Annotated in this window: 47 protein-coding genes, 1 tRNA gene and 1 riboswitch (2 of these 49 running past the window's edge); of the genes, 37 read left to right on the top strand and 11 right to left on the bottom strand. The window is 34.0% G+C overall.

Features of this window, described 5'->3' with window-relative positions; translation table 11 throughout:
- The 4 genes from AMD00_RS14255 to AMD00_RS24175 form a co-directional block, all read right to left on the bottom strand.
- Positions 1 to 457 carry the 5' portion of a hypothetical protein gene (locus AMD00_RS14255; RefSeq protein ID WP_053417679.1) on the bottom strand. 221 nt of this gene lie to the left of the window's left edge, so only the first 457 of its 678 coding nucleotides appear in the window; its start codon is at positions 455 to 457; the stop codon falls past the left edge of the window.
- A 118-nt stretch (positions 458 to 575) separates the two neighbouring features.
- Entirely contained in the window at positions 576 to 2099 is a 1524-nt protein-coding gene (locus AMD00_RS14250; protein WP_053417678.1) for a hypothetical protein, read from the bottom strand.
- A 63-nt stretch (positions 2100 to 2162) separates the two neighbouring features.
- Entirely contained in the window at positions 2163 to 2675 is a 513-nt protein-coding gene (locus AMD00_RS14245) for a hypothetical protein (RefSeq protein WP_053417677.1), read from the bottom strand.
- Positions 2676 to 3265: 590 nt separating this feature from the next.
- Complete coding sequence (locus tag AMD00_RS24175) at positions 3266 to 3394, bottom strand: hypothetical protein (RefSeq protein ID WP_281173070.1); 129 nt, start codon at positions 3392 to 3394, stop codon at positions 3266 to 3268.
- A gap of 601 nt (positions 3395 to 3995) precedes the next feature.
- Between AMD00_RS24175 and AMD00_RS14230 the strand changes: the two genes are divergently transcribed.
- The 3 genes from AMD00_RS14230 to AMD00_RS14220 all read left to right on the top strand — a co-directional run bounded on the left by AMD00_RS14230 (position 3996) and on the right by AMD00_RS14220 (position 6965).
- Positions 3996 to 5213 (top strand): ATP-grasp domain-containing protein, encoded by a 1218-nt coding sequence (locus tag AMD00_RS14230; RefSeq protein WP_053417675.1) that lies wholly within the window; start codon positions 3996 to 3998, stop codon positions 5211 to 5213.
- Between the two features lie 16 nt (positions 5214 to 5229).
- Positions 5230 to 5670, top strand: a complete 441-nt coding sequence (locus tag AMD00_RS14225; protein ID WP_053417674.1) for a CotY/CotZ family spore coat protein — start codon at positions 5230 to 5232, stop codon at positions 5668 to 5670.
- 254 nt (positions 5671 to 5924) lie between these two features.
- The gene (locus tag AMD00_RS14220) at positions 5925 to 6965 is read left to right on the top strand and encodes a YheC/YheD family endospore coat-associated protein (protein ID WP_053417673.1); all 1041 of its coding nucleotides are present in this window, start codon (positions 5925 to 5927) and stop codon (positions 6963 to 6965) included.
- Positions 6966 to 7400: 435 nt separating this feature from the next.
- Here the strand turns inward: AMD00_RS14220 and AMD00_RS14215 are convergent, their stop codons facing one another.
- Positions 7401 to 7904 (bottom strand): ImmA/IrrE family metallo-endopeptidase, encoded by a 504-nt coding sequence (locus AMD00_RS14215; RefSeq protein WP_053417672.1) that lies wholly within the window; start codon positions 7902 to 7904, stop codon positions 7401 to 7403.
- Positions 7905 to 8177: 273 nt separating this feature from the next.
- On the bottom strand, positions 8178 to 8534 hold the full coding sequence (locus AMD00_RS14210) for a helix-turn-helix domain-containing protein (RefSeq protein WP_053417671.1): 357 nt from the start codon (positions 8532 to 8534) through the stop codon (positions 8178 to 8180).
- A gap of 403 nt (positions 8535 to 8937) precedes the next feature.
- Here AMD00_RS14210 and AMD00_RS14205 point away from each other — a divergent pair, with 403 nt between their 5' ends.
- The 25 genes from AMD00_RS14205 to AMD00_RS14085 all read left to right on the top strand — a co-directional run bounded on the left by AMD00_RS14205 (position 8938) and on the right by AMD00_RS14085 (position 36128).
- Positions 8938 to 9204, top strand: coding sequence for a hypothetical protein (locus AMD00_RS14205; protein ID WP_053417670.1), 267 nt, complete (start codon positions 8938 to 8940; stop codon positions 9202 to 9204).
- Between the two features lie 62 nt (positions 9205 to 9266).
- Complete coding sequence (locus tag AMD00_RS23270) at positions 9267 to 9443, top strand: hypothetical protein (protein ID WP_157059252.1); 177 nt, start codon at positions 9267 to 9269, stop codon at positions 9441 to 9443.
- A gap of 105 nt (positions 9444 to 9548) precedes the next feature.
- Positions 9549 to 9755 (top strand): hypothetical protein, encoded by a 207-nt coding sequence (locus AMD00_RS14200; protein WP_157059251.1) that lies wholly within the window; start codon positions 9549 to 9551, stop codon positions 9753 to 9755.
- 90 nt (positions 9756 to 9845) lie between these two features.
- On the top strand, positions 9846 to 10325 hold the full coding sequence (locus AMD00_RS14195; RefSeq protein ID WP_053417668.1) for an RNA polymerase subunit sigma-70: 480 nt from the start codon (positions 9846 to 9848) through the stop codon (positions 10323 to 10325).
- Between the two features lie 299 nt (positions 10326 to 10624).
- The gene (locus AMD00_RS14190; protein ID WP_053417667.1) at positions 10625 to 11458 is read left to right on the top strand and encodes a chitobiase/beta-hexosaminidase C-terminal domain-containing protein; all 834 of its coding nucleotides are present in this window, start codon (positions 10625 to 10627) and stop codon (positions 11456 to 11458) included.
- A gap of 45 nt (positions 11459 to 11503) precedes the next feature.
- Positions 11504 to 11926, top strand: a complete 423-nt coding sequence (locus AMD00_RS14185) for a hypothetical protein (RefSeq protein WP_053417666.1) — start codon at positions 11504 to 11506, stop codon at positions 11924 to 11926.
- A gap of 113 nt (positions 11927 to 12039) precedes the next feature.
- On the top strand, positions 12040 to 12330 hold the full coding sequence (locus AMD00_RS14180) for a hypothetical protein (protein WP_053417665.1): 291 nt from the start codon (positions 12040 to 12042) through the stop codon (positions 12328 to 12330).
- Positions 12320 to 15250 carry a hypothetical protein gene (locus AMD00_RS14175; RefSeq protein WP_053417664.1) on the top strand — a complete coding sequence of 977 codons (2931 nt, stop codon included), beginning with the start codon at positions 12320 to 12322 and terminating at the stop codon, positions 15248 to 15250. Before AMD00_RS14180 ends, AMD00_RS14175 begins: the two co-directional genes overlap by 11 nt.
- Positions 15247 to 15969: a hypothetical protein gene (locus AMD00_RS14170; protein WP_053417663.1), complete on the top strand. Its 723-nt coding sequence runs from the start codon at positions 15247 to 15249 to the stop codon at positions 15967 to 15969. Before AMD00_RS14175 ends, AMD00_RS14170 begins: the two co-directional genes overlap by 4 nt.
- Positions 15966 to 17612: a hypothetical protein gene (locus tag AMD00_RS14165; RefSeq protein WP_053417662.1), complete on the top strand. Its 1647-nt coding sequence runs from the start codon at positions 15966 to 15968 to the stop codon at positions 17610 to 17612. Before AMD00_RS14170 ends, AMD00_RS14165 begins: the two co-directional genes overlap by 4 nt.
- A gap of 11 nt (positions 17613 to 17623) precedes the next feature.
- On the top strand, positions 17624 to 18109 hold the full coding sequence (locus tag AMD00_RS14160) for a hypothetical protein (protein WP_053417661.1): 486 nt from the start codon (positions 17624 to 17626) through the stop codon (positions 18107 to 18109).
- A complete protein-coding gene (locus AMD00_RS14155) occupies positions 18109 to 18507 on the top strand; it encodes a hypothetical protein (RefSeq protein ID WP_053417660.1) in 399 nt (132 codons plus the stop codon). Before AMD00_RS14160 ends, AMD00_RS14155 begins: the two co-directional genes overlap by 1 nt.
- 4 nt (positions 18508 to 18511) lie before the next feature.
- Positions 18512 to 19894 (top strand): hypothetical protein, encoded by a 1383-nt coding sequence (locus AMD00_RS14150; RefSeq protein WP_053417659.1) that lies wholly within the window; start codon positions 18512 to 18514, stop codon positions 19892 to 19894.
- 1 nt (position 19895) lies between these two features.
- Positions 19896 to 21617, top strand: coding sequence for a hypothetical protein (locus AMD00_RS14145; RefSeq protein WP_053417658.1), 1722 nt, complete (start codon positions 19896 to 19898; stop codon positions 21615 to 21617).
- A gap of 14 nt (positions 21618 to 21631) precedes the next feature.
- The gene (locus AMD00_RS14140) at positions 21632 to 25096 is read left to right on the top strand and encodes a hypothetical protein (RefSeq protein WP_053417657.1); all 3465 of its coding nucleotides are present in this window, start codon (positions 21632 to 21634) and stop codon (positions 25094 to 25096) included.
- Between the two features lie 11 nt (positions 25097 to 25107).
- A complete protein-coding gene (locus AMD00_RS14135; RefSeq protein WP_053417656.1) occupies positions 25108 to 26145 on the top strand; it encodes a hypothetical protein in 1038 nt (345 codons plus the stop codon).
- A 10-nt stretch (positions 26146 to 26155) separates the two neighbouring features.
- Positions 26156 to 26731 (top strand): hypothetical protein, encoded by a 576-nt coding sequence (locus AMD00_RS14130; protein WP_053417655.1) that lies wholly within the window; start codon positions 26156 to 26158, stop codon positions 26729 to 26731.
- 26 nt (positions 26732 to 26757) lie between these two features.
- Positions 26758 to 27441 carry a hypothetical protein gene (locus tag AMD00_RS14125; protein WP_053417654.1) on the top strand — a complete coding sequence of 228 codons (684 nt, stop codon included), beginning with the start codon at positions 26758 to 26760 and terminating at the stop codon, positions 27439 to 27441.
- A 12-nt stretch (positions 27442 to 27453) separates the two neighbouring features.
- Positions 27454 to 30144: a discoidin domain-containing protein gene (locus tag AMD00_RS14120; protein WP_053417653.1), complete on the top strand. Its 2691-nt coding sequence runs from the start codon at positions 27454 to 27456 to the stop codon at positions 30142 to 30144.
- Between the two features lie 463 nt (positions 30145 to 30607).
- Positions 30608 to 31183 carry a hypothetical protein gene (locus AMD00_RS14110; RefSeq protein ID WP_053417651.1) on the top strand — a complete coding sequence of 192 codons (576 nt, stop codon included), beginning with the start codon at positions 30608 to 30610 and terminating at the stop codon, positions 31181 to 31183.
- Positions 31184 to 31210: 27 nt separating this feature from the next.
- Positions 31211 to 32329 carry a discoidin domain-containing protein gene (locus AMD00_RS14105; RefSeq protein ID WP_053417650.1) on the top strand — a complete coding sequence of 373 codons (1119 nt, stop codon included), beginning with the start codon at positions 31211 to 31213 and terminating at the stop codon, positions 32327 to 32329.
- A 15-nt stretch (positions 32330 to 32344) separates the two neighbouring features.
- Positions 32345 to 34552, top strand: coding sequence for a discoidin domain-containing protein (locus AMD00_RS14100; RefSeq protein ID WP_053417649.1), 2208 nt, complete (start codon positions 32345 to 32347; stop codon positions 34550 to 34552).
- Positions 34553 to 34718: 166 nt separating this feature from the next.
- Positions 34719 to 35075, top strand: coding sequence for a hypothetical protein (locus AMD00_RS14095; protein ID WP_053417648.1), 357 nt, complete (start codon positions 34719 to 34721; stop codon positions 35073 to 35075).
- 11 nt (positions 35076 to 35086) lie between these two features.
- Positions 35087 to 35338: a phage holin gene (locus AMD00_RS14090; RefSeq protein WP_053417647.1), complete on the top strand. Its 252-nt coding sequence runs from the start codon at positions 35087 to 35089 to the stop codon at positions 35336 to 35338.
- A gap of 1 nt (position 35339) precedes the next feature.
- Positions 35340 to 36128, top strand: a complete 789-nt coding sequence (locus tag AMD00_RS14085) for an N-acetylmuramoyl-L-alanine amidase (protein WP_053417646.1) — start codon at positions 35340 to 35342, stop codon at positions 36126 to 36128.
- 176 nt (positions 36129 to 36304) lie between these two features.
- Here AMD00_RS14085 and AMD00_RS14080 read toward each other — a convergent pair.
- The 3 genes from AMD00_RS14080 to AMD00_RS23580 all read right to left on the bottom strand — a co-directional run bounded on the left by AMD00_RS14080 (position 36305) and on the right by AMD00_RS23580 (position 39346).
- Positions 36305 to 36377, bottom strand: a tRNA-Val gene (locus AMD00_RS14080).
- A gap of 136 nt (positions 36378 to 36513) precedes the next feature.
- Positions 36514 to 38682 carry a YhgE/Pip domain-containing protein gene (locus AMD00_RS14075; RefSeq protein ID WP_053417645.1) on the bottom strand — a complete coding sequence of 723 codons (2169 nt, stop codon included), beginning with the start codon at positions 38680 to 38682 and terminating at the stop codon, positions 36514 to 36516.
- A 511-nt stretch (positions 38683 to 39193) separates the two neighbouring features.
- Complete coding sequence (locus AMD00_RS23580; RefSeq protein ID WP_169786361.1) at positions 39194 to 39346, bottom strand: hypothetical protein; 153 nt, start codon at positions 39344 to 39346, stop codon at positions 39194 to 39196.
- A gap of 191 nt (positions 39347 to 39537) precedes the next feature.
- Between AMD00_RS23580 and AMD00_RS14070 the strand changes: the two genes are divergently transcribed.
- Positions 39538 to 40929 carry an aldehyde dehydrogenase gene (locus AMD00_RS14070; protein ID WP_053417644.1) on the top strand — a complete coding sequence of 464 codons (1392 nt, stop codon included), beginning with the start codon at positions 39538 to 39540 and terminating at the stop codon, positions 40927 to 40929.
- Between the two features lie 164 nt (positions 40930 to 41093).
- Here the strand turns inward: AMD00_RS14070 and AMD00_RS14065 are convergent, their stop codons facing one another.
- Complete coding sequence (locus AMD00_RS14065) at positions 41094 to 42671, bottom strand: two-component system sensor histidine kinase NtrB (protein ID WP_083446231.1); 1578 nt, start codon at positions 42669 to 42671, stop codon at positions 41094 to 41096.
- Positions 42672 to 42773: 102 nt separating this feature from the next.
- Here AMD00_RS14065 and AMD00_RS14060 point away from each other — a divergent pair, with 102 nt between their 5' ends.
- From AMD00_RS14060 to AMD00_RS14025, 8 genes are all read left to right on the top strand, one after another.
- On the top strand, positions 42774 to 43841 hold the full coding sequence (locus AMD00_RS14060; RefSeq protein WP_053417643.1) for a M42 family metallopeptidase: 1068 nt from the start codon (positions 42774 to 42776) through the stop codon (positions 43839 to 43841).
- Positions 43841 to 45319 carry a UDP-N-acetylmuramoyl-L-alanyl-D-glutamate--2,6-diaminopimelate ligase gene (locus AMD00_RS14055; RefSeq protein WP_053417642.1) on the top strand — a complete coding sequence of 493 codons (1479 nt, stop codon included), beginning with the start codon at positions 43841 to 43843 and terminating at the stop codon, positions 45317 to 45319. Before AMD00_RS14060 ends, AMD00_RS14055 begins: the two co-directional genes overlap by 1 nt.
- A 249-nt stretch (positions 45320 to 45568) precedes the next feature.
- Entirely contained in the window at positions 45569 to 47440 is a 1872-nt protein-coding gene (locus tag AMD00_RS14050) for a muramidase family protein (protein ID WP_053417641.1), read from the top strand.
- A 246-nt stretch (positions 47441 to 47686) separates the two neighbouring features.
- A complete protein-coding gene (locus AMD00_RS14045; RefSeq protein ID WP_053417640.1) occupies positions 47687 to 49261 on the top strand; it encodes a peptide chain release factor 3 in 1575 nt (524 codons plus the stop codon).
- 266 nt (positions 49262 to 49527) lie between these two features.
- Positions 49528 to 52596: an efflux RND transporter permease subunit gene (locus AMD00_RS14040; protein ID WP_053417639.1), complete on the top strand. Its 3069-nt coding sequence runs from the start codon at positions 49528 to 49530 to the stop codon at positions 52594 to 52596.
- Between the two features lie 19 nt (positions 52597 to 52615).
- Entirely contained in the window at positions 52616 to 53701 is a 1086-nt protein-coding gene (locus tag AMD00_RS14035) for an SDR family oxidoreductase (RefSeq protein ID WP_053417638.1), read from the top strand.
- A gap of 109 nt (positions 53702 to 53810) precedes the next feature.
- A riboswitch (yybP-ykoY riboswitch) is annotated at positions 53811 to 53979 on the top strand.
- 1 nt (position 53980) lies between these two features.
- Positions 53981 to 54745: a TerC family protein gene (locus AMD00_RS14030; protein ID WP_053417637.1), complete on the top strand. Its 765-nt coding sequence runs from the start codon at positions 53981 to 53983 to the stop codon at positions 54743 to 54745.
- A gap of 180 nt (positions 54746 to 54925) precedes the next feature.
- A complete protein-coding gene (locus AMD00_RS14025; RefSeq protein WP_053417636.1) occupies positions 54926 to 56275 on the top strand; it encodes a TrkH family potassium uptake protein in 1350 nt (449 codons plus the stop codon).
- Between the two features lie 135 nt (positions 56276 to 56410).
- Here AMD00_RS14025 and AMD00_RS14020 read toward each other — a convergent pair whose 3' ends face one another.
- Positions 56411 to 57671: the 3' portion of a B12-binding domain-containing radical SAM protein gene (locus tag AMD00_RS14020; protein WP_053417635.1), read on the bottom strand. Its footprint extends 488 nt past the window's final position; the window shows 1261 of its 1749 coding nt (coding positions 489-1749); its start codon lies beyond the right edge, outside the window; the stop codon is at positions 56411 to 56413.

Below are 57671 nucleotides of genomic sequence, written 5' to 3'. Positions count from 1 at the left end.
GCTCGGATAATCCGTAAGGTCTTTTATTATTATTGTAGGGGATTAGCCATTTCAAATGTTTTGTTGCGATATTCAGTGTTTTATAGACTGGAGAATGGAAAATAAAATAATCATTCATGATATGTGAGATATACCCAGTAAGTGGTTGGTTATTTGTTACATAAATTTCGACAAACATTCCTCGTGCTTGTGTAAGAACATTTGTTAGAGTCAAATCATTTTTGTTTTCATTTGATATTATTCTAGATGATTCTAAAGGTTCTGAAATCTCATCTTTATTATCTTTATCAATAGCTAAATTTAAAATATGATCAAAGGGAATATAAATATAATCAGTTCCATTAAATAGAACAATCAAGTCATTACCTAATTCAACGATATTACCGATATGATGCTTTTTCCCTGATAAATCCAATCTCACAATTTCGTTATCAAAGTTTTGAACTGTATTATTCAAGTTTACCCTCCTATTTAATTAAATAGCAGTTTAGTTCAATACCTTTATTAAATGATAGAAATGATTAATAAAATTTTGTTTTAATCAATAAAAAAGGAAAGAAACATTCTCATTATTTTTAATATCTCAATCGTTCATCTCTTAATTGGCGATACATTTTTTCAGCATGCTTCATTAAAGCAAAGTATTGCTTTTTTAACATGATTTTTTCTTCTTTTAAACTCAGTTGTCTAATAAGTGAATGAGCAAGTTTTGTATTACCTGAACTTAGTTTAAAAATCGTACCATCTAAATTCTCGTTAATCGCTATTTTTCTAGCATATTTCATTAAAGCAAAGTACTGTTTTTCTAGTATTATCTTTTCTTCTTTGGAATTAATTTTTTTTGAAGTTAGTTGAGTAAGTTTTTCATTAGCGGAATCAAGCTTTTCGACTAAGTTTTCTAAATCACTTTTAATTGGAGGTAGCTCATTACTAATTGATTTTTCTTCATTCAAAGGAATGTGTTCCGTCTCTTTTGAATGTTGATTACTAAAAATGGTATTGAAAGTAATGGGTACTCTTTTTTTGTTCGTTTGTAAAACTTTCTGATTGCTTCCTTCATCATCAGAATACAACAAAGGAGTTTGATCTAAATCGAAAGAGGAATCACCCTCGGACTGCAATAAAGGAGTTTGATTTAAATCGAAAGAAGAATCACCCTCGGACTGCAATAAAGAAGTTTGATCTAAAACGATAGAGGAATCACCCTCGGACTGCAACAAACGTGTTTGACCTAAATCGAAAGAAGAATCAGCCTCAGAATGCAACAAAGCAGTTTGATCTAAATCGAAAGAAGAATCAGCCTCAGAATGCAACAAAGCAGTTTGATCTAAATCGAAAGAGGAATTAACCTCAGAATGCAATAAAGGGAGTTGATCTAAATCGAAAGAAGAATCAACCTCAGAGTGCAGTAAAGGAGGTTGATCTAAATCGATAGATAATGCTGAATCTAGTTTTAATAAAAAATGTTTGTTCGGGAATATAGACTTAGGCTCATCTATAAAATCAACCTTTGTACTCGACTGTGGATTATCCATTTGAAAATTATCCACATCTGTCTTTTTACTGAGTGACTGTACGATAGCTTCGTCTTCAAGAGCATATTCTTGTACTTCTTCTATAGTGGATACCGATGTTTCATCTTTGGATTGAATAGGGGGGATTTGAGCAACTTCTTCAATTTTATAATTACCTTTATAAATATTTGATATAAATGAATTCTGAATATATAATTGTTCGCCATTGCGTATTAAAATGATGTGGTCATCGGCAATTTTACTTAGTAATCCGACAAATAATTGGTTACTCAAACTATTGATAGTTACCCAGCTGTATTTTAAATCTTTTAATACATCAGTCAAATGATCCCTGTCAAGATAAGGGAGTTTTTGAGAAGATATACGAATGTCTGTAGCGTTTTTTGAAAGTGCATGGATTTGGTGAAGTGAAAAATAATGTACAATGTCATTCACATCAACAACAAGGTGGTCTTGTTTAACTTCAAGTAAGGTACCTTTTACAAATTGGTTGCAGTTTAGATAAAAACCAATCTTTGCACCTTTAAGCCCCCCTATTGATTGCCCAAAGCTCTTCTCTTTCAAATAGGGGTCTCCTTTCATGAATTATTTTTTCTACCGAATAAAAAAGGTAAACCGCTTATGCTATTATTCATTTTCTTTGGAAGAACTTTCTGAACGAGCCTCTTTTTTCTTTGCCGAAGAATCGCCTTCTTTTTCTTCTCCTTTTACTTTTTCAACTTTAGCGCCATAGCTTAAACTGCGAATATGGAACATTGAAAGTCTGATGACTTCTTCGTTTGCAATGATGATTACATAATCTGTGCCCACTTCATCAAGCACACCCTCAAGCATTTCCGGTCCTCCACGATTAACTTTGATCCAGGAATATTTTAAGCTATTTAGAATACTTGAAAAGTCCCCTCCTGTTATATACTCAAAGTTTTCCGGAATCTCGAGTGCGAACTTTAAGCCCTCTTTTGCATCAATTGTTATGCTTTTAACGTGCTGTGTTCTGTAATAGGTAACGCCGTCTGCTTCAGTAAGTAATGCAAAATAATCATCTTCTGCAGCTAGTAAAAAACCAATACGAGATTCAGGACCCCCACGATCGACCTTAATGACCTTATGCAATAAAGAAAGCATAATCTCTTTATTCATCCACTTTTGCCCCCTGTTTTCATTGTCTTGCTATCTATATGTACCACTAAGTAACGAAGTACAGTCATAAGCCCAATCTTTAGAAAAATGTCTTAATTTTTTATATCTATAATTCCTTTCTCTAAAATTTGTTAAATCCAGTTTCTTTTATATCTATATATAATGATTTGCCAGAAAAAGTGTTAAAACTATAATGGTAATTTGTTTACGGTTGTTAAATAGAAGACTTAATAAAGGAATGAAATTAAGTACAAATAAGAGGAGTAGTAGGTAGAAAATAAAAAAAGCCCCCCAGCAATACGGAGACTGACCCCTGTATTTCTTGACGTATGAGTGCAGTAATTTTTCGAAACCATATCGAAATTTATGTACTCGACAGAGCTCACCAATACGTCGCTCGATTGCTTGGCAAGATCCTGCATCAGTAGATGGTTGTTTACAACAATAATAGGTAGATCGTGTAACCCCTAAGTGTGTACATATATCTTTCACACTCATTATTTCTTTTAATGTCTCCACTAACTGTACAACTACTTCTCCAACCACTTCCTCTCCAATTCCTAATACTTTTTTAAGACCTCAATCTGTTGTTATAAATAACGGTTTTCCACTTCTAATTTTGCTTGTTCATTCTCATATTCAGGATCTTTATCAAAGGTATATTCTTTAACTACAGGTTGTTCAAATCGATGTATTTCTCCGTTTTTATACCAACGCATCCATGTTTCCACTTGTGTTTTATGACGTATATTTAATTCAATTAAGATTTGTTTTACTGGTATACCAGTAAAACAAATCTTAACTTGTTCCCCCCAAAAAACACCTCCTAATTGAATTTTAGGTAAACCGTTGTTCCGACGGTATTCACACTAGATTTGGCACCTGGAGAAATTGAGATGAAACGTTGCTACATCATATTTATAATGGTAGCTTAGTATCAAAATGTGGTGTTGACTACACCCATGAAAGCTCCACCCAGTAAGTACCTATAGATTTTTTATCTGAGAAAAGTAAGAGGGTACAATTATTAATTAATAAGCTTATTAATTGAAGTTGGATGAATAACAAAAATGAAGATTCCACTTTAAAAGAGTGAGGATGTTATATAAATCCTTTTTCTTATTTACGCCTGAAAAAGTATTTAGTTATTAGAGTAGATTTAGATAGTTTCTTGCCCATTTAGCTCTGTAAAAGTAGAGCTTCAATTATATATTATTTATTCATAGTTGATTTGACCTAAAAAATCAAGTTGCCTTTGAATAAACTAATTTACAGACTAAAATGCCAATAAAGACACTAGAAAGGTTGTTAAGCAAATTTATGAAAACGATTATTTTTATAGGCAGTAATAAATCCGGTTCAAGTAGAGAGGCAATAAAGGCTGCTGAAAGGCTAGGATTTTTTACTATATTATTAACCGATAGGAAAAAGTTTCTTGAAAACAGACTTGATTTCCCCGAAGTTCACCAAATGGTTCTGACTGAATTGAGTAATCATATTTTGTTAAAAGAAGATATAAGAGCAATACAAGCACAAGGAAAAAAAATAGAAGCTATATTGAGTTTTATTGATCCTTATGTCCATGTAGCTGCAAAGTTGTCAAAAGAATTTGATTTAACTGCAGTGACCCCTGAACCTTTTGAGAAAATGGAAGATAAGCTTTCAACACGTGAACTTTTAAAAGATCTTCCGGTATCCCCCTATTTTGCGAAGTTTGAAAAAGATGATTCCTTAGAAGATTTTATTGATAATCAAAAAGGCTTATTTCCTCTCATTGTAAAAACCCCCGTTTCAACTGGTTCTAAAGATGTGTTATTTGCCAAAGATGACAAGCAATTAGAACAATCCATTAATGCTTTATTAAAGAAAGGGAACAGAGAGTTATTAATTGAGGAATATTTAGAGGGTCCTCAATATTTGATTGAAGCTTGTGTGTACAAAGGAAAAGTTCATATTATTGCAGTCCTTGAACAAGAAATAACATTTTTCGACCGTTTTATTGTTACTGGTTATTGTTTGTTGGGAGATATGGACATATCCCTTTACAATAAAATCTATGAAACCGTTTGTATGGTACTGGAACGGTTTAATTTGAATAATGGATCTTGCCATTTAGAAATGCGATTAATTGGTAATGAATGGAAACTGATTGAAATAAACCCTCGGATATCAGGGGGAGCAATGAATCGAATAATTGAAACGGCCTATGGAATTAATTTAGTTGAAGAAACCATAAAGATTTTTTTAGGACAAGAGCCTAATTTAGAAAAAAAATACAAAAGATTTGTATTTGCACAATATTTAACAAGTGAATCTACAGGTACTTTAATAAAGGTGACAGGAAAAAATCGCTGTTCTCGGAAAGACGGGGTGGAGGAAGTATTTATTAAGCCTAAAAAAGGAAAGGTATTACATCCACCTTTATCTATGGGCGATCGCTATGGATATGTGTTGGCTTCTTCAGAAAATAAAGAAGAAGCAATCAGGATTGCTAAGGAAGCTGCAAAGGAAATCCGTTTTTATATTGAACCTATCTAATTGGAGTGGATAAAAAATGATAGATGGCCGACATGAAAAAAAAGAAGAAGAAGAGTCCGTTTGTAATCTGAAACCTACTTTGGAAAAGATTTATGAAGCTCAGAACAAAGCAAAATTACCAATCTTTCGAGGTATACTTCAGGAAACCATCCCATTTATTCTATATTCCGCAGCAACTGCTGAACCTTATTTTACCTTTGGTACTACCACAACCTCACAATCCCTATTTAGAACTTGTTTTTTCCGTATTGAGGATTTAATTGACTCGAATGTCTCCCTATCATTATTACGTCCATTTGATATAGAAGGAAATTGTTTAGACACCATACACATTCCTTATCGATTAGAAAAAACGAATATTAAAGTGATTGTATCCATACATGAATTTTCCGGTATTCAGTGTATCAGCCCTAAATTAATAGATCGTCAAAGTATAATTGTTGAACAAAAGTGCTAGGAACAAAAGACGAAATAGCATTTTCGAATCTTTGATCCATCGGTCTTACTAAGCATCTTTAGATATTTAACAAACTTGATTGGAATTTGGAATGCATGCTGTTGGGTTTATTTTGTATGTATCTTTGTAATTGTACAGAAAAATCATAAATTAATAATATAGGATATAGGTGTTCATAAAAAGAGGAATACTGGATAATCTTTTCTAATAATTTTCTTAGAATGGTATCTTTTATTAAGGAGAGATGGAGAAATATGATCTTAATTGGAATGCTGCATCATAGAGCAGAACCTGAGAAAGTAAAGAAGGCCTATGCCTATTCTGTTGTGGCTAAAGCTGAAGGTGTGGAATTTTTTTACTTCACACCTGGTAAAGTTGATATTGAAAACCAAAAAATTATCGGTAAGTATTATGAAAATGGTGTGTGGATTGACAAGGAATATCCGTTTCCAGATGTCATTTATAATGCAAGTTATCCCGTAGGTGAAAAAGCAGAGCGAACCTTCGACTATTTATCTGAGAGGATTCCATTTACTAGTCATTCAATCGGAGATAAATTGAGTGTCCATAAAAGGATTAAGGAAGGTGAGGATTTTAAACAATACCTGATTCCAACACTCGAACTAACTAATGTCAAAGATTTACTGGACATGATTATTCTATATCCAAAAGTCATTATGAAACCCATTTCTGGCCACCAAGGTGAGAGCATCTTTTTCATTGAAAAAGAAGATGATAAATTCAAAATTAATGACTCAGGCAAAATCTCAATTTATACGAAAGAAGAGTTATTAGACTTTGCGTTACTTAAAATTCAGGAACAAGAATATATAGTTCAAAGGTTTATTTCATGTCAGATAAAATCAGGCCATGTATTCGATTTCCGTTTGCATGTACAAAAAAATGGAGAAGGAAAATGGGTCATAACATCAATATATCCCCGTATAGGACCTTTGGGCAGTATTACATCTAATTTAGGTAGTGGGGGTTATACTGCTTATCTTGATCATTTTTTACAAAAAGAGTTTAATGATGACTGGTTTAATGTCAAAAGATCACTTGAGCATTTTTCATTAAGCTTTTCTAACCATTTTGATTCATTATACGATGATTTCCCACTCGATGAATTAGGAATCGACGTTGGAATCGATGAAAACCAAAGATTGTGGTTATTTGAAGTAAATTGGCGGCCTGGAATCCCAATAATATTTAATGGTGAATTTGACGTAGCAAGAAACACGATTCATTACGCCAAATATTTAGCCCTTAATAACAAGAACTTGCCTTCGAATTGAGGGTTTAGAGAACTGTGACTGCCTTTACTATTTGAGAAGGCAGTTTTTTTTTAAGAAATTTTGTCTGGACTCATACAACATTGAGTTAATAAATTTGTTATTGAACTAGAGGAGGCTTTACTGGAAGATCAAGGAGCTACGACTTAATCGTTTTTAGGAAATGGTGGATGTTTTTAGACTAACCTGTTTAACTAACCTGGTTTTAATGTTCTTAAATTGAATATGTTCAAATTGCATGTACATGATCCATTCACGTATAGTTTCAGTCTAAAATTAAAGAAAACCCTGTCACAATCAACATTAATAAACGTTGATGTAACAAGGTTTTATCTACACCTATGATTCCTACTGGGCTCGAACCAGCGACCTCCACCTTATGGATTGGACTCGTTATAAGTCAATTAAGTAGGAAAATAAAAGAAACAGATAATTCATTTATTTGTAGCTTTTATAAAGAGTGTTAGGAATATCAAAATACTTCATAAAGTATCCTTCTAATCTTTTTTTTGCAAAATCTCCTTCAACATTAAAAATATCTTGAATAAGAAGAACCGCTTTGTGAAAGTCATTTGGTAATTTAATTTGTTGAAGCATAAAAGTAGGAATAGCAGTATGTAAAGAAAAGTTGTTTGCTTTGTATTCTTGATATTCACGAAATAAAGGTGGGAGATTCATTTGATCACCGTTATGAAAAAGCACATGGCATAATTCATGACAAAAGTCCTGCCAATGTCGCTGAGTTGATAATTGATTATTTAAAAATATATATCCTGTTTGACTAAAGAACAGTGATTGACTAGGATTCGGCCAATAAAAAACTTTGATATGCAATTCTCTGGAAATTTGTAGCATGTTTAGGTCAATTGGTTGTAGAATATTTAATTTTTCATAGAAAATTCTAACATATTCTTCAAGATGACTGTAGTAATATGTGTTCATAACTCTCTCCTTTTTCAAAAACAGAACATGTGTTCTTTTTAGTATAAAATAAAATGTAACAGATTGGAAGTGGTTTTTTTAAAATCTGCTCCAGAAGGCAAATCAATTTATGGATGAGGGGATATTTATATTTAAAGGGTGTAAAAATTTCGATGTTGAATGCTGCATAAGTACCTGTTGAGATTGAATAAGAATTGCTTAGATGGTTTGCAAATGATATATAGAAGAAAAAGGCTCCAGATTTTACTGAAGCCTAAGTGAATAATTTATAGTTTATTTATTTCTTTTTATTGTTTCCCACATTTCTCTCAAAAGTCGTAAATCTTCTTCTTTAGACTTTGGAAGTTCTTTGTACCATTTTTGTAAGTCTGGACTATTTGCAAATGCTTGAAACTCTTCATCATTCTTATCATAAGGCATTAAAGTCTGAATATTAGACTTACCAAGAAGGTAATCAGAACTACATTCTAGAACATTTGACAATTTTAATAGTTCATCATCTTTTATAGGGCGATTTTCAGATTCAATCCGATTCATCACACTTGCATTTATCCCTATCCTGTTAGCCAAATCTCGTTGATTCCACCCTTTTTTTTCACGCAATACGATAATTCTTTTTCCTATACTCATAAAATCCCCCCTTCAAAATATATTATTTTAAATTCTATATATCTGGATTCTAACATGTGTCTACTTTAACAAATAATAATACTATAAATAAAATTAATCCTTGTATTTCTAAAATAGCAATGATATAGTCTTTTTAATTGCTAAAACAGAAATTATGTGTGGGTAGAATTAAAGTAGTTTTGAGTTTTCCCTTTTCTAATAATAAATTGAATTATATTTATAATTTTATCTACATTATTGCTAAAATAGCAATAATTTTTAAATGGGAAAAGGAGGGGTTTTATATAAAATTGTCTTATCTATAGTCTAAGGAGCCATATCGGTAGCAAATGTTATTTTTTTATTATTGTCTAAGAATTTTTTTGTCATAACCACAAATCTTATTATTGAAAGGAAATAATAAATGATATCTGCTTTAGTGAGAGATGAAGATTTTAGAAATGCATGTAATGAACAAAAGAATATAGACGAAATACTTTTAGAATTAATTAATCATACTAAGCAGGGTAATTATGCAGCTGCTGAGCTTTGCGCAGAAGAAATAATTGAATCTATAAGAGTGATTCGTGAAATGCAAAGTATAAAACGAGAACATGACAAGTTGGTTAAGTTAGTTGAGAACTTGACCAAACAGGGTATTGAAATAGAATTAATTAAAAAATATGGATAAAGTATCATAAGCAAAATAATAATTGTATTAGTAAATATCTTTAGAAATGGAGAGGTTACAAAATGATTAAAACACAATCAATTTACTCAACTATTGATACAAAATTAAGTGAAAAAATTAATGAATGGCTAACTATGAATTTAAATATTGAAGTTATTGATATTAAGTATTCTGCAGTAATGGATGAAAAATATGATTTATATGAATCAGCACTAATTATTTACAATATGCTTGAGTAATGAATATATGGGTATAACTATTTTATGAGACATGTTAAGTACCTACATAATTATCGTAATATTGATACTGAATAATGTTAAATTTATAAACTCTTAGGGGATAGAATGTTGAATATAGAAACGAAGAAAATAGAAGTAGATACAAAGACTTTAACTGCTAAAATAGATGCAAGGGAAAATAAACTGATATATATTGTAGAGGACGGTAAAGTTGAAGCAATGCCTTTACCAGAATATGGTGTTTTAGAGATTCCGTGCCAAAATTATAAAATTGGAAACCCAGCATATAAAATTACATTAAAAAGAAAATAATTGCTTAGTCGAAAAAATCGAGAGCATCAGATAAACGTGTAAAAGCGTTTGTTTGGTGCTCTTTTACATTTAAATTGAGGTGGTTATTAAATGAATTGGGCTCATGATTTGTTGATTGAATATTCAAAAGGTAAAAAAGAATTACAACGTATGAAAGTTCAACTAAAGAAAGATGACCGTGAAGTTGAAAAACAAATAAATAGCATGATTGATAGTATGACTTTTGCAATAAATTGGATGGAAACAGGTAGGGACCCTGATTCACATCGTGGTATTGATAAAAAATCCATTTATCATAAGCAATTTTTTGAGAGCATCGATGTTATTCCAGATATCACAGATCAGCTATATGATATAGATTCAAAACAGTTGTATATGACTAGTGAAGAAAAAAGCATACTTGCGGATATATTTACTTCTTGGTCATTAAAAGAACGTCATTGTTATATTGAGCATGTTGTTAATAATAAAAGTTTACAAACTATCGCTAATGATTTGAATATAGGGAAAAGTACAGTTCAAAAGTATATTGAGCGGGCCAAGAATAAAGTGAATAATAAGGTTTTATAAACAGATATTGTCGTACATTGTCGTACGTAGTTCATATATGTGAGGAGGTATTTTTAAGGAAGCTAAGTTTTCGTTTCAAGAATCTCTTTATTAGCTAAACATTTTCAAATTAGTAATAAGTAATATTTCAGCATTTAAAAAGGTAAATGTTGAAAACTGTAAGGTGAAAAAATGAGATTTTTGAATTTAGTATTGATCCTGAGAAAAGCTTAGAGATAGGAAGTAAGTTTGTATTGCAAATTTACGCAAGTAAAAAAGTAGCAGAGTTTGAATTAAAGAAATAGGGAGGAAAACAATTTATGGCATATGAAATGTTGAATGGAGCACGTCCAGGCTCTTCACGAAATCTAGTAATTGGACCGGGACTTATTACGAGAGGATTTAATCCAATTACATTTGACCCAAAAGACCGTTCTACTTGGGGTGAATACATCGGAGCAACAAAAGGTGGAAATGAGATTAGTGTTGAAACAGAGTGGCATTCTGTTGAAGTAGATGGTGCACTGGGGACTATTGAAAATATGGAGTGGTTAGTAAAAGCAAATGCAAAACTATCTACTAATATTCTAGAAATGACAAAGGAGAATCTTCAATTAAAGCTACCTGTATTCAATGTAAAGTCTCATGATAATAACTACGATATGATTCGTCATGATGGTTCAATTGCACCGAGTAGCTCTGATACATTAGCAATTTTTGGTTCAATTACAGGTAAATCCATACCTGTTGTATTTGTATTAGAACGTGCCCGTTGTATTGATTCATTCAATTTGCCTCTAGGTACAGGTAAGGATGATATTGTATTAAAGGCCGAGTTTGTAGCTCGTTATGCTGAGGATAATTTTACGCGGATTCCGTTCTATATACTTTATCCAAAAGGTGGCTCTAATGTTGTTGCACCTGTTGCAACACCAGCTCCTGGAACATATTCGGAAGAACAATTAGTCAGCTTAAATGCAGATGTAAATCACGAAATCTACTATACGTTAGATGGCTCATATCCTACTCCGAATAATGGGATTAAGTATAAAGGGCCAATTACAATTTCAACGACTACAACGATTACTGCAGTTGCTTCAAAAGGTCATGATACATCTACACCTGTATCATTTGCATATTCAATTAATCAATAAAAAAACCCCCTTTAAGGGGGTTTTTATTATTAGGGGGGAATCACAGTGGAGACACTAATCGGTATCGAAAAAATGGTCATTATTAACGGTGAGGAGATAAAAATTAAGCAACTTGGTTTAAAACACCTATTTAAATTTGTATCAATTCTCAAAAAAGCAAAGATTGTTGGTTATTTCATGCAACTGATGACGGACTTAAATTCCGTTGAAGAGGAAACAGAAGAAGAAAAGAGAGTGAAATATTTACAAGTCGTATTTAATTTAATCTTCGAGTTGGTTGAAGCCGAAGGTGAAATTTATGAATTTATAGGCTCAATTGTAGGTAAGAAAAAAGAAGATGTTGAGAACTTGCCATTAGATACATTTGTTGAAGTAATTGAAGCCGTCTTTACATCCAAGGATTTAACGGATTTTTTCTCGGCGGTCCAGAGAATTCTAAGCAAACAAACGGACCAGAAAACAGTTTAAAAAAAAGCACCAATATAAACGAAATAAATCCCCTGGACGATTCTGATACACTATATCGAGCAATTGATCGTGTACAAAAGCGTTATAAGTGGACTGATGAATACATTGTTGAAATGCCTTATTCTCGTCTATTCCAACTTATGGTGGATACTGCTTTATGGGAAACTGAAAAAAGCCGTGAAGAATATCGTAAACAAGCGTTTTTAACATGGCGAATTGAGGGAATGTTTGCAACAGAGAACATTCCAACATTTGAAGAATACTGTAATGAATTTGGGTTTGGTGATGTACAAGGAGAAAATAATACTGAAATTACATCATCACAAGAAGCATTAGATTATATTGATGAGCTATTCAATTGTGCGCCACTAAAAGATAGAGAGGAGGATATAGTTGTCAAATAATACTGGTTTTATAGGCTTAGTTGAAATGGTTGGAACGACTATTATTGAAACGGCCAAACATTTAAAGAAAATGGATAATCTAGAGAATAGATCTTTACTATTGGCAAATAAGCTAGAAGAAAAATTAAAAGAGATTTCAGATATTATTACACAGATAGAGTCTAAACCTCATATTACTGTAAATATGAAAGATGCAAAAGAAAATATAAATGCATTAAAAAAAGCTCTAGATGTGTTGTTTGATGAAGTGCAAACTAATAGACATTTACAAATCGATACAACCTACGCAATTACTAAAATAAACGCATTAAATACTAAAATAGCAACTCTTGAATTTGCTATTAAAATTAATACTTCACAATTAAAAACGCAGATAAATCAAATCAAGGACCAAGCTAATGCGTTAAACGTTATTTTAGAAGATAAAACAATTAATATAAAAATATTAAGCGATAAAGGTTTTAGTAATTTAATTAAAAGTTTTGATTCGTTTAGTGCCAAATTAGATGGATTGTATTCGAAATTAAATATTCTTAGTAAAAAAATAGCAGCAATTGATCTTCAAGCGGCTAATAAATCTTCTCCAAGTAATGGATCAATAGATCAGCAAACTACGCCGAATGGTACTCCACCAGCGAATAGTCCTCCAAGGAGTACCAGTTCAAGTTCATCCTTAGCATCAAATATTAATTTGGATGAACTATCGAAGTTAGAGCAATTAAAAATACTCGGACAACAATTGAACGAAATCGTAACACCTGTACTTGTAGATATTTCAAATAAGTTTGGAACAGTAGTTAAAGATGCTGAAAAAGGTTGGGGCAAATTTGCGTCACAGACACTCATGAATACTAAATTAATGAGTGAATATAAGAACCAAATATCGGATGTTTCAGCTGAAACTAGACAATCACAAGAAAAAGTTGGTGGATTATTCGCAGTTTTACATAACAAAATGGGTAAAACGAAGAGTAATATTGCCAACTCTGCAAAGATTGGCTTAAACTTTGCAAAAGTTTGGGGCGTTGATGCTGTAAGTGCTATCTCATCTGTAGATAGAATTTCAAAGAAACTAGGCGTTTCACAAGGTCAAGCTGCGGATATCATGGCTGTTGCAATGAAAAAGTATCAAGGGGATATGAATAAGGCTACCGAAAGCGTAATGGAGAATCAAAACGCATGGAAGAAGACCGGTAAGGTATTAATTGATGGTCAAACCGCATATCAAAAAATGGTTAATAGTATAGATGGTGGTGGTCTTGCTCATTTAGAAATAACAGTTGGTAAACTTGGTAACCTGTTATTAGAGTTATGGAAAGCTCTAGAACCAACTGTTATCAAAGTTGCTGATGAACTGTCCGAACTTTTTGATAATCTAACAGCCTTCTTACGAGCTCATCCAGGCATAGCTAAAATAGTTGCTCATTTCGGAGCGTTAGCTATAAGTGTAGCTTTAACTGCTTCTAAATTATTGCCACTAATAGACATATTACGTAATGTTTCTGGATTATTTGGAAGTACTGGGAGGAATTCTGGATTAAAGACCATGTTCTCTAGTTTAAGAAAAATTTTAGGAGGGGTCTTGCCATTAATAAAGAAATCTTTTGGAGGTATTAAAGGCGCCCTTACCCGCTTCTTGCCAATGCTCTTACCGTTACTAACGAATCCCGTTACTTTGTTAGGTGTAGCCATTATAGCTGCTTTTGCTATTGTTGCTCGTTATATATACAAAAACCGGAAAGTACTAGGTCAACAAGCAGTGAAGGCTGGTAAGGCTGTTGTTGATGGTCTTATTAAAGGCATAAATTTAATGAAAAAATGGAACCCTATTTCGCTGTTTAATAAATATATAATTAAACCGATAAAAAGTTTTTTTGAAAGAAATTCTCTATCGAAAGTATTCTTTAAATTTGGGCGTTCGATTGTGAAAAGTATTGTAAAAAGTGTAAAAGGTTCTGTAAAGTCATTAGTAAATATATTTGCACCATTAGTCAAAGTAATAAAAAATTCTTTTAATAGTATTCTTCGCGTTTTAAGTCGATTTGTTCGCTCTATAACTAATTCTTTAGGGCGTGTTAGAAAAGCATTTTCTCGGATGGCTACTTCTATTTTTAACTCGATAAAATGGGCTTTTAATGGGATTTATAATTTTATTGTTAAAGTTATGCCAAAAGTTTGGGGTTTCTTATCTAGGATATTAAGACGTATTCGAAACTTCTTTTCAACAATTCTTGGAAGCATATTAAATAATGTTGTGACTGTATTCAACACTATGTATAGCAAAATACGTACAACACTAACTAACACCTATAAGTATATCAAAAAAATATTTGGTCAAATCGGTTCATTCTTTATTGGGCTGGCCAAAAAGGCATGGGACTGGGGTGCCAACATCGTTGAAGGTATCATAGGCGGTATAAAAGATAAGGTTTCTGATGCAGTAAGTGCTATTAGGGACTTGGGTGGGAAAATCATAGATGGCTTTACAGGGAAAATGGTCATTCGTTCACCTTCTCGTATAATGTACAAGCTTGCTTCATTTATTCCTGATGGCGTACGCAACGCTATTCTTGATGGTCGAAAACGTGTTGGTAAAGCTACAAGAGACCTTGGCAATTCAATTAAAGATAATTTTATTCCGGATGTTGAAGGTGTTAGTTTCGACACTGGTAATATATCAACGGCAGCAATCATACAATCATCGATTTCTCCGAGAATACGAAATGCTAGTAAGACAGTAGATTTCAAAAATAGATTGAATGGCAAGAAACCTACGTCAATTAAAAATTCAGGAAAACAAATAAATGTCGGGGATGTACATGTACATGTCAAGAAAGCTTCGACTAATGCAGATATCGACTTCCTAAATACAGCGTTAACCGATAGGATTAATAAGGAGGTTCGACGTAAAGAACGATGAAAACAATATTATATACGAGAGACCAAGAAGTAATAATGTATGATCCACAACAGACTGTTTGTGAGGGGCCCTCTGCAACTTGGTTTTCAAGGACTATCTCAGTGGCTAGAGATAAACTAGTCATGATTGCGCTCGACTTCGCTTGTTCGGTTGCGTTAACAGCGACTGGTGAAGTAAGAAAATCACAAATGATAATTGTTGTTAAAAATGTAGATACAGGAAAAATTGTAGAACGTATGAAGGTACGAGGTTCAAGAACATGGACACGTGCCTTTTTTCCATTAGATCATGGCAATTATCAAATCGGTTTTATAACAGATGAAAATTACCGTAATGCCGACAAAGTGTACATGAAAGACTTCTATTACCATGACTATATAGCGTCACCAAACATTGATGCAATTGGTTCTTTAAAGCCGCCAAAGCAACTTGCGGGTATTCAAACTTTCGATACTTTAGAAGGTACAATGAGGTTGCAACGTATTGGGAATAAGGGTTGTGAAATCGAAATGACTTTATACTTTAAAACCGAGACACAATATAGAAATTTTGTACGTTCAAGACACGACAGTTACATGGTTCTTGAATGTAACTATGGCGTTTATGGAGGGTATTTGGCTGGAACAGAGAGTGACCCGAGCACCGATGGACCGTTACGATTATTACGAGTCAAATTACTATCTCCACAACGAGCTGGTGTGGGGGTCGATGGCATGTGAGAGAAACCAATCAAGCACTAATAAGGGCACTCACAACACAATTCCAGAGCGGTAATAACAATTTTCGAAGTCCTGCTGAATATGTAAATATTAAACGGCCGATAACAGCTGAAAACTTTTTTGTCAGTCAAGGAAAACTGCCAAATATCATAAGTATTGAAATCGATGAAGATATAGAAACCACAGCTAAAAGCTTTACAATCGTTTGTTCGAATGAAGATGGGCAGCTATCGCCGGATTACAAAGAGGGGAAGTTTGGTGAACGGAGATTAAATTATCAAATCCCACTTAGTTCATCTTGGCGTAATGTACTAGTACCAGATACTGAACTTGAAATTAGTCTTGGTTATGGCGACAACCTTCTAAAAATGTTGATTGGTTCTATCGATGAAGTTAGTATTAGCGCGGATGGTCGAACAATTACAATCAATGGCCGTTCAAATTATAAAAAAGCGCAAGTAAATACATGTATGCCAAAATCAAAAAAATATCTCATCGATGATGTAGATATGAATGTTGGTGTAGCTATAAAGAAATTCTTAGATCATGTTAATATTCCGAATGATATTGAACCAAATATTAAAGAGCCATTCACCGGTATGAGCTATAAAGTTGGTGAGAAAATGGGGATTAGGGGAGAATATCCGCATGATCACATCGGTAATATGGCTTTTACAACATATTACGCACTAATCGAAAGTTCAAACGGTAAAGTAAAAACAAAAAAATTACCGGATTTTAAAAAGTTAGGTAAAGCAGTAGTTACTTTTGATGATTATATTGATTTAACAGAAGCAGATTACTCAATGGATAACAATGAGGTTTTTGATACGATTACCGTCGTTTCAAAAGCCAAAGAATTTGAAATTGTGAATGGTAAACGTAAAAAAGTTACCCGTACCATAAAGAATCGATTTACTTCAGCTAAAATTCGATCGGATATATTGCAAGGCAAACGACGTGAATTAATCATTGAAAGCAGCTGGGCAAATACGCCAAAGAAACAATTTAATACAGCAAAAGCGCTATTTACAAAAATGGTCATGGGTTGGAAGCGTCTCAGTATTGGCGTACCAGCCTATTTGCCGTTGGAATTATTAGATGTCGTATCTGTCCGTGAACGCATTACACAAGTGACTAAGTGCATGTATGTACGCGGTATTCGTACCTCTTATTCAGGTACAGGGTTAACACAAGTAATTGAACTAGCTGATAACACACGATTCGATTTAGACATTGTATTGCCACCAACACCACCTAGTGATATGCCGGAATTTAGCACTACTGAAAGCCGTTTAATAATCAATATATTCGACTTCAAAATTGAAGATGGTGATCGAATGAATATTTATCTAAACGGGCGTAAGATTGTAAACAACTTATTTGTTCGAAACAAGGGAACTGATATTAAGATTGACCTTGAAAAAGGAGCAAATGTAATTAAATTTGTCGGCATATCTGCTGGAAAGCTTCAGAAATTAACAGCAAGTTTCAAAGTGGCAGGTGGATCAGGAAATATTATTTATCCGGCTGGCAAGTTACCAAGTTTAAATATGCCACGGGAAAATATAGCCTCTGAAAGTACCGGACGTTATATCACAAGTAAAAGACCTGTTCGAAACTGGGTCATTCATAGAGTGTAAGAGGTGAGGGAATGACATCAAGACGCGATAATACGTACACGCCAGTCAAACGGATGATTGAAAATAGTATCCGAAAACGGTTATTAACAGGCGGTTTGGATACAGATACAATCAGTAAAATAAAAGATGATGACACGATTGAAGGTGTAACTCTTCACTACGATGAAAACGGCCGGTTAGCGATGGTGGAAGGTGATGAACGACAGCTTGCTACGCTTACATTTGATAATGAAGGAGTATTAGTATCAGCCCAAGATGAGGATATGATAACCGGAGAAGTCATCGATTGGAATCTATATTACACAGAAAATCGGTTAGTCCAAGTTGTCCCTGATATTATTTCGGAAGGCGATGAGGAAGAAGATGATTTCGAAGAAGAAGTATTTAACGATACGAGTGGCGGTGAAGATATAGATGAACCAGACATCGATTTAAATCCAATATCAGATAATGAGAGCGAACATGACTTCTCAGATGATGAAAGGGAGGATATTTGATGGCAAAACAAGGATTTATAACCACTTATACAGCAGGTGGTCGATTTGATGCACCTTTCTTTCCAACATTGACCGAGCCGTTTATTAAAGGCATCAGAATTGTAGTAAATAAAAACGATGCATTTGTTACTAACACATATACAATTACGAAGAAATCTGAATTAATCAGCATCGCAATAGCTTGTGATCGTTACGATGATTCTGATAACTGGGATTTAATTGTAAAAGGCAAGGCGATCGTCGAATCCGTATATACAAAAGAGCTCCCGGAGGGGCTTTTTTTAATGGTTGCCCATCCTCTTAAATCGGGGGATATAGTCGAATTACGTTATAAAAATAATTCAGGTAGATCAAAAAATGTTTATATTAACTATCAATTTTTAATAGGAAAAGAGTGATAATATGCCATACATTAAACCCGTATTTTTTCAAGAACAAAGCCTTGCAAATGATCTAGTCTCGTTAGCCACTAAAAATGGATGGGTAAAAGTAAAGACATTCCATAAAGCTTCATATACATTTACAAGCTTTTTTTATGGTACAAGAAGTTTTACAGAACCTGATGAAGTTGTATTTCCAATCAAAATTACTGAACATAACATTATTAGAAATAGTGTAGGTGATTTGTTCGGTATCGCACGAGTTTGCGATAGATCATATAAATACAGAGACTTACCTGTAAAATTTAAAAGTGGATCTGTTCCTAACCAAGCTAAACTAAATTCTGATGCTACTTTACGCCAAGAATTACATGAATGGATACATGACCAATGGGATACAAAGTTCATTGATACATCCAAAATTTATGTATATATGCTAGATGAAGTGCCTGATGTAAAGGAGAATGCAGAAATCACATATCCTTCATCTTCTGTAAAAGCTGTCGACGTATTAGATATTGAATTGCAAGATTATACTCCTTACGAGCTAAAATCAGGATCCGGATACTCGTACGATGAAACTGCAAATCAATCACAAATGATGCAATCACCAATAACGCCTATTTCAACACGTGAAACAGGTACAAATGATAATGGCTGGTTAACCAACTGGTGGCCTGACTCAAATGTGAAAGTGGAAGGATTTATTGATGATGAAGTATTAGCATTAATGATACGTGCAGATAGTGCACCAGCACCATTTGATAATCAAGTGCCATTGATTCCTTTGTATTTTGGCTCTGTTGTTTCTTTGAGTGTAAGGGATACAGAGACTGCAGCATTATTTGCAGGTACAGCTACTAGTTTGCCAAATTACAAGTATGATTCAACAACACCACATATTGCAACGAGTAACATTCTAATGCCATTAAATAAAAAATACCCTCAATACCCAGGTAATGGGATTGATAATATCATTGTAAAACGCGGAATTCAAGGTGCTTACTATCAGGGTTATTATTTCAAAATATATAATGGTCCAGAGCTAATGCCACCAGATAGAAAAGATAATGCGGGTCGACAATTTGTAAGTGCATGGAAAAACGAACAGAACGACGAGTACACATACCCCCCGAAATCATCGTATACGGACAATGCAGCAGTAACAAGAGCACATATTACGCATCCGGATGAACGTGACCGAGGTTATTTAAAAAAGTTAATAATTGCATCATCTGTCGGAATCCGTAACGGTACAAAATTAAAACTAAAAAAAATTGCTTGTCCAGATGTATTCGAATACTACAAATATTTTGTAGCCGATGCAGTATCACCCATAACAAAACGCCCTGGTGTTGTATCGCGTCCAATGGGATTAGCTATTTACGAAAAGGAGACAAACTAATATGACATTACGATGGATAAATGAAAAATTCATGCTTCAACGTTTTCCTAATACTATTGCTGGAATTTTGGAATCTGTTGGTTGGGAAGAATTTGCACAGTACAGATCGAAGAATGCCTCGAAATATGCGGAAGTTCGATTGTTTAAAGCTATCGGATCTGATAAGGTATTGCGTCAATTCGGAATAATCAATGCATACGATCTAGATAAACAGACCTTCCCGGATAATCGTTTAATTCCTTTAACATCAAATCTTGCAAATATCGGTGTGGGTGACGGTGTAAAAAAAACTTTTAATATTCTTTCCGAATACATTCTACCTGGATCTGAACGAATTCAGATCAATGATGCAGATATCGCTGATACAGAATACAAAATAGACCGTTTGGGACGAACTATCACGTTTAATACGCCTCCAACGGGAATTATTAAGGCGACATATAGCTTATCAACTAAAGCATTTGAACCAACAAATACATTTGGTATTTTCCTGTTCGATGATGTATCGTTTGATATTACAACTTTAAAAAAGGGGATTGGTACAGCAAACGGGACGCTAAAGGTATTTAACTTAGGTGTGACAAATGTAAAACCTGGTAGCGTAAAGGTTTATGTAAATAACGTACTTGCTGATGACTTGTCTTATACTGTTAAAAATAGTACTGGTGAAGTGACCTTCTACGATGCACCTACAACAGGTGAAGTTAGTGCATCATATACAGAAATTCGCCAACCAATTGAAGGTAATGACTACGGTGATTTAATCGCAACGGGAAGTGGCGATCTTAGTACTTCAGATGGATTAGGAAATTTAGCTTTTAGCGCTGCGTCATTTATAAAGCCTTCTGTACCAACAGTTATGACGTTTACGAACGAAGATAACTTTAATCCAGCGTTTGGGCGTGACTCATTATTACATGCTTGGGGATCTGTTAGCAAGGATCGGTTAATTTTATTTTTACGCATGGATGCTGCTAGTAATCCAGATAATATTTGGCATGTACCTTTATACCTAGGACGCTTAAATAACGCAGGCAAAAAACCACGTCAAAACACTGTGTTAATTGGTGGTTGCCGAGCAGGAAAAGCCGGTGTATGGACGAAGGACAAGAAATTAGGCAATCATTTAGTTGATTATGGAATGGATACAGCAAATGGAAATAACTTTGCAATGTTACAGCAATCAATCGGGGGCTCTTACTATCAAAAACATTATCTAGCATTTATTACTCATGATAAGGCGATTGAACGACCTGAATCAGGTCGAGGTCCATCTGTATATGATGATATGTACCACGATTCTTTAATGGGAATCGTTCATCCATATGACAAAGAAGTTGGAGTTTTGGATGATGTATATGCAGTGCATCCAAGTGGTTTGGAACACGATGCGGAGCTCGAAGTCGAAAAAACAGTTGTGCATGAACGAATTGGTATAGGTGATGGTATAACTAAAGTATTTCATCTATTTCAACGCACGGCAGATACTAAACCCTCAATTTATTTCGATTGCAAAGAACAAACTAATTTTACTTATTCAAATGATTATAAAGCAGTGGAATTTTCAACAGCACCGCCAGTTGGTACTGAAATAACTTCTTCTTATATTGCTGCAAATATGTATCAGTATAATTTAGCTGAATCACCCATTACTCCAATGCGGTTAGAAAGCACATCACCTTATGCACCAATCGGCTGGGGAATCTTTAAAGAAAAAATATGATTGAGGTGGAGTGAATGAAAAGTGCATATCCGTTCATCGCACAATCAAGTCGAACGCATAGTCAATATGGGTTCGTCGCTCCACTTAATCATAAAACTCAGAAATACTTAGTTGAAGTAGAGCTGGAAGAGATTCTTAATGTGATACTTGTAGAGATGGATTATGAAAAGTTTACAACGGTGTTAAATGTTGTTGAGATACCCTTTATTGAGACATTTAAAAAACAAGTAATTGAAGTGAATCTAATTAATATAGAAGATAACATTGTCCAGGATAATATCATAACTACAAAGTTATTAGATTTACAGAGTGTTTTTTTAGTTACTGAACAAGAAGTTGCTTCAATTCGACATGAAAATCTCGACTATAAAATTCCATCCATTGTCGCTACTGAGTATATGTTGCAAAGATTTAAGTATCAAGTACCGGTAATTGAAGTTACTGGACAAGATAAAAGAAATTTGTCACATAGACAAATTATATTAGAAAAAACCCTTATAATAACTGATGATTTTAACTCCGAGAATATTAACAAAAGTGTTTTGAATATTTATAACAGCTACAAACAACAGCATTTCCCTCTACAAATAAATGTTGTCGATCTAGATAAATTGTTAGAAGCTACTCTCGATGTGCAAATACTTGGATTAGACCATTATTCTACAGAAAATAAAATTGATGTATATAAACAACAAGAAATTAAATCAATGTCACGAAAATTGATAAATATTATTGTAAAAAGAAATAATAATTATACAAAAAAGATTGTACTCGATGGGGTTAGTTATCAAGAAGAGAAAACGGCTCAAAGAGAAGTGGTAATGAATGGTAACCGAATATATGTAGACGTTGCAACTACAGAAAAAGTTATTAAAATAATTGAAGAAAAAGAAGCGTTATCTTCAAGTGAATTATTTGTGAATGCGAATCCACAAGAAAATGAAAAAACATCATCACAAAAAATGATCAATACGGTTTTAAACGACTATGAAGGTCAAACATCTCAAATGAAGATAGATGTAATGAATTGTAACGTAGATGACTATACAAGCGAAACATTGTTTGACTTAGCAGTTATTTCGAACGACACAAAAAATGCAAATCCGAGAGAAATAGAAGCGAAAGAATTTAAAATTGTGTCATATTCAAATGACGGTAATTTAATTAATCTAGGTATTTTAGACTTATCACCTGTACTCCATTCGGAAAATGAGTATGAAGTAAACAAGATAGATTGCGAATTAGAAAATGCCATTAATAATCTTAAAGTTGATATAGTCAATCTGGATGATCAACAAGAAGCTGCCCTTGATACTCAGCTGATTAAATTAGATCAGTATTCAGTGAACATGGTTCTAAATACAAAACTAGAAGAAAAAATAAAGAATACAGTACGTCAATTTTTTGAAGTCAATTTAAATGATATAGATAATTATACAAAAAGCGAAGTAATTTTAAGAGCTTATTCATTCTATTTAGAATGTAAAATAGCAGCGGATAAGATTTTTGAATGTATTAAAAAAACAGAAGATAATTCCATACTTTTTGAATTAATTATAGAAGGCGATAGAAATTCAAAAGATAAAGCGATTCAAGAAGAATTAGTTATTATGAGTAATGAAATAATTTCAGATAGTTCGATTGTGGGAAAAACTATTAGTATCGAAAGGATAGAAGTAGGTTTCTTTACCATTGAATCATATTTAAACGCGGTTCAACAAAAAAACGAGAATACTTCATCAGAATCTACAGCTAATGTTGTTGTAAGTAATTATGACGGTCAAATAACAGAAACAGCCATGGGTACATCCGTACACATTACAGATGCATATCAAAATGATACAACGTTTAATTCAGTAGTCTCATCAATAGATACACAAACCACAAATCAAAGTGTATTAGAAACGAGTGAGATGAATGTTAATGTTTATTCAAATGATAGTGATGTTATTGAATCAGATGTTGTTAAACTTGTCTTATCTAGTAATTCGATTAACGTTTATCAAGGAATTGAAATCGATGGTATGTTCGGAAAAGCTGTTAACGAAATTCTTTCAGACATCGTTGAGCTCCAAGGTCAACAAGAAGCTACCCTTGATACACAAATCATCGGCTTAGATGTAATCAACGCGACAGAACAGCCGATTGAAGCAATCGATGAGAATTTGGGTGTTATGAAATCAGACAAGAAGATAGTTGATATCGATGTCGCATTAAAAGATACACAAATTAAAAATCAAAGTATTTTAGAATCAAATGATAGTGATGTTATTGAATCAGATGTTGTTAAGCTTGTCTCATCTTGTAATTCGATAAACGTTTATCAAGGTGTTGAAATTGATGGGAAGTTTGGAGAAACTTCCAACGGAATTCTTTCGGATATCGTTGAGCTCCAAGGTCAAGAAGGAGCCGCACTTGATACACAAATCATCGGTTTAGATGAAATCAACACAACAGAACAGCCGATTGAAGCAATCGATGAGAATTTAAATGTTATGAAATCAGACAAGGTGATAGTTGATATCAATGTCGCATTAAAAGATATAAAAATAAAAAATCAAAGTATTTTAGAATCAAATGAAATGAACATCGAAATTTATTCAAATGAAAGTGATGTTATTGAATCAAAAATTGTTAAACTTGCCTCATCTAGTAAGTCGATTAACGTTTATCAAGGTGTTGAAATTGAAGGTGCGTTTGGAAATGCTGCTAGCGAAATTTTTTCAGATATCATTGAACTCCAAGGTCAACAAGAAGCTGCCCTTGATACACAAATCATCGGTTTAGATGTAATCAATGCGACAGAACAGTCGATTGAAGCAATAGATAATAATATGGGTGTCATAAGATCGGACAAGGTGATAGTTGATATCGATCTGTTAGAATCTAATTCCAGTAGTATTATTTTGCAGAATATCTTGGGAGAACTTATAAAGGAGCAGTTAGTCGTTCCAAAAAATTTATACATCATTGCAAATTTAAAAGAGTCTGATATAGCATACTATGTTACGGAATTATTAGCATCAAAAAATAAAGTAGATTCATTTGGATCTATTGCAACTTTTGCTGTTATTGAAGAAACACAAGGAACTTATACGCCACTTAATATATTAACAGCTGAGGGGTATTTAAAAGACACTTATGTTGCCCCAAGAATTATTGATGTTCTAAATCAATTAGACGAAAATATTAATTCAGTTACAATGATTGATTCAATAGAAAATTTATTAGAAAAAGTTCGTAGTGAAAAGACACTCAATACATCTTTATTTATTACTGAATCATTAGAAGTCAAAAATGATATTTTTGCACTTATTATGGAAAGTGATTATATTGTACTTCGAGAATCTGAAATTGATGTGGATGCTGTTGATTCAGTTAATTTTGAACTGACTGAAGCTAAAAAGAAAAAGAAAATATGGTTGATACCAGCACGCGCGAATTGGTATAGCAAATGGTTTACTAAAAAAACGCGCTAGGAGGTGGGTTCTTGTTAATAAAAAAGAGTAGTGGTCTTGTTTTTGATGAGGAATTTAATTTACAAACTTGGGATATTACTAATCCTATTAAAACCAGTTCCAAGGGCGGTATATTATCGCTTTCACACGACACTACAAAAGATACGAAAGTATTTAGGGATATACCAAACGATGTAACAGTTTTTGAAGCAATAGTTGAATATACCCCAACCGTCAGTAGAGATGCTGGCGGTTTAATTTTGTATAAAAGCAAAGAAGAATACATTGAATTGTTAGAAGTAAAGGATCTTGCACAAACCAATCTTGAAAATATTAAAGTTATTCGCAATGGTAATCAATATGATTTATATATGTATCGTAATGGAGCGTTTGAATTCATTGATTCAATTGAATTCGAGTTTTTAAAGATAGGCTTTGTAGCTAAACAAGGTGATGTTAACTTTGAACAATTTATCGTTAATCGATTCATAGCTGCTTCTTCAAGCAATCTAAAGATTACTGGATTACAAGCAGATACAATTATTGAATTAGTAACTGCCGGCGGAACATATAACGCTACCCCAAATAGCGAAGGTATCGCTTTTATCGAATTACCACATATCGAAATGATAGGAACTCTATTTTATCTAAATAGTAATGGAGATGCCATTGATGAACTGACAGATACCTTTATTACAGGTGATGAATATTATATTGGCTCGCAGTTAATCGTCTGTAAAACGGGTATTGAATTAAGTACATGGCATCCTAATAATATTGGAACAATTCAAAACGACAAGTTAGAAATGCAATTGGAACTATATAATCCAACAACTATTCAAATTAGAAATGCTAAATTAGAAATAGAGCAGTATAGTACTGATCTTGGATATACATGGACAGAAATCGCGCTAGATGATGACGGTTCCCCAACTACATATAAGGATGAACTTGTTATCAGAACAATAGCATCTAAAGAAACAATTAAATTTTGGGTAAAGTTGGTTAAAACCATACCATTTACAAAAAAAGAATCATTCATGTTCTATATTGATATAACACACGATTAGAGGTGTAAAAGTGACAAAAGTTCAAGTAATAAAAAATATATCAAACAGTAGTGGGGAATTAAAAGAAGTTACATTTGTTGATAATCGCGATTCCTTACCTGATATAGGAACTCTTCACATGCTATATGTCATTAGAGTAGATATAACAAATAGCAACAGGCAAACTTTATGTATTTGGAATGGTACTGAATATACTCCATTCGTTGGAGGGAATAGCAGTAATAGTGGAGTGGAACAGGGATATCAACAAATTACGAAATTAGGAATAACAGCTTCGACATCTACACCTCGTCAGTACCAAATCCCAATTGACTACACAACTTCGTTTAAACGTGCTCCTTTGGAGATTCTGAAATTTACATCAGGTAAGAAAGGTGTAGTAGCAACTCAAATTGATTTCAATAATACAGATTCGGTCAATTTTATCGAGAATAATAATGTTATTTTTGACGGGAAATTGAAATTAAAAACTGAATATGAATTTCGCATGCACCGTGAAGAAACGTGGACTGAAGAAGGTTCGGTCTTCAGTGTGAATATTGATAGTAGTAAATTTTCGGGAATTAACAAATTAAATGTTTATTAGAAAAGAATACAGGAGGAGGGTTGAATATGCCTGCACCATTAACAACCGGAGTATTAAGAGAAAGAATCAGTGATATGGAAATAGGAGATTATATTGCTACATGCGGTATTCCTACAAAAGGGTACTTCGCGGGTACAGGAGGGAAGTCGGAGCTTGCATTGACAGGCAGTACAGGTGAAGATTATACGAATTATTTTTGGTATATGATAAAAGTTAGTAGAGGTTTATTGATTGCGGATAGAGTAGTTATGCACACGCATTCATGGGATTCTTTGAATTTAAACAAAAATATTCAAGGTTATTTGCAAGAAAATGAATTCGAAGAAGGATTAACAATATTTAGACGATCACTTAGAGGAGGGGTAGCATTTGCTGATGAATATGGTAATTTATCATTAATAGATAAAGGTTATGGTGCTTGGCCTAAAAATAATGAATGGGATAAGCATATAGTTAACTTTCCAAAAAGTAAGATACAACTAGGACGAACATTAGATGATGTATTTCACTATACTAATGCTTATACATGGTGCCAAGAGACACCTGTCAACGGCCAAGTGAACTCAGGTGGAACAACATCCACAGGTATAAATACAAACAGAATAAGTAGGGGGAAACAGTATGAAAATGCAAATTCACTGTTTGCCGCCCCTTCAAAATTATTAGATCCATTATGGGGGTTCAGACCTGTATTCGAATATAGAGAGTAGGAGAGTGTAATCATGGCAACGATTGGAAAGGTTATAGCGACACCAGAAGTTGGTTGGAAGCGATATGATTATGCACACAAAATGATTCAGTATGAAGGTATAGGTTGGAGTTTAAATACTGGTTCTGGTGGAACAAGCTATCAAACAAATAAGCCGTTAACAGATACTATTAAATTTACTTTTGTAGGGAATCAATTACGTATCATGTCAAAAACGTCAACGAATTATTCTAATCAAATAGAAATCAAAATCGATGATAATATTGATATATTTTCCGAAAACATTGGATCTAGTGCTTATAGTACAAATTTGGTTTATGAAAAAACAGGGCTTGCAAATAAAAAACATATAGTTGAAATCAAAAGTGTGTCCGATAATTCGTCATTTAACTTAGGCAATATTGATATCAATGATACTGGCCGTTTATTTCATCCCGACGAAATTACTGATATCAAAGATTTAAAAATTGGTAAGCGGATTCGTTGTAATTATCAAGTTACAACAGCAAGAACAATAGGGGTATTTGGTGGACTTGGAGGAGAAACATCTAACTTTATTCCCGCAATAAGTACGGACATACCTAATGGCGATTTTTACTTTGTCTGTGTAGACAAAGACTATTTAGGAAGATGGAAGCTAATTGCTGATAGAAATATACAACATAATGTCAGCTGGGATGATCTAAATACTGCTGGTATTGCTAATGGCGTAGACATTGTTATGTCTGGTAAAGTAATATATGAAACGCCGATTGAAACAAAAGCCGTTCCATATATTACGGCAGAAGTTATCTATAATGGCGGGATTTGGCATCCATTTGACGGGAATATGGTAACGTATTGGTATACTTCTATTCCTGGCTATAACGGAAAATACCCAGAAAGTAGCGATGGTTACTGGATACAATATGATTTCGGTGAAAATAATAAACAAGCGATTAACTTTTTAAGATTAAAACCTTTTAAATATAGTAGTAGTGGTTTATATACAGTTGCTACATTTGTGTTTAAAGGGTCAAATGATGGTGTGTATTTTGATACCATCTTTAGAGGAACTCATATAAATAATGACACACAAATGGATTATATATTTAATAATAAAACGCCTTATCGTTATTACCGGATATACTCAAGAGGATATGGGAATAATGGGGATGTTACAGGATTCACCAATATAAAAATGATATCATATCAGATTTTTAATGATATGTTCACTATCCGCCTATTAACAGGTGGTACATCTGCTAATGATAAAGATAATGAGTGGGATAAATACATTATTAATTCAAATCTAAATGGGATGATTTCAGCTGGAGACAATAACGTTTGGAATGTGAATTTAAATAGCTGGACTTCATCAACACCATCAACAAATCCGGGAAAAGTGGTAAGAGGTTCAAGCACAGATATTTCAAGTTGGAGTTATAGTCCAAATAATACATCTACAAATGCAAAAGCTTTTCGTCCAGTCTTAGAAATAGAATCACTCATTACGATTCAAAAGAAATCTCTTATCTATCTTGATGGAGCATATAAGAAATATGTAACAGCTGCATCTGAAACAGCTTCATCTGAAATAATAAGTAGTGAAAATGCTATTCCTGTCATGACAAGTAATACGGAACCTAACGGCATTGTTGAAGCTAGTAGTATTTGGGGAGCAAATTATGCGGCGTTTAAAGCATTTGATAAACAGAATGTGCATGTAAATGGTTCTTGGCATTCTGGAGGTGTAGTCCCCCAATGGATATCATATACTTTTACCGAGCCCAAGTTAATTAGGAAGGTTTCAATTACTGCAAGACTAGATAGTTTAGTTGGTACACAGTCCTTGAAAACATTTATAATCCAAGGATTTAGAGAATTTGATGACATTTGGGTTAATTTAAAAATATTTGAAAATGAGTCTGTGTGGGCTATTGGAGAAAAAAGAAGCTATATAATTCCAAACAAAGGAAAATTCAAAACATATAGAATCTATGTGCAAGAAACATCTGCACATTCAGCATTTGCTATTACCGAAATAGAAATGTTCGAAGGAACTCCTTCTGCAGAAGTACTTGGTTGGAATACGGTTTCAACTACAACACCAACTTTAGAGCAATTTTTAGAACATGGCATGGATTCGATTCCAACTACTAAATTACCATTGTTAGGTGAGGTAAATAATATTGGCATCGTAACATGGGTAAGCGATGAAAATCATGTCCCGATTGTAAAAGTAACAGCAATTCCACATAATCAACTAGTATTACCAACAAAAGATATCAACATCCGGTCGATTGAAAACATTGATTATATAAAGTTAACCGTAAACGAATTAGGACAAGGTAGAATACGTGTTATCACATCGTTTGACGGAGGCCTTAGATGGTATACACACAACGGTATGAATTGGGTTGAGGTAATTCCGATAGTGGAGGAAGCCATTTTGCATGGTATGTCTGCGGCAACATTGGCGGCTGTTACATCAACACAATGGACAGAACTACGAGGTAACAGTAATACAATGCGCTTTGCATACGCATTATCCATAGAAGACACAACAGACGTTGCTGAAATTGATACCCTAACGACCCAAATGGAAATGAAAGGTACATGGAAAAAGGCAGTGCATGACAAAGACTACTCCTACGAATATCCAAACAACGACGAATTGCTAGTAACAATCTACGCTGATGGAGATTACAAAATTAATTATTAATAAGATAGAAACAGTAGGCGCACATGAGGCCTTTTTATTTTGCCTGAAAGGAGGGATATCAGGTGTATAGAGCTACAATAATATACCAACACCTTTAGCAATCGGATGATTTTGAAGTTGCACTAAAAAATTGAGTAAATCTTGTGCGATTTACATTCGTAAATTCCAGCATTGCTACTGGTGGAATGGTTTAATTCATATTTTATGATAGTACTATAATAGAAGGGAAAATAAATATTTACTACGATAATTGGTGTGACAGAAGACATAAAGATTGCCCATTTAAAAATCGTACTTTGTGATAATGGTTCATCAGCTACATATAAGGTTGAATTTGTTATCAAAGTAATAGCATCTAAAGAAACAATTAAATTTTGGGTAAAGTTGGTTAAAACCATACCATTTACAAAAAAAGAATCAATCATGTTCTACATTGTTATAACACACGATTAGAGGTGTAAAAGTGACAAAAGTTCAAGTAATAAAAAATATACCAAATAGCAGTGGGGAATTAAAAGAAGTTACATTTGTTGATAATCGCGATGCCTTACCTGATATAGGAACTCTTCACATGCTATATGTCATTAGAGTAGATATAACAAATAGCAACAGGCAAACTTTATGTATTTGGAATGGTACTGAATATATTCCATTCTCCAGTGGGAGTAGCAATAATAATGGGGGGGAACAGGGGTATCAACAAATTACGAAATTAGGAGTAACAGCATCAACATCTGCGCCCCGACAGTATCAAATCCCAATTGACTATACAACTTCATTTTTGAGAGCTCCTATAGAAATACTTAAATTTACTGTGGGTCAACAAAATACAGTTTTTATACAGAATAGATTTGAAAACACTGATTCTATCAATTTTATTGATAACAATAATATTATCTTTGATGGTAGGTTGCAATTAAAACAGAATTTTGAAAAACAATTACTTACTGATGATATGTGGTCAGGTGCTGGAACGATTCTTGAAGTGAATTTTGAAAAAAGTGACTTCAAGAAAATTAATAGTTTAAAAATTGACTAGTTTTAATTTATAAAAGGAGTGTTGAATATGCCGGAACCTACAACAATTGGACAATTAAGGCGGAGGGTGGCGGATATGGATATAGGTGATTACATTCCTTGTAAATATGTTGCGTTAAATGGAGTAGTAGGAACACTTAGCGAATTAGGTACAGTTGTAGGGGAGGAGATATTAGTTGAAGGGAGCAAAACTCCAAATGGCATATTTTATTTTATAAAAGTGGCAACTGGAATATTGGTTAGTGATAGAGTAGTACAGCATACTATTAGTTGGGATACACTAAATTCTGGAAATTTTATACAAGGGAAGAGAATTAATTTTAATGAAAATTTAGCTATCACTGCCAGCGCAACAGCGTCTAGCAACTACAGTGACTCAGCGGGAAATAGTAGCGCCTCGGCAATAAACAATGGAAGTTTGAATACAGGAGGATATAAAGGTCGATGGAACCCCGTGAACGGTGACAAAACACCTTGGGTTAAACTGAATTTAGGAAGTCTTAAGGTAGTAAAAGTACTGAGAATTTTTGCTGATAGTCGTTCAAATACTTTTGATATTTCTTTTTCGGATGATGATGTGGAATATCAAATACTTAGTAATATCACTGCACCAGTAGGTAGTGGCTGGATAGAAGTAGAAGTGGAACCGACTGTATGCAGATATTTGAAAATTCATGGATTTCCTTACGACAGCAGTTATGGATATAATGTAGCTGGAATTTACCAGTTTGAGGTGTATGAAGAGTATAAGAACTTCATCATGCGTTCTCTAACTGGAGGTGTTGCCTATGTAGATGAAGATAACAACAAGACACTTATCCAGTCTACACATGTAAGAGGTGCATGGCCTATTAATAATGAATGGGATAAGCATATTAATAACAGTGAGATTGGTAGGGAAGTCAAAAGTTTAGATAAAAGCATATGGAATTGTGGAAACTCCTATACCTGGACTCAAGATTCTCCTATAAACGGCACATTTACAGAAAATACTGGGTTAACACAAATGGCCAGTAGTTCGTCGAGAGTAGCAAGAGGAAATAAGAGTGGTACAGTTCAAACTGAATATAAAGATTATAATGTATTAGCATCAAATTACGTATCTGAGAGGATTGGTTTTAGACCTGTAATTGAATATAGAGAGTAAGGAGGTTTATTAAATATGGCTAATGTAGGAGATAAATTAACTGTCCCTGAAAGTGGTTGGAAAAGGTACGACGACCAAGATAGCTCCATTAAGAAAATAGGCGTAACCTCTGCACCAAACACTGCATATTACAATGGTACAAGAACAGTCATTAATGTTGGAGGCAATATTGAGTTCGACTTTATAGGGACAAGACTAATATTATTATCTAGTGTCTTTAATGGATATAGTGAATGTTTAAAAATATCAATAGACAATAATTTAGTAGAGGTTAGATCACAAACTTCTATAGCTGTAAGTATACCTGACTCTAACTATAATAATATGATCGTTTGGTATAAAAAGGAAGGAATGGATAATAAAAGACATAAAGTTATTGTGGAGAATATAGGAAACTCAATAGCTACCCTAGATGCTGTAGATATAGATTCTAGTGGTAGATTACTCCATCCAGAAGAAGTTACAAAAATAGAAGAATTAGAAATAGGAAAGAGAATAAGGTGTAATTATAGAGCACCTTTTGCAGAGGTCGGAACATTCTCAGCTTTAGGCAAAGAATCATTGGATTTTATACCTACAACAATTTCATCAACAAACTCTTCTGGGGATTTCTACTTTATCATGATTGAGGATTGGAATGGAAAGAAAAGACTAATGGCCGATAGGTATATACAGAATTCAATTAGTTGGAATTCCTTGAATTTAGCAGGTGTTGCAAGTGGCTCAGGGATTACTATAAATATGGGCTCTCGACCTACAGTGCCAATTATGAACTCTTCCATAACGCCTGGAGGAATAACAGTGACTGCTGACAGTAACTATTCTTCCGACTACGCCTATAAAGCATTTGATAGCAATGTTGGCTCCAGACCATTCTGGTACACTCTTACAACTTCACCAAATGAAGGGCATTGGTTAAAGTTAAGCTATCCTACATCTAAAATAATAACTGAAATAGAGTTGCAAGCATTTCTTGTATCAGGCACATCGTATTCAATAAAAGATTTCACACTATTCGGATCGACAGATGATGTGAACTACGAAAAAATATTTTCAGCTATTCACCCGAACGACGCCTTAACCCATAAGTACCAATTAAATGATAGAAAAAAAATATTTAAACATTTCAGAATAAACATTTTATCAAGTTACTATAGTCAACATAATGTAGGAATAAATGATATGCAATTATTTGAAGATCCTACTATACAAAATGATTACGAACTAACAGTTAGATTACCAACAGGTGGGATATATGATTTAGATAAAGATAACGAATGGGATAGGAATATTGTAAATTCTACATTAAACGGTACCATAACAGCTGGGGATGATTCTATTTGGCACTGGGCTGGTCAACAGCAGTGTTGGACTTCGACGACGGGCTCTATTTCTAGTACCTTTGGCTCGGCATATAGGATTATAAGGGGGCACAATCTAATTGATACATTCTCACAATTAGGTACAAGTGGTACTACAGGTAGATTTAGACCCATTTTAGAAATAGAAAGATTAAAAATAAATAAAATGCTTATTTTATTTGAAGAAGATAATTACTGGTATTACAATGGTTCCTTATGGGAGAATACTGGTGCTATACCTAATGATATTGAAGATAAAAAGATATTTTATGAAAAATATGGAATGGATAGAATACCATTTGAAGCAATCGACTCACTCCCTGACAATTTCAGAATAAGTGTATGGACAGATGAGAAAAATGCAAGGAGAACGCTGAAAACTAATGCAATTCCATTAGATCAGCTAGTCCTACCAACCAAAGGCATTAATATCCGTTTTATAGAGAATATAGATTTTGTAAAGCTTACTTCAAAAGAAGTAAATAAAGGAAAAGTACGTGTTATCACTTCATTTGACGAGGGAATTACATGGTATGCACATAACGGAATGGAATGGATTAATATTAATCCGAAAACGGATGAGGTTATCTTACTTGGTATGTCCCCAGAAACACTAGCAAATATTACATCAGCACAATGGACTGATATACGGGGAGATAGTAAGACTATGCGATTCGCATATGCTATATCTATGGAAGATATTACAGATTCAGCAGAAATCGATGCACTCATTACACAAATGGATATGAAAGGTACTTGGAAGAAAGCTGTTCATGGGACTCACTATGATTATGAATATCCAAATAATGATGATTTACTTGTCACTATTTATGCTGATGGTGATTATAAGATAAATTATTAAGCATTACAAATATTACCTTTTAATTCATGGGTATTAAATGGTTATTTGTTATATTATTTAATTAATACAAAAATTTACTAATGAAGCAACTGAAAAGGCTCTATAGTATTCAACAGATATTCTCTTGGGATATCTTTTTTATTTTGTCTAAAATGGGAGAGTGTCGATGGAAAATCTATTTGATGACCGCTTAGGAAATCACGAAGAGCGGATTGTTGCGCTCGAAGAAAGTGATTTGAAACAAGAACTACGATTAAAGCAAATCGAACAAAATTATGTAAAGTTAGAGAATATCATTTTACAAGAAAATCGTGAAACCCGTTCTTTTTTGCAATCTACTATGGATAAACAATGGGATCTTATAAAGTCTAGAGATACGGCATTAGAGAGTGAAAAGGTTCGTACTTATGATTTACGTAAAACTAAAATGGAACGCAATGCCGACCTACTATTAAAATACGGTGGGGCTGGAAGCGTTCTTTATTTATTTTTACAATCATTATTCAATATATTAGCGCAATAGGAGGTCATTTAATGACAATGGAAAAATTAACACAATATATTGCACTATTTGGGGGCCTGCTATCAGCGGTCCTTTTATTTTTGCAGACGTTAGGAATCAGAGTCACCTGGTTTACCAATGAAACAATAGACGCTTTTGTAAATTCATTGTTAGCAGCAGTACCTTTCCTATTGGTTGTTTATGGAATTTATAAAAACACTTATTTATTAACGAAAAAAGCAAGTGAACAAGAAAAAACATTAAAATCTGAAGGATTGAAATAATATGGTGAAAAAATTTGTAATTTCAAGTGGACATGCATTAAAAGTTTGTGGTGCAAAAGGGATTCTTGATGAAGTGAATGAGGCACGTAAAGTGGCCAATCGTGTATATGAAATATTAACAACAGGATATGATGGTAGTGGGTATAATTTCCACGATGATACATCTATCACACAAAATCAAAATTTAAATACTATTGTCAATTACCATAATGGTAAAACACGAGATTTAGATATTAGCATTCATTTTAACGCAGCATCTAAAACTAGCGAACCACGAGGTACTGAATGTTTGTATTACGATGCAATAGCATTATCTAAAAAAGTTAGTGCCAAAATTGCAAGTATAAGTGGTTTAAAAGATCGTGGAGCCAAAGAGAGAAAGGAATTATATTTTTTAAATAGTACCAATAGTACAGCTATTTTAATCGAAGTTTGTTTCGTAGATAGTGTAGCTGATGCGAAAATTTACAATGATAAATTTGAATATATTTGTCAAGGTATTGCTTCAGTTATTGCGGATTATCTTGACTATACTAAGCAGGTATCAACCGTTGACAAATCAGTAAATTCTATTAGTTATTATAAAACTGGTACAGGTAAATACAAAGTCATCAAAGATTGCCATGCATACCAACGAGTGAAATTTGATAAAGCAGAACGAGTAGAAAAATGTAATAAGAATACCATATATACTATAGTGGACATTGTAAGATATGGAAACGTTTATCGACTAAAAACCAAAAGTGGATTGTACATCACTGCTAAAAAAGAATATGTTAGAAAAGTGTAAGCTCTGATTTAAGCAAGAGTTTTTACAAAAACATATTTAGTAAAAAGAATCAAGAAATCAAATAAGAATACCAAATTTGCCGCTAGAAAAAAAGACCCCCAGCAATACGTGCTGTTAAGGGGTCTTTTTTGTGAAAACCGTTGTTCCGACGGTCTTCACATTAGGTTTGGCACCTATGATTCCTACTGGGCTCGAACCAGCGACCTCCACCCTGTCAAGGTGGCGCTCTCCCAGCTGAGCTAAGGAATCGGGAGAAATTCTAATTCTTAAATTTATGTAAGAATTACTTAATATCATAAGATGGCAAACAGTAAAAGTCAAACATTGTTTTCATCAATAAAATAGAAGGGGCTAGTTTGGTCAATATAACCAAACTAGTCCCTTTTTAGTGAAATAACCCTGATTTTCTTGATTTAAGTAGCATACGTGAAGTAATAACATTTAAACGTTTTTTGAGGATGGCGCCAAATAACAGAGCAACTATGAGAACTATGCCAAGTACGATGACATCCACTAATATTTTATTCCATATGATTCCACCAATTGCTTCTCGAGCCATTCCTATAGCGTATGTGAAAGGTAAGTAAGGGTTAATGACCTGGAAGAACTTTGGTAGCAAAACAACGGGATAAGTACCGCCTGAGCCTGCTAGCTGAAGTACAAGCAGCACGATTGCAAGTGCTTTTCCGACATCTCCGAAAACAGACACTAAAGTGTAGACCACACTCATAAATACGAGACTGATGAATAGGCAAAATAGGACGAACCATACTGGGTTATGGGCTGACACTTTAAGAATGAAAAGGTCACCCATAGTAATGATTAGTGTTTGGAGTATGCCTATGGTCCAAAATGTGAATAGCTTTCCGAAATATATTTGGCGAGTGGTATAATCTTCTTCATTTTTCGCTCCTACAGAAAGTAGTGAAATTAAAAGTAGACAACCAACCCAAATGGATAAAACAGTGTAGAAAGGCGTCATACCTGTTCCGTAATTTTTGATTGGGAAGATGGCATTTTCATTTAGCTTAATAGGTTGCTCAAAAAATGATTTCTCCGCATTCGGATCGTTGATAAGTAATTGAATGACGCTATTTAAATCCGTTTCTTTTTCGAAGTCACGGATTTTGTTAGCAAGTTCTCTAACCTTGGTATTCACATAAGGATATTGACCGAGCGCTGTATTGAGACCAGATTTTGCTTCTGAGATGTAACCATCAGTATTATTAATGATACGTACAACTTCAGGCAATTGGGTTTGTATTAAAGTCAGCTTATCCTTTGAAGTAGATAACGTGTTTTGAGCATCATTAATAGCTTTAAAAACAGTTGGTTCAATAGATTGTGCATATTCTTTGATAAAGCTGTCGAGCCCGACAGAAGTTTTTTGAGCGATAGTTTGCAATGAGTTGATGGCATCAATAATCTCTTGTTCTTTACCAGCAAGTACTTCATTAACATTGCGTGCATTTGTTTGTGCTTCTACTAATAAAGCTTCTAAATTTTTTGTACTCTCAATTGCCGATGAGAGTAGTTGTGATTGATCTTTAATGTTATTTTTATCGTTGAATTCCTTTAAATCTGCCAATGTTTGTTCAACGTTATTTACTTTATCAATAGAAGATGTAACCTGATTATCTAACGTTTCTTTTGCTTTATTTACCTCGGTAAAATCAATCTTTGTATTTTGTAGTTGTTTTAACAAACTATTTGCATCAGCTGAAATTTTTTGGACTGTTTGTAGATCTTCTTTAATTTTCGGACTCATATCATTGAGGCGACCTTCAGCTTGTGTCAAGAAGGTCAATGTGTTTTCAATTGTATTAAGTCCATCTTCTGTTAGTTTCTTTACTTGTGGAATTTCATTTTGAGCATCACCAATCAAAGTACTTGCAGAATTGGCATCTTTTTGTGCTTTCTTCAGCTCGGTATGAATGCCTGGTAAATCTTTCTCTAATGTAAAAACATAATTTTTGAATTTTTCGATATCAGGTAAGTTGTTTTGCATTTCTATCCCAATTCGATTGAACATCTCAAAGATCGTTCCGTTTACTGTACCAATAAATTTACTACTCATTTCTTCAGCGAGTACACTAGCACCTTTACTTGTAATTTTGGGAGCGATGGAGTTGATTTTTTCGTTAACATAATATTCTATTTTAGCTTTTCGGGGCTTACCTGAAACAACTGTAGCGAGCTCTTTAGAGAAATTTTCTGGAATAATGATTACCGCAAAAAAATCACCGTTTCGAACTTTCTCCATTGCCGTATTACGATTAGTAAATTGCCAGTTCATATCATGATTTTTATGTAACGTTGCAACTAGCTCTTCTCCAGCATCTATATGTTGGTTTTGTAATTTTGCACCACTGTCTTCATTTACAATACCGACGGGGATTTGAGAGGTTTTCGCATAAGGATCCCATGAAGCTGCAATATTCAACCATGCATATAATGAAGGCAAAATAATAAGCCCGCCTAATATTACCGCAGCTACCCAGTTAGAGAAAATACTTTTAATATCCCGTTTATAAATTTCCCAAATATTTTTCATGTCAGTCCTCCAGTGTTAAAAAAAGAGTGAGAATAATAATCTCTATATAATTGCATACCCCTTTTAAAAAGGTTCTAGCGATAAATTTGAAAATATCTATAGGTTTTTGGTGTTAATAGGGAATTAAAGAACTTGGGGTTTAGCGTAATAGGATTAAAATGAAATATTGTGGAGTTATAAGTAGTATTAGAAGGGTAAATTAGAAAGATATTTTTGGGGATGAACCAAAGTAATTGTGGGTGATTGATTATGGGAAATGTACAAAAATTAATGGAATATTGTCAAATGATTTACTGATTTATGAAGGATATGCCGGGGTAGTAAATAAATTTGTAAATTTGATTTGAATTAAATGGAAAAATGTGATATATAGATGTCTATACCAATTACAGTTTGGGTAGGCTAGTATTATCCATACGTTATTAATGCTTATATCCAACGGTTAAAGTAATATATATAAAAGTAGGAGCTGTCCTTTTTTAAGCGGACAGCTCACTTTGCTACACTTCATTCAAGATGGCTGATCATTTTCTTCCGATGCTGTATCATTGTACTGAAAGAATAAAAAAGATTCGTCCTCTAATTCCTCTTGTTTTTGCGGATGTAAGCCATGTGCTAATGGCCCTGTGAAAATTGATTCCCACCATGTTTCTGTTTTCAACATGTAACATTCCCCCTTTTAGAAGTCTTCAACATTTGACAGCAACCTTCTTGAAAATGGTACAATTTGAGTCAGATAAGGCTCTTTTTCTTATGAAATTATGTAACACTTTTATTATGGATAAATCACGATGTATTTATGCAAGCTTATGAACAAAATTAGATAAATATTTCGATAAATTGGAGGTTTTTTAAATGGCAAATTTTAATGCCCACGATGTAGAAGCAATGATTGCAGCACAACGAAAATTTTACTTTTCAGGTGCAACAAAAAGCTTGTCATTCCGTAAAGAACAATTAAAAAAATTAAAAGTTGCAATCATCAGTCATGAGAAAGAAATTTTACAAGCTCTGCACAAAGATTTAAGAAAAAATGAATTCGAAGCGTACTCCACTGAAGTAGGGATTGTACTAGATAGTATTAGCTATATGCAGAAGTATTTAGAAGAATGGTTACAACCAGTTTCTGTGCCAACTCCACTACATTTTCAACCAGGGAAAAGTTTCATTGTCCGAGAGCCATATGGGACTGTACTTATTATTGGTCCATTCAATTATCCATTCCAGTTAGTAATGGAACCTTTAATTGGGGCAATTATCGGTGGCAATACTGCGATTGTAAAACCTTCTGAAGCATCTGTACATACTGCTGAAATTATAAAAAAAATAATACAAGAAACGTTCCAGGAAGATTACGTGCGTATAGTGGAAGGAGAAAAGGAAGAAACAACTGCTTTGATACATGCTTCGTTTGATTATATTTTCTTTACTGGAAGTGTAGCTGTTGGTAAAATCATTGCGAAAGCAGCAGCAGAACGCTTAACACCACATACGCTTGAACTAGGAGGGAAAAGCCCTGCAATTGTTGACCAAACAGCAAATTTAGAAGTTGCTGTGAAGCGTATTGCATGGGGGAAATTTACGAATGCGGGTCAAACATGTGTCGCTCCGGATTATGTATTAGTACATGAGTCCGTGAAAGTACCTTTTATCCGAATTCTGAAAAAGACTCTCCAAAAGTTTTACGGCAAAGACGCACAAGACAGCCCGGATTATGGTCGCATTATTAATGAGCGTCAATTTGATCGCTTGCAGAATATATTAGATAGAGAGCAGAGCCATGTGTTATTTGGTGGTAACTATGATCGTGACGATTTATATATAGAGCCGACTGTCTTACAAAATATTTCGTGGAATAGCCCTTCAATGGAAGATGAACTATTTGGCCCCATTTTACCGATTATCGTTTACGATGATTTGAGGGTAGCTATTCATCAAATTCGACAATATCCGAAACCATTAGCAGCGTACTTTTTCTCTGAGACAGAAAAAGCCATTCAATATTTCCTTGAGGAATTACCGTTTGGTGGTGGTTGTGTAAATGATACAGTAACTCATGTAGCTAGTGTCTATTTACCATTTGGAGGTGTCGGTAATTCTGGCGTTAATGCTTATCATGGGAAGGCAAGCTTCGAATGCTTTACACATCCAAAATCTATTTTGAAAAAGTCAACGAAGCTGGCAAATAATTTGTTATTCCCACCGTATAAACAGAAAGTGAAATTAGTAAAAACCATTTTAAGATAAGAGTGGCAAAGAACGTCTTTTAGTTGATTGTATTGACTGATAGGCGTTCATATCTTTTTTATGAAAATTGTGTTTATTAGAACTCTGCGTGAGAGTGGGAACTAATTGATAAAAGAAAAGCATTTCTAAGGTCTTATAACCACTAGAAATGCTTTTTATGTACATTAATTGTCAACGTAAGGAAGCTTAATTGTAATACTAGTGCCCTTACCGTATTCACTATCAATTGTAATTTGACCTTCGTGTTCTTGAATAATCTTTTCTGAAATCATCATCCCAAGACCAGTGCCCTCTGTTTTTGTCGTATAAAAGGGTTTGAAAATATGTTCTATAACTTCTTTTTCCATACCGCCCCCATCGTCCGAAAAACAGATACTACAGAATTGATTGGCCGTTTTTTCAACAGTAACGCTAATATTACCGTCTTTTTCAATCGCTTCTACTGCATTTTTTATAATATTAATAATAACTTGTTTAATTTGGTTGGCGTCACCTTTGATCATCATATTATTCGTGTTCCAATTTTGTATGAGTTCAATGTTTTTTAATTGCAACTCAGGTTGATATAAAGTCAGGATATCTGAGATGACTTTATCAATTTTGAATACTTTTGGTTGCATAGCATGTGGTTTTGAGAGAACTAAAAACTCACTAATAATTAAGTTAATGCGATCAATTTCAGCCTCAATTAAATTTGTATAAAATGCATATGGTGAGCTTTTATCGTTATTCATCATTTGGACGAAACCAGAAATAACAGTTAGCGGATTACGTACTTCGTGTGCGACACCGGCAGCTATTTCTCCTATCGCCTTTAACTTTTCCGACTGAATGATTAGTTTTTCAGCTTCTTTTTTATATGAAATATCACGAGTGATTACGGATGTAGCTATAATTTTGCCGTTATAATCAAAAATAGGGGATAACGTCATTTGTGCGTCAAAATAAGTGCCGTCTTTTCTCATATCTTTTGATTCAAGCATATCGAAGCTCCCACTATTCAATAAGTGATTGCATCGTTCTTTTGCTAAGTTTATATACTCTGGAGATACTAACGGAACAGCTTTTCCAATACATTCTCTCTTTTTCCATCCATAAAGTTTCTCAAATGCTGGATTAACGGTAATGATTTTATTTTCTAAATCAAAAACGGCAATACTGTCTTTCGCATTTTCAAAAAATAAATTTAAGTAAGCTTCCTTTGATAAGAAAGCCTTCTCTAAAGAGTCTGAATGGGACTCCATTTTCTTCCATGAATTATTGATATAAACTGTTTGCATAAAGCCGATTATAGCGACAATAAATAAGATTATAGTAAAAAGGGCAATATCTGTATCAGTTATAGAATTACGGAATATTGTATAGCGATATTCTATAAGTAAAATAATCTGAATGATAGTAACAATAAACATCGATAAATTAATCCAAAGTGATTGATATATTGCTAGTAAAAAAAGTAGTAGAATAAGAAATACTAACTGATAAATATAATTAGTTTGCATTATCAATAATATAATGGAACCATTCAATCCGATAATTAATAATATCCTCATTACATATTCATTTATATGTAGTGCCGAACAAACAAGTAAAAGTACACAATAAATGCTTGCGGTGAAGGGGAAAGGTACATCATAATTTATCAAATGGATGCTACTTAGAATGGCGTGAATGATGAGCCCAGTTGCAAATAAAAACAGTACAAATTGATTTCTTTTACGTAAAATAGTAGAGTGCTTCATAAAGACACCTCGAATTTGGTTATAATACCATCATACATGATTTAACGTTGTCGTAAAATGTCATATTTTGATATGATGAAAAGAATAAGGGAGGCTTTTAATTTGACAAGCGATTTTAAAGAACGAGAAACGGTTGAATTACTGAAGGAATTAGTGAATATTGCTAGTCCATCTGGCTTTACAGAGGACATTATGAATTATATGTCTAGCCTACTAGAAAAGATGGACGTATCTTATAAAAAAACAAATAAAGGTGCAATAATCGCAACTATTTTAGGTAAAGATGATTCTAGACATCGCCTCTTAACAGCGCATACAGATACTTTAGGTGCAATGGTAAAAGAAGTGAAAGAAAATGGACGTTTGAAATTGTCTATGGTAGGAGGATTCAACTGGAATGCTGTAGAAGGTGAATATTGTACAATTCATACAGCTAAAGGTGATAAAATTAGAGGTACGATTCTAATGCATGAAACGACAGTACATGTTTATCGTGAAGCAGGGAAACTTCCTCGTAACGAAGATCACATCGAAGTTCGCCTAGATGAAAAAGTATTTAGTTCAAGCGATATTCGTACTAAAGGTATTGAAGTAGGGGATTTCGTATCTTTTGATCCACGTTTTGAATTTACTGAAAGTGGTTTTATAAAATCACGTCATTTAGATGATAAAGCGAGCACAACTTTATTATTAAAATTACTTGAAAAATTAACTATAGAAAAAATTGAATTACCATATACAACACATTTCTATATTTCTAATAATGAAGAAATAGGTTATGGAGGAAACTCTAACATTCCACCTGAAACGGTAGAATATATTGCTGTAGATATGGGAGCAATCGGTGATGGACAAGCATCTGATGAATATACTGTTTCAATCTGTGCAAAAGATTCAAGTGGTCCATATCATTACGCATTAACTAGACAGCTTGTAGCACTTGCTAAAGACAATAACATAGATTATAAATTAGATATTTATCCATACTACGGCTCAGATGCTTCAGCTGCGATTAGAGCGGGTGCTGATGTACGACATGCATTATTTGGACCAGGAATTGAAGCGTCTCATGCTTATGAACGTACACATATCGATTCACTTAGACATACAGCAAATTTATTATTAGCATACATCAAATCTCCAATGATTGATGAACAGGAGGCAGAATAATGCAAGCCACCGAATTACTACAATGTTTACCAATAAAAAAAGTAATAGGTCAATTACCAGAAAATATTAAAGATATTGCGATTGATTCTCGAGGTGTACAACCGAAAAGTGTGTTCGTTTGTATTAAGGGTTACACAGTAGATGGTCATGACTATGCACAAAAAGCTGTTGAAAATGGTGCTATTATTATTGTAGCAGACCACGAGTTAGACCTTGAAGGAGATGTAGCACAAGTAATCGTAAATAATACTAGTCGTGCGCTAGGTTTACTTGCAGCGAAGTTCTTCGATTATCCATCTAAAGACATGACAATGTTTGGGGTAACAGGAACAAATGGCAAAACAAGTGTTACATCTATAATTCGAGATATTCTCCATGGATTAGGTATTAAAACAGCTTTATCAGGTACAATCGGATTTAATCTAAATGGTGTCATGTACGAGTCTGCAAACACTACTAGTGACGCACTTAGTACTCAGCAAATGATTTTCCGTGCAGCAGCTGAAGGATGTCAAGGGATGATTATGGAAGTTTCTTCACACGGATTAGTAGAGGGCCGTTTAGCTGGTGTGGATTTTGATGTCGCTATTTTCACAAATCTAACGCATGATCACTTAGATTTCCACGGTACGATGGAGAACTACGGAAACGCAAAAGGTATGCTTTTCTCCCAACTTGGACAAGACCTTGAAAAAGATAAAGACGCCGTCTTAAATGCAGATGATCCATGGTCAGAAAGATATCAAGAATTAACGCCATACCCAATCTGGACTTACGGTATAAAAAATGACGCCATTTTTAAAGGTGTTAACTGTCAATATCATAATCATATGACTTACTTCGATATGGAAACACCAGAAGGAACTTTCCCTATTAAAATGCATTTACTTGGAGAATTTAATATATATAATGTGCTAGCAGCTACTGCCGCTTTATATGCTAGAGGCTATGCTCTTGAAGATATTATTGAACAAGTTGAAGCAATTGAATCTGTTAAAGGTCGTATGCAAGGGATTCCTACAGGTGATTTACCAATCTCAATTTTCGTTGATTATGCACATACACCTGATGCAATTGAAAAAGCAATTAGTGCAGCAATGCCTTACAAAAAAAATAAAATGATTTTCGTTATTGGTACAGGTGGTAATCGTGATAAATCTAAACGACCTGATATGGCGAAAATGGCTTCTCTTTCGGATTATGTGATTTTAACGACAGATGATCCACGGTATGAAGAATATGACAGTATTTTAGCAGACCTTGAAAAGGGTATGACACATGATCACTACGCTTGTATCGGTGATCGTGCAGAAGCGGTGAAAAAAGCTGTAGAAGTTGCTGAAGCAGGAGATTTAATTATTTTCGCTGGTAAAGGTCACGAAGATTATCAGATTATTGAGAATACAAAATATCCTCATAGTGACGCAGAGATTGCACTAGAAGCTGCTCGTGAAAAATTCCAGTCATCAACTAAATAATGCTTGCCATAAAATGAAAACACTACAAATGTATTTATTTATTACATTTGTAGTGTTTTTTTAATCTCCCTGTAATCAAAAATAGGTATAATGGTGTGTAATTAAATAGTTTTTTTGTAACGATTAAAAGAGTGGTAGTTAGATATAAAAGATTTATATTTATGTTTAATTTTTAGGTATAAACGATTATTTATTGAATGGAGGAGAGATAGGTGCTAATGAAGAAGATATCTAATAGCACCGTTAAGTATGGATACTAAAATTGGCGCGAAAAGTATATTAGTTGTTGGAATGACTACAGTAATTGGAACATCAGCCTTGCCTGGAGTTGCAAAGGCAGATTTAAATAATGATGAAGACTTAATAGTGCAAACAAATACAGAAATTGAGAAAATGGAAAAGAATGATCAGGCATTAACTCCTGTTATTGAAGAATCTGATTTGTCGGTAATTGAAAGTGCAAAAGATATAAGCATCACAGAACAAGTTATGGATACATCAAATACCTTAGATAAAACAATTGATAAAGAACAAGAAGAGCTAACAAATAATACAAAACAAAAGGCTGTTTCAACTACAAATGAAGTAGAAGAAATTGTACCACCACAAACTATTGTAAAAACAGTTGCACCATATAGTAGTGGTAATATTTCAACATTTATACAAAAGATTGCACCGATAGCTAGGACTTTAGCAAAGACAAATGACTTATATGCTTCAGTTATGCTTGCACAAGCTGTTCTTGAAAGTTCATATGGGACAAGTGCTTTAGGTGCAGCGCCGAATTACAATTTATTTGGAATGAAAGGTAATTATCAAGGAGCTTTTGTAGAGATGCTAACTTTAGAAGATGATGGTAAGGGGAATTACTATCAAATTTCTGCTCACTTTAAAAAATATCCATCTCACACACAGTCGTTGCAAGATTATGTTAATTTAATTAGAAACGGAGTATCTTGGGATGCCTTTCGTTACATGAAAGTATGGAAAAGTCATACGAATTCTTATCAAGATGCGACTCGTGCTTTAACTGGTACATATGCTACGGATACGCTTTATGCTAGTAAACTAAATAATTTAATTGCAACATATAATTTAACAACTTATGATTCTAAGGCATCTGTAGGAGATTCTTCAGGAGATGAGCCAATAGATAACAATGATTCTAATAGTTCACTAGGAAACGAGGTCTTATATACAGTACAAAAAGGCAACACGCTATCGGCTATTGCACAAAAATATAGAACAACAGTAGCAATCTTGAAAAAGTGGAATAATTTGGAATCCGACGTGATTTATGTAGGACAAAAATTAATAATTAGCAAGGGTGAAACACTAGAAAATGCTGGTTTAGGAGAAAGTACAAACTCAAATAATCAATCTACAACAACGAATAAATATTACACAGTACAAAAAGGCAATACTTTATCTGCTATCGCGATCAAATACAATACAACAGTAGCAAAATTGAAGAGTTGGAATAATTTAAAATCCGATACAATTTATATAGGACAAAAGTTGATAGTAAACAAAAGTGGAAAAGTTGAGAATATAGTTCAAGGGGGAAATACAAACTCAAGTAATCAATCAGCTACAACAAAATATTATACAATACAAAAAGGCAATACCTTATCTGCTATTGCGATTAAATACAATACAACAGTAGCAAAGTTGAAAAGTTGGAATAATTTAAAATCTGACACGATTTATATAGGACAGAAAATAATCGTTACCAAAAAAACAAATACTACTAATAACAAAACTAATAGTGACAATACGTCAACAAATAACAAAGTATCCTCTACCAACATGTATTATACAGTGCAGAGGGGTAATACTTTATCTGCTATAAGCAGAGTGTATAATGTATCTATCGCGGATATAAAAAACTGGAATAATTTAAAATCCGACACAATTCTAATTGGGCAAGAACTAATTATTAAACAAAAAGTAACAAATACACAGCCTACTAATAAAGTCTCTAAATATATCGTCCAATATGGAGATTCATTATCTGTAATTGGAAAAGTATACGGAGTATCAGTAGTGAATTTAAAAAACTGGAACAATTTAAAGTCGGATTTGATTTATGTAGGACAATCACTAATTATCAAAAAATAACACATTCTAGATAAGAGCATGCTAACTATGTATGCTCTTTTTTGTTATAATAATAGGGTTAAGAATGTATAACAGGATAAGCGCATGGAGAATGGACTACAATAATAGAAAAAAATAAATTGTACGTCACGCTCACCGAATAGAGTCCGTCAATGAAAAACTTATATTGACAGCTGTATTCGGTTCAGTATGGCTTAACATTTTTAGTTTTAAGATGAAACATAATGGATAGAAGGAGACTGAAAAATGAGTTCTAATCTTGAACAAGATATATTATCTCGTCGTACGTTTGCCATCATCTCTCACCCGGATGCTGGTAAAACAACGATAACAGAAAAGCTTTTGTACTTCGGTGGCGCAATTCGCGATGCAGGTACGGTTAAAGCGAAAAAAACAGGTAAATTTGCTACTTCTGACTGGATGGAAATTGAAAAGCAACGTGGGATTTCAGTAACATCTTCAGTGATGCAATTTGATTATAATGGTCGCCGTGTTAACATTTTAGATACACCTGGGCACTCGGATTTCTCGGAAGATACGTACCGTACGTTAATGGCAGTAGATAGTGCTGTAATGGTTGTGGATGCAGCAAAAGGTATTGAGGCACAAACGCTAAAACTATTCAAAGTTTGTCGTATGCGCGGTATTCCTATCTTCACATTTATCAATAAATTAGATCGTCAAGGTAAAGAACCACTTGAGTTGATGGAAGAACTTGAAGAGGTTCTTGGTATTGAGTCTTATGCTATGAACTGGCCGATTGGTATGGGTAAAGAGTTCTTAGGAATCTACGATCGCTACAACAAACGAATTGAGCAATTCCGTACAGAAGAAGAGGAGCGATTCTTACCAATTGATGAAAATGGTGAGTTAGCCGTTGAACATGAGATGAAAAAAACATCATATTACACACAGGCTATGGAAGACATTATGCTTCTAAATGAAGCTGGTAATGATTTCTCAGCAGAACGTGTAACAAGAGGAGAGTTAACACCTGTATTCTTTGGATCAGCTTTAACAAACTTCGGTGTACAAACATTCTTAGAAACATATTTGAACTTTGCACCAACACCACAACCTCGTCTAACTGAAGATGAGCAAATCGTAGATCCTTTAGACAAAGATTTCTCAGGCTTTGTATTTAAAATTCAAGCAAATATGAACCCAGCTCACCGTGACCGTATTGCTTTTGTGCGTATTGTATCGGGAGAATTTGAACGTGGTATGAACATGACTTTATCACGTACAAATAAATCATTCAAGGTTACACAATCGACTCAGTTCTTAGCGGATGACCGTGAAACAGTTGACAAAGCTGTGGCTGGAGATATAATTGGTCTTTATGATACAGGTAACTATCAAATAGGTGATACAGTCGTTGGTGGTAAAAAAACATTCCAATTTGAAAGATTACCACAATTCACACCTGAATTATTTATGAAAGTAACAGCGAAAAACGTTATGAAATCAAAACACTTCCATAAAGGTATCTTGCAACTTGTACAAGAAGGTGCTATCCAATACTACAAAACTTTGCATACAGAGGAAGTAATACTTGGAGCAGTTGGTCAACTACAATTTGAAGTATTTGAACACCGTATGAAAGCAGAATATAACGTAGATGTTCGAATGGAACCAATGGGCTCGAAAATAGCACGCTGGATTCAAAACGAAGGTGACGTTAAAGAATCTATGACAGGTCCTCGTAGCATGCTCGTACACGATCGTTATGAAAATCTTGTCTTCTTATTTGAAAACGAGTTCGCAATGCGCTGGTTCCAAGATAAAAACGAAAATATTGAGCTTTATAGCTTATTATAAGTTTCGCAATCGGTCGTCCTACTTAGTTGGGACGACTTTTTTGTTTTGTTTGAGAAATAGTAATGGCTTTATTGAAATGCTACATAATCTATTTTGCTTTAAATTTTAAATGTTTCACAATTAGATTTAACTCACACTAAACTTGTCAATAGTATGTATGACGCGAGGCTTATAAAAGTTCAGAAAAATCATTATTATCAAAAAACATTTGAAGTTAAAGTAGTAATTCACTATGATTAAAAGAATGAGTAAAAGGAGCGAGCGCAATGAAGATTAGTGATTTTTCCATCAAGAGGCCAGTTTTTACGATAGTGACGATGTTGCTCGTGATTATTCTAGGCGCAGTATCTTTCTTCAAAATTCCAGTGACTTTAATTCCTGAGTTAAATCCGCCAATTGGTGTTGTCGTTACAAATTATTCAGGAGCTAGTCCAGCTGAAGTAAATGAAAAGGTTACAAAACCTTTAGAAAGTACCTTATCAACCTTGCCAGGAATTAAATCGATTCAATCGACTTCTCAAGAGGGCGCAAACTTTATGATGCTTGAATTCAATTGGTCGACAGATATAAATAAGATACAAACGGATATTTTACAGCGTATAGATCAAACTCCTATCCCATCAGAAGCTAATCGTCCGCAATTTTTAAAGTTTGATCCAGCTCAATTTCCAGTTATTCAACTGACATTGCAAGCAACTGGTGACAATCAAGATGTCCGCATTTTAGCAGAAAAACTAGAGAAAGATTTACTACGTACGGAAGGTGTTGCTAGTGTAAATATTTCAGGGACTCTTATAGAAGAAATGCGTATAACATTAGATAAGGACAAGCTTGTAAAAAATGGTTTAACCCAGGCAGATATTGTCCAAACAATTCAAGGTAACAATGTTTCGCTACCTGGAGATCCGATTGAAACGGGTCAAGGACAGCAACTGACAGTAAGAGTATTAAGTACGTTAAGTTCAGTAAAAGATTTAAAAACACTTATTGTAAAAACAAACCCTTTAAATGGGAATGAAATAAAATTACAAGACATTGCAAATGTAAAAGTGGCCGAGCAACCAACTGCAACGATTACTAGAGCAAATGAGCATCCAGCTGTCTTAATGTCTGTCTTACAAGAATCGGGAGCTAATACAGCAGAAGTTTCGAAGAATTTCCAAAACTCTTTAAATACTTTATTAGCCCAAAAGCAGTATGAAGGAGTTAAGGCTGATATTTTATTTGATCAGGGGGATTATGTAAAGTTAGCAATTGATAATATTGGTTCATCGCTCATTTATGGTGGGATTTTTGCTATGTTAGTTTTATTTGTTTTTTTAAGAGGTATTCGTAGCCCTATTATCATATCTGTTGCAATCCCGTATTCTGTCATTGTGACGTTCGTTCTTATGTATTTCGCCAATTTTTCGTTAAATATATTAACGCTTGGAGCATTAGCTTTAGGGATCGGTATGCTTGTTGATAACGCTATTGTCGTAATTGAGAATATTGAGCGTCATCTAGGAATGGGGAAAACACCAAAACAAGCAGCTTCTGAAGGAACGAAAGAAGTGGCTATAGCAATTATTGCATCTACCTTAACGACAGTAGCAGTATTTGTACCAGTTATTTTTATAACGGGATTAATTGGTCAGATTTTCACTGAATTTGCATTGACTATTTCTTTTAGTTTATTTGCATCTTTAGTCGTTGCACTTACTGTTGTGCCGATGATGGCTGGGCATATGTTGAAGCGAAAGCCAGGAGATATAGAAGAAAAGCGTAGCAATTCCAAACGGTATACTGCATTTAAAAATTCAGTTGAGTGGGCAATCAAACATAGATTCTTAGTGCTTGCTGTAACACTATTTTTACTTGTTCTTTCGGTTTTTGGATTAACCCGTACGGGCATGGAGTTTTTGCCATCGACTGATGAAGGGTTCTTTTCAATTTCTGTGAAACTTAAAAATGGCTCCGCGCTTTCTAAAACAGAAGAAGTGGTTAAGTTAATTGAGGATCGATTGAAAAAAGAACAAGACGTTGCAGTTTACGTTAGCTTCATTGGAGGAAATCAACAAACACAATCGAGGGGGAATTCTAAAGCAAATGAAGCTGAACTTTCTGTCAAACTAGTAGCCCTTGATAAACGAAAGCGCTCTGTATTTGAGTTCGTAGATGCTATCCAAAAAGATGTGCAACAGGACGTAGGAAATAGGGCAGATGTTAGTTTTAATATGCAAACAGCATCTGGCTCTGCTCCGAATACATTAACATTTAGAGTATCTGACACGAATCATAAGCGCCTTAATCAGGTAGTGGAGGATATTCAGAAGAAAATAGAGGCAATTTCAGATATTACTGAAGTTGAAAATGACCTCAATAATACAGTTGAAGAAATACAAGTAAATGTGAAGCAACAGATGGCCTCACAATTAGGTTTTGTGCCTGCCCAAATTGCACAAACCGTACAACAAATGACAAAAGGCGTCACAGCAACGCAAATTTTGACAAATCAAGATGAAGTACAATCGGTTGTTGTGAATTACGGTGATGCATATAAAAAAAGTATTGAGCAACTAAAAAAGTTGCAACTGCGAAGTGCTACAGGAGAATTTGTTGAATTACAGGATGTAGCAGAAGTGAAAGTGAAAGAGGGGCCAGTATCCATTAGACGTACTGACCAACTGCCATCTGTTGCATTTATTTTGAAGTATAAGTCAACACAAACGTTAACTGGAGCAGGAGACAAAGTTGATAAAGTAATTAAAGAGCTCAATCTTCCAGAAAGTACATCGATTAAATTTAGTGGGGATCGTGAATTGTTTGATGAATCGATTAACGATATGCTGTTAGCCATTGTATTAGCAGTAATACTTGTCTATATCGTAATGGCAGCTCAGTTTGAATCGTTTAAATATCCTTTTGTCATTATGTTCACTGTACCATTAATGATTATTGGTGTTGCACTTGCTTTAGTGTTAACGAATACTCCGATTGGGGTAACTGCCATTATTGGTATTCTGGTTCTAGTTGGTATAGTTGTTAATAATGGTATTGTACTTGTTGATTACATTAATCAGCGAAAGGCTGCTGGAGTACCATCTTTTGAAGCGATTGTCACTTCTGCAAGAGATCGTTTAAGACCAATATTAATGACAGCTTCAACGACTGTTCTAGGATTAATACCTTTAGCTATTGGTTTAGGTGAAGGAACCGAAATGAATCAACCAATGGGGATTGCTGTAATAGGTGGATTAATAAGTTCTACATTTTTAACTCTTTATATTGTACCGATTGTTTATAGTTTGTTTGATCGTGAAACACGTTTTTTGCATAAAAAGAGAAAAGCATAGTAATTAAGGGGTGGATGGGATGGCTACCGGTTTTTTTACAGGATTTCCTGGTTTTATTGCTAGTCAAATTGTTCGTACAGCCTTTAAACAAGAATTGTACGATAAAGTGTATGCGGTGGTATTAATAACGGAGAAGCAACGTGCTGAAGCTGAAGCTGAGCGCATATTAAAAGATTATCCGGGAAAAAAAATAGTTATTATTGAAGGAGATATTACATTACCAAACTTAGATATTAACAGTAATCAACTTGAGGAATTAATGAATGAGGTGGATGTCGTTTGGCATTTAGCTGCTATCTATGATTTGGCTGTACCAAAAGAGGCTGCCTGGAAAGTAAATGTTCAAGGCACGTCAATAGTAAATGAATTTGTTAGCCGAATGGAAAATATAAAACGTTATATGTATTTTAGTACGGCTTATGTAGCAGGAACCCGTGAAGGCATTTTAAAGGAATCTGAATTAATCCGTCCAATAAGTTTTAAAAATTTCTATGAAGAAACGAAATTCGAAGCAGAAACATTAGTAGAACAATTAAAGGCGACGATGCCAGTAACGATAATTCGTCCTGGTATCGTGAGAGGTCATTCACAAACAGGAGAAACAGTTAAATTTGATGGACCGTATTTCTTTTTGAATATGATTGATCGATTAAAATGTCTCCCAATTATTCCATACATCGGTCAATCGAATGCCAGATTAAATGTGGTACCTATAGATTATATAACGAACGGTGTTGTTTACTTGAGTACTCTTTACGAGGCTATAGGAAAGACCGTTCATATGACTGATCCAAATCCGCATCCTGTTCAAGAAATATATAGAGCCATGGTACTTACTGTGACTGGTCAAAAACCAAAGGGGCGTATTCCGCTAAGTCTTGCTAGAAAATCAATGAGTATACTATCTGTCCGTAAAGCACTTGGTGTTGAGTATGAGACTCTTGACTATTTAACGTGGAATGCATCATTTGACACTAGGACAGCTGAGCAACTTTTATCTGGCTCTTCTATTCAATGTAAAGACTTTATTCAATCTCTACCTACGATGATAGAGTTCTATAATAAGCATAAAAATAACGAAGCCTATCAGATTCAAATTAAATAATACTAATAATAGTTACTTTGTAAAAAATGAATTTTTTCCCTAGAAAAAAGTTTACTTACCCATATATTTTAGTTATAATAGAGTCACAAACAAACTTAATTACTTTTGACATTTTGTCAAAGGGGAGTAGCTATAGGGAAACCTACCTCATAGTCGTCATTACATGGTTTAACCACCATCGGTTATGAGAGCAAATGAATTTTTAAAATTGCTAAGCGAGACCTTTGCCTTTTATTAGGCATGGGTCTTTTATTTTTGTTTGAAAAAGGAGGAAATTGGATGGACGCGATATTATTGGAATATGCATGGGTGCTATTAGTACTAATAGTATTAGAAGGTTTACTAGCCGCAGATAATGCGGTTGTTATGGCTGTTATGGTCAAGCACTTACCACCTGTACAACAGAAAAGAGCGTTATTTTACGGCTTGCTAGGTGCGTTTGTATTACGATTTGCTGCGCTATTTATGATTACATTCCTAGTGAACTTTTGGCAAATTCAAGCGTTAGGAGCAGCTTATTTACTATTTATCTGTTTCAAACATTTATATGATCATTGGAAGAAAAAGAATCAGGAGGAAAAAGTCGAAGAAAAACAGGGTTCTGGCTTCTGGATGACAGTATTTAAAGTAGAATTAGCAGATTTGGCTTTTGCTATTGATTCAATGCTTGCTGCAGTAGCTTTAGCTGTAACTCTACCTGAAATTGGAAATTTCCACGTTGGTGGTATTAATGGTGGTCAGTTCGCCGTTATGTTCTTAGGCGGTATTATTGGCTTAGTCATTATGCGTTTTGCAGCACAATGGTTTGTTAAGTTACTACAATCTTATCCATCTTTAGAAACGGCGGCGTTTTTAATCGTTGGATGGGTCGGAGTGAAATTATTAGTTTTGACATTAGCACATCCAAAGGTAGCGATTTTAGAAGAGTCTTTCCCTCATTCAACTGGTTGGAAAATGACATTCTGGATTGTACTTGTTGTACTAGCAGTAGGTGGCTACCTTGTAGGAGTCCGCAATAAGAAAAAGTCAGATGCAACTGAATAATTTAGTTGGGACCCTATTTTCCATATTTATGGTGAGTAGGGTTTTTTATTTGGAGAAAAAGGGCAGAATAGGGTAGATTGAAAAGTTATAGAGAGAATATTTTTAGGTACTTTCCTTTTCTCTTACTTTTTCATACAATAGGGAGTATCTTGTTTTCAAGATTGAAAGGATTCGATTTATTTGGGGTTTACTAAAGATATCAATCGGCGTGCAACACCATTCCAAGCTATTGTTTCATATTATTTTATAGCCATTGCTATTTCTTTTGTACTTTTAAGGTTACCAGGTGTACATAAACCAGGTGTAGAAGTTTCGTTACTTGATTCGTTATTTACTGCAGTTAGTGCAGTTAGTGTGACCGGTTTAACAGTTACGAATATATCTGAAACGTATTCAGTTTTTGGTATTGTTATGTTACTGCTAATTTTACAATTAGGTGCAATTGGGATTATGTCTTTAGGCACCTTTGTTTGGTTACTTGTCGGGAAGAAGATTGGGATGCGTGAACGTCAACTAATCATGGTCGATCATAACCAAACGAAAATATCAGGTGTCGTGTATCTAATAAAAGAAATCGTGAAAATATTAATAACGATTGAACTTATAGGTGCTACCGTATTAACGCTTTATTTCGTACAATATTTCGACAACTTCAAAGAAGCATTATTACATGGTGTTTTCGGGGCTATTTCTGCGACGACAAATGGTGGTTTTGATATAACCGGTATGTCATTATTACCTTTCCATGGTGATTATTTTGTACAAGCAATTAATATGTTATTAATTACTTTAGGGGCAATTGGTTTCCCTGTATTGATTGAAATTAAAGCCTTTTTAGAAAATAAAAATAGAAATTTTCGTTTCTCGTTGTTTACAAAAATTACGACAGCTACTTATGCGATGTTATTTCTCTTCGGTACTTTCGTAATACTTATTATTGAATCATTCCATGCATTTAAAGGGATGAGCTGGCATGAGGCATTTTTCTCAGCGATGTTCCATTCTATTTCAGCACGTTCAGCTGGATTAACGACAATAGATGTCACGAAATTCAGTGAAGCGACAGATGTTTTTTTAAGTTTCCTAATGTTTATAGGGGCTTCGCCAAGTTCGGTTGGTGGTGGTATTCGGACAACTACTTTTGCGATAGCAATTTTATTTTTAATTAATTTTGCAAGGGGTAAGGAAGAAATCCAGATTTTTAATCGTGAGATTCATATTGTTGATGTGTACCGTTCATATGTTGTTATCATTTTAGCTGTAGCGATGGTACTTGTTGCAACGATGATTTTATTAATCACTGAGCCGGAAGCTACATTAACTCAAATTGTATTTGAAATTACATCCGCATTCGGAACTTGTGGTATGTCACTTGGTTTGACAGAACATTTATCATCAATTGGGAAAGTAATCATGATGTTACTAATGTTCATCGGTCGAGTTGGTCTTATATCCTTCTTATATTCTCTTGGAGGGAAGGCAAAGAAATCGAAATACCACTATCCAAAAGAGCGCGTAATTATTGGATAATCTTCAGAAAGTCGTCTACGTTCTAACATTAAGTTAAAAACGTAGACGATTTTTTTGATTCATAACATTTTCATTTTTAGCGATAGAAAAAAGCAGAGCAAAGCCAATTTTAATGGTATTTGCTCTACTTTGTTATTAAGAAATGAGTGTACCTGAAATAGTTGTGAAGTAAGGTTTATTATCTTTTCTGAAGTAGGTTAATAAATAACCATTTTGTGTAGCAAGGTGTCCATTTTCTAAAGCTTCATAATCAAGTGAGAAAGGAACGAGTAAAGTATGTTTATATAATTCCTTTTCATTTAATTGGAATGAAGCAAATTCCTCACCAGCGATCTCAGGATTTTCACGCAACTGTTGGAAAAGCTTTTTGGATTCTTCACTTGAAACGCGTTTATCCCACCAAATTTTGCGAGGTTGGAACTGTTGGACTGCTAAGTAATCAAGTTGCATTAAGTTTGTTACTATTTCTAAATTTACGCCACCACGGTCATGTAAAAATTGAAGTAAACGGTTAAATAAATCTTCAAGCTGATGGCCTATTCTTGACCATGCCCGCTCTTCCCAATATGTACCGAATTCTTGGAAGAATTCGAATGGAGATTCAAATACTTCTGTTACTAGATATTCTACCGTACGATCCATGCGATGATCATTCCAATATTTTTCTAATACATCTTCTGCTTGTTTAATACGTAAAATATCATCAAATGTTAATAAGTTGTTAGCGAAAATTTCATAAGGTGCCATATCGACATATTCATAACCATATTCCTTCGCTTGCAATCGTAAACCTGTACCGCGTAGTAGTTTTAAGAAACCTAGTTGTAACTCCTCCGGACGCATTGCAAATACATCATTAAAAGTTTGACGGAAACTAGCATAATCTTCTTCAGGTAACCCAGCTATTAAGTCCAAATGTTGATCTATCTTGCCCCCATCTTTAACCATAGTAACTGTACGAGATAGTTTTTCGAAATTTTGTCGTCGTTTGACAAGTTCATTCGTTAAGTCATTTGTTGATTGAACACCTATCTCAAAGCGGAATAGCCCCTTAGGTGCGTTATCATTCAAAAATTGAATGACTTCAGGTCGCATAATATCAGCTGTAATTTCAAATTGAAAGACTACACCTGGTTTATGCTCATCGATTAAAAATTGGAACATTTCCATTGCATAGCTACGGCTAATATTAAATGTACGGTCGACGAATTTAATCGTTCTAGCACCATGTTCCATTAAGTAACGAATATCTTCTTTTATCTTTTCACGGTTAAAGTAACGGACTCCAACTTCAATGGATGATAGGCAGAATTGACAGCTAAATGGACATCCACGGCTGGTTTCAATATATGAAATTCGTTTTGGAATATCAGGAATGTCCTCTTCAAAGCGATAA

It is taken from the genome of Viridibacillus arvi, from assembly GCF_001274945.1.
GTDB classification, from domain to species: domain Bacteria; phylum Bacillota; class Bacilli; order Bacillales_A; family Planococcaceae; genus Viridibacillus; species Viridibacillus arvi.
This window is presented reverse-complemented; position numbering and strand designations above follow the sequence as displayed.

Bases quoted from the DNA above. Each gene is read 5' to 3' on its own strand.
- AMD00_RS14245 (WP_053417677.1), bottom strand. From the start codon at position 2,675: ATGAATAAAGAGATTATGCTTTCTTTATTGCATAAGGTCATTAAGGTC.
- AMD00_RS24175 (WP_281173070.1), bottom strand. From the start codon at position 3,394: ATGCGTTGGTATAAAAACGGAGAAATACATCGATTTGAACAACCTGTA.
- AMD00_RS14230 (WP_053417675.1), top strand. From the start codon at position 3,996: ATGAAAACGATTATTTTTATAGGCAGTAATAAATCCGGTTCAAGTAGA.
- AMD00_RS14225 (WP_053417674.1), top strand. From the start codon at position 5,230: ATGATAGATGGCCGACATGAAAAAAAAGAAGAAGAAGAGTCCGTTTGT.
- AMD00_RS14220 (WP_053417673.1), top strand. From the start codon at position 5,925: ATGATCTTAATTGGAATGCTGCATCATAGAGCAGAACCTGAGAAAGTA.
- AMD00_RS14215 (WP_053417672.1), bottom strand. From the start codon at position 7,904: ATGAACACATATTACTACAGTCATCTTGAAGAATATGTTAGAATTTTC.
- AMD00_RS14210 (WP_053417671.1), bottom strand. From the start codon at position 8,534: ATGAGTATAGGAAAAAGAATTATCGTATTGCGTGAAAAAAAAGGGTGG.
- AMD00_RS14205 (WP_053417670.1), top strand. From the start codon at position 8,938: ATGATATCTGCTTTAGTGAGAGATGAAGATTTTAGAAATGCATGTAAT.
- AMD00_RS23270 (WP_157059252.1), top strand. From the start codon at position 9,267: ATGATTAAAACACAATCAATTTACTCAACTATTGATACAAAATTAAGT.
- AMD00_RS14200 (WP_157059251.1), top strand. From the start codon at position 9,549: ATGTTGAATATAGAAACGAAGAAAATAGAAGTAGATACAAAGACTTTA.
- AMD00_RS14195 (WP_053417668.1), top strand. From the start codon at position 9,846: ATGAATTGGGCTCATGATTTGTTGATTGAATATTCAAAAGGTAAAAAA.
- AMD00_RS14190 (WP_053417667.1), top strand. From the start codon at position 10,625: ATGGCATATGAAATGTTGAATGGAGCACGTCCAGGCTCTTCACGAAAT.
- AMD00_RS14180 (WP_053417665.1), top strand. From the start codon at position 12,040: ATGCCTTATTCTCGTCTATTCCAACTTATGGTGGATACTGCTTTATGG.
- AMD00_RS14170 (WP_053417663.1), top strand. From the start codon at position 15,247: ATGAAAACAATATTATATACGAGAGACCAAGAAGTAATAATGTATGAT.
- AMD00_RS14160 (WP_053417661.1), top strand. From the start codon at position 17,624: ATGACATCAAGACGCGATAATACGTACACGCCAGTCAAACGGATGATT.
- AMD00_RS14155 (WP_053417660.1), top strand. From the start codon at position 18,109: ATGGCAAAACAAGGATTTATAACCACTTATACAGCAGGTGGTCGATTT.
- AMD00_RS14150 (WP_053417659.1), top strand. From the start codon at position 18,512: ATGCCATACATTAAACCCGTATTTTTTCAAGAACAAAGCCTTGCAAAT.
- AMD00_RS14145 (WP_053417658.1), top strand. From the start codon at position 19,896: ATGACATTACGATGGATAAATGAAAAATTCATGCTTCAACGTTTTCCT.
- AMD00_RS14140 (WP_053417657.1), top strand. From the start codon at position 21,632: ATGAAAAGTGCATATCCGTTCATCGCACAATCAAGTCGAACGCATAGT.
- AMD00_RS14125 (WP_053417654.1), top strand. From the start codon at position 26,758: ATGCCTGCACCATTAACAACCGGAGTATTAAGAGAAAGAATCAGTGAT.
- AMD00_RS14120 (WP_053417653.1), top strand. From the start codon at position 27,454: ATGGCAACGATTGGAAAGGTTATAGCGACACCAGAAGTTGGTTGGAAG.
- AMD00_RS14105 (WP_053417650.1), top strand. From the start codon at position 31,211: ATGCCGGAACCTACAACAATTGGACAATTAAGGCGGAGGGTGGCGGAT.
- AMD00_RS14100 (WP_053417649.1), top strand. From the start codon at position 32,345: ATGGCTAATGTAGGAGATAAATTAACTGTCCCTGAAAGTGGTTGGAAA.
- AMD00_RS14095 (WP_053417648.1), top strand. From the start codon at position 34,719: ATGGAAAATCTATTTGATGACCGCTTAGGAAATCACGAAGAGCGGATT.
- AMD00_RS14090 (WP_053417647.1), top strand. From the start codon at position 35,087: ATGACAATGGAAAAATTAACACAATATATTGCACTATTTGGGGGCCTG.
- AMD00_RS14085 (WP_053417646.1), top strand. From the start codon at position 35,340: ATGGTGAAAAAATTTGTAATTTCAAGTGGACATGCATTAAAAGTTTGT.
- AMD00_RS14075 (WP_053417645.1), bottom strand. From the start codon at position 38,682: ATGAAAAATATTTGGGAAATTTATAAACGGGATATTAAAAGTATTTTC.
- AMD00_RS23580 (WP_169786361.1), bottom strand. From the start codon at position 39,346: ATGTTGAAAACAGAAACATGGTGGGAATCAATTTTCACAGGGCCATTA.
- AMD00_RS14070 (WP_053417644.1), top strand. From the start codon at position 39,538: ATGGCAAATTTTAATGCCCACGATGTAGAAGCAATGATTGCAGCACAA.
- AMD00_RS14065 (WP_083446231.1), bottom strand. From the start codon at position 42,671: ATGAAGCACTCTACTATTTTACGTAAAAGAAATCAATTTGTACTGTTT.
- AMD00_RS14055 (WP_053417642.1), top strand. From the start codon at position 43,841: ATGCAAGCCACCGAATTACTACAATGTTTACCAATAAAAAAAGTAATA.
- AMD00_RS14050 (WP_053417641.1), top strand. From the start codon at position 45,569: ATGGATACTAAAATTGGCGCGAAAAGTATATTAGTTGTTGGAATGACT.
- AMD00_RS14045 (WP_053417640.1), top strand. From the start codon at position 47,687: ATGAGTTCTAATCTTGAACAAGATATATTATCTCGTCGTACGTTTGCC.
- AMD00_RS14040 (WP_053417639.1), top strand. From the start codon at position 49,528: ATGAAGATTAGTGATTTTTCCATCAAGAGGCCAGTTTTTACGATAGTG.
- AMD00_RS14035 (WP_053417638.1), top strand. From the start codon at position 52,616: ATGGCTACCGGTTTTTTTACAGGATTTCCTGGTTTTATTGCTAGTCAA.
- AMD00_RS14030 (WP_053417637.1), top strand. From the start codon at position 53,981: ATGGACGCGATATTATTGGAATATGCATGGGTGCTATTAGTACTAATA.